The organism is Eikenella sp. Marseille-P7795, assembly GCF_916618725.1.
GTDB classification, from domain to species: domain Bacteria; phylum Pseudomonadota; class Gammaproteobacteria; order Burkholderiales; family Neisseriaceae; genus Eikenella; species Eikenella longinqua.
Genome location: NZ_CAKAJZ010000004.1, coordinates 113,226 through 161,809 on the forward strand (window position 1 = coordinate 113,226; position 48,584 = coordinate 161,809).

The 48,584-nt window shown below is 57.6% G+C and carries 49 protein-coding genes, 5 tRNA genes and 1 pseudogene (1 of these 55 only partly in view); 16 read left to right on the forward strand and 39 right to left on the reverse strand.

Going from position 1 to position 48,584, the window contains the following annotated elements:
* The 5 genes from LG371_RS07945 to rpsU form a co-directional block, all read left to right on the forward strand.
* Window positions 1–106: the 3' portion of a M14-type cytosolic carboxypeptidase gene (locus LG371_RS07945; protein ID WP_067594008.1), read on the forward strand. 1,043 nt of this gene lie to the left of the window's left edge; the window shows 106 of its 1,149 coding nt (coding positions 1,044–1,149); its start codon lies beyond the left edge, outside the window; its stop codon occupies window positions 104–106.
* A complete protein-coding gene (gene pgeF, locus LG371_RS07950; protein ID WP_082890779.1) occupies window positions 103–894 on the forward strand; it encodes a peptidoglycan editing factor PgeF in 792 nt (263 codons plus the stop codon). The genes LG371_RS07945 and pgeF overlap by 4 nt, the downstream gene beginning before the upstream one ends.
* Before the next feature lie 72 nt (window positions 895–966).
* Window positions 967–1,401, forward strand: a complete 435-nt coding sequence (locus LG371_RS07955) for a hypothetical protein (protein ID WP_067594011.1) — start codon at window positions 967–969, stop codon at window positions 1,399–1,401.
* Window positions 1,402–1,551: 150 nt separating this feature from the next.
* Window positions 1,552–1,980, forward strand: coding sequence for a hypothetical protein (locus LG371_RS07960; RefSeq protein WP_067594014.1), 429 nt, complete (start codon window positions 1,552–1,554; stop codon window positions 1,978–1,980).
* A gap of 254 nt (window positions 1,981–2,234) precedes the next feature.
* The gene (gene rpsU / locus LG371_RS07965) at window positions 2,235–2,447 is read left to right on the forward strand and encodes a 30S ribosomal protein S21 (protein WP_067594017.1); all 213 of its coding nucleotides are present in this window, start codon (window positions 2,235–2,237) and stop codon (window positions 2,445–2,447) included.
* 133 nt (window positions 2,448–2,580) lie between these two features.
* Here the strand turns inward: rpsU and gap are convergent, their stop codons facing one another.
* Window positions 2,581–3,609: a type I glyceraldehyde-3-phosphate dehydrogenase gene (gene gap, locus LG371_RS07970; protein ID WP_067594020.1), complete on the reverse strand. Its 1,029-nt coding sequence runs from the start codon at window positions 3,607–3,609 to the stop codon at window positions 2,581–2,583.
* Window positions 3,610–3,845: 236 nt separating this feature from the next.
* On the opposite strand from gap, the gene asd reads away from it, so the two are divergent.
* The 3 genes from asd to pepN all read left to right on the forward strand — a co-directional run bounded on the left by asd (window position 3,846) and on the right by pepN (window position 8,527).
* Entirely contained in the window at window positions 3,846–4,964 is a 1,119-nt protein-coding gene (gene asd, locus LG371_RS07975; protein WP_067594023.1) for an aspartate-semialdehyde dehydrogenase, read from the forward strand.
* A gap of 226 nt (window positions 4,965–5,190) precedes the next feature.
* Window positions 5,191–5,556 carry a CZB domain-containing protein gene (locus LG371_RS07980; RefSeq protein WP_067594026.1) on the forward strand — a complete coding sequence of 122 codons (366 nt, stop codon included), beginning with the start codon at window positions 5,191–5,193 and terminating at the stop codon, window positions 5,554–5,556.
* A gap of 289 nt (window positions 5,557–5,845) precedes the next feature.
* Entirely contained in the window at window positions 5,846–8,527 is a 2,682-nt protein-coding gene (pepN, locus tag LG371_RS07985; RefSeq protein ID WP_225748214.1) for an aminopeptidase N, read from the forward strand.
* 319 nt (window positions 8,528–8,846) lie between these two features.
* Here the strand turns inward: pepN and LG371_RS07990 are convergent.
* A tRNA-Thr gene (locus LG371_RS07990) sits at window positions 8,847–8,922 on the reverse strand.
* A gap of 166 nt (window positions 8,923–9,088) precedes the next feature.
* Here LG371_RS07990 and LG371_RS07995 point away from each other — a divergent pair.
* The gene (locus LG371_RS07995) at window positions 9,089–10,999 is read left to right on the forward strand and encodes a bifunctional chorismate-binding protein/class IV aminotransferase (protein ID WP_225748215.1); all 1,911 of its coding nucleotides are present in this window, start codon (window positions 9,089–9,091) and stop codon (window positions 10,997–10,999) included.
* Between the two features lie 244 nt (window positions 11,000–11,243).
* Here the strand turns inward: LG371_RS07995 and polA are convergent, their stop codons facing one another.
* The 23 genes from polA to LG371_RS08110 form a co-directional block, all read right to left on the reverse strand.
* Window positions 11,244–14,030 (reverse strand): DNA polymerase I, encoded by a 2,787-nt coding sequence (gene polA / locus LG371_RS08000; RefSeq protein ID WP_225748216.1) that lies wholly within the window; start codon window positions 14,028–14,030, stop codon window positions 11,244–11,246.
* Window positions 14,031–14,186: 156 nt separating this feature from the next.
* Window positions 14,187–15,524, reverse strand: coding sequence for an NCS2 family permease (locus tag LG371_RS08005; RefSeq protein ID WP_067594037.1), 1,338 nt, complete (start codon window positions 15,522–15,524; stop codon window positions 14,187–14,189).
* Window positions 15,525–15,648: 124 nt separating this feature from the next.
* Entirely contained in the window at window positions 15,649–16,158 is a 510-nt protein-coding gene (locus tag LG371_RS08010) for a hypothetical protein (RefSeq protein ID WP_225748217.1), read from the reverse strand.
* Window positions 16,159–16,191: 33 nt separating this feature from the next.
* On the reverse strand, window positions 16,192–17,517 hold the full coding sequence (gene miaB, locus LG371_RS08015; protein WP_067594043.1) for a tRNA (N6-isopentenyl adenosine(37)-C2)-methylthiotransferase MiaB: 1,326 nt from the start codon (window positions 17,515–17,517) through the stop codon (window positions 16,192–16,194).
* 178 nt (window positions 17,518–17,695) lie between these two features.
* Window positions 17,696–17,995 carry a DUF2818 family protein gene (locus LG371_RS08020; RefSeq protein ID WP_067594046.1) on the reverse strand — a complete coding sequence of 100 codons (300 nt, stop codon included), beginning with the start codon at window positions 17,993–17,995 and terminating at the stop codon, window positions 17,696–17,698.
* A gap of 26 nt (window positions 17,996–18,021) precedes the next feature.
* Entirely contained in the window at window positions 18,022–19,464 is a 1,443-nt protein-coding gene (nuoN, locus tag LG371_RS08025) for an NADH-quinone oxidoreductase subunit NuoN (protein WP_225748218.1), read from the reverse strand.
* A 9-nt stretch (window positions 19,465–19,473) separates the two neighbouring features.
* Window positions 19,474–20,976 carry an NADH-quinone oxidoreductase subunit M gene (locus LG371_RS08030; protein WP_067594051.1) on the reverse strand — a complete coding sequence of 501 codons (1,503 nt, stop codon included), beginning with the start codon at window positions 20,974–20,976 and terminating at the stop codon, window positions 19,474–19,476.
* A gap of 66 nt (window positions 20,977–21,042) precedes the next feature.
* A complete protein-coding gene (locus LG371_RS08035) occupies window positions 21,043–21,363 on the reverse strand; it encodes a cupin (protein ID WP_067594054.1) in 321 nt (106 codons plus the stop codon).
* A 51-nt stretch (window positions 21,364–21,414) separates the two neighbouring features.
* Window positions 21,415–21,726, reverse strand: a complete 312-nt coding sequence (locus LG371_RS08040) for a chorismate mutase (protein WP_067594057.1) — start codon at window positions 21,724–21,726, stop codon at window positions 21,415–21,417.
* Between the two features lie 14 nt (window positions 21,727–21,740).
* Window positions 21,741–23,750 (reverse strand): NADH-quinone oxidoreductase subunit L, encoded by a 2,010-nt coding sequence (nuoL, locus tag LG371_RS08045; RefSeq protein WP_225748219.1) that lies wholly within the window; start codon window positions 23,748–23,750, stop codon window positions 21,741–21,743.
* A 120-nt stretch (window positions 23,751–23,870) separates the two neighbouring features.
* Complete coding sequence (gene nuoK / locus LG371_RS08050) at window positions 23,871–24,176, reverse strand: NADH-quinone oxidoreductase subunit NuoK (protein WP_067594063.1); 306 nt, start codon at window positions 24,174–24,176, stop codon at window positions 23,871–23,873.
* Window positions 24,173–24,844: an NADH-quinone oxidoreductase subunit J gene (locus LG371_RS08055; protein ID WP_225748220.1), complete on the reverse strand. Its 672-nt coding sequence runs from the start codon at window positions 24,842–24,844 to the stop codon at window positions 24,173–24,175. Before LG371_RS08055 ends, nuoK begins: the two co-directional genes overlap by 4 nt.
* A 12-nt stretch (window positions 24,845–24,856) precedes the next feature.
* On the reverse strand, window positions 24,857–25,336 hold the full coding sequence (gene nuoI / locus LG371_RS08060) for an NADH-quinone oxidoreductase subunit NuoI (RefSeq protein ID WP_225748221.1): 480 nt from the start codon (window positions 25,334–25,336) through the stop codon (window positions 24,857–24,859).
* Between the two features lie 85 nt (window positions 25,337–25,421).
* On the reverse strand, window positions 25,422–26,492 hold the full coding sequence (gene nuoH / locus LG371_RS08065) for an NADH-quinone oxidoreductase subunit NuoH (protein WP_067594072.1): 1,071 nt from the start codon (window positions 26,490–26,492) through the stop codon (window positions 25,422–25,424).
* A 2-nt stretch (window positions 26,493–26,494) separates the two neighbouring features.
* Window positions 26,495–28,753: an NADH-quinone oxidoreductase subunit NuoG gene (nuoG, locus tag LG371_RS08070; protein ID WP_225748222.1), complete on the reverse strand. Its 2,259-nt coding sequence runs from the start codon at window positions 28,751–28,753 to the stop codon at window positions 26,495–26,497.
* Window positions 28,754–28,858: 105 nt separating this feature from the next.
* Window positions 28,859–29,329, reverse strand: a complete 471-nt coding sequence (locus tag LG371_RS08075) for a hypothetical protein (protein ID WP_067594078.1) — start codon at window positions 29,327–29,329, stop codon at window positions 28,859–28,861.
* Between the two features lie 62 nt (window positions 29,330–29,391).
* The gene (gene nuoF / locus LG371_RS08080; protein ID WP_225748223.1) at window positions 29,392–30,687 is read right to left on the reverse strand and encodes an NADH-quinone oxidoreductase subunit NuoF; all 1,296 of its coding nucleotides are present in this window, start codon (window positions 30,685–30,687) and stop codon (window positions 29,392–29,394) included.
* Window positions 30,688–30,770: 83 nt separating this feature from the next.
* Complete coding sequence (locus LG371_RS08085) at window positions 30,771–31,199, reverse strand: hypothetical protein (RefSeq protein ID WP_225748224.1); 429 nt, start codon at window positions 31,197–31,199, stop codon at window positions 30,771–30,773.
* Window positions 31,200–31,281: 82 nt separating this feature from the next.
* Window positions 31,282–31,755 carry an NADH-quinone oxidoreductase subunit NuoE gene (gene nuoE / locus LG371_RS08090; protein ID WP_225748225.1) on the reverse strand — a complete coding sequence of 158 codons (474 nt, stop codon included), beginning with the start codon at window positions 31,753–31,755 and terminating at the stop codon, window positions 31,282–31,284.
* Entirely contained in the window at window positions 31,755–33,011 is a 1,257-nt protein-coding gene (gene nuoD / locus LG371_RS08095; protein ID WP_067594090.1) for an NADH dehydrogenase (quinone) subunit D, read from the reverse strand. The genes nuoE and nuoD overlap by 1 nt, the downstream gene beginning before the upstream one ends.
* Complete coding sequence (locus LG371_RS08100) at window positions 33,001–33,591, reverse strand: NADH-quinone oxidoreductase subunit C (protein ID WP_225748226.1); 591 nt, start codon at window positions 33,589–33,591, stop codon at window positions 33,001–33,003. The genes nuoD and LG371_RS08100 overlap by 11 nt, the downstream gene beginning before the upstream one ends.
* Window positions 33,592–33,600: 9 nt before the next feature.
* Window positions 33,601–34,080 (reverse strand): NADH-quinone oxidoreductase subunit B family protein, encoded by a 480-nt coding sequence (locus LG371_RS08105; RefSeq protein WP_067594097.1) that lies wholly within the window; start codon window positions 34,078–34,080, stop codon window positions 33,601–33,603.
* On the reverse strand, window positions 34,071–34,427 hold the full coding sequence (locus LG371_RS08110) for an NADH-quinone oxidoreductase subunit A (RefSeq protein ID WP_067594100.1): 357 nt from the start codon (window positions 34,425–34,427) through the stop codon (window positions 34,071–34,073). The genes LG371_RS08105 and LG371_RS08110 overlap by 10 nt, the downstream gene beginning before the upstream one ends.
* Window positions 34,428–34,843: 416 nt before the next feature.
* Here LG371_RS08110 and mgtE point away from each other — a divergent pair, with 416 nt between their 5' ends.
* The gene (gene mgtE, locus LG371_RS08115) at window positions 34,844–36,286 is read left to right on the forward strand and encodes a magnesium transporter (protein WP_370632674.1); all 1,443 of its coding nucleotides are present in this window, start codon (window positions 34,844–34,846) and stop codon (window positions 36,284–36,286) included.
* Window positions 36,287–36,662: 376 nt separating this feature from the next.
* Window positions 36,663–37,154, forward strand: a complete 492-nt coding sequence (locus tag LG371_RS08120) for a disulfide bond formation protein B (RefSeq protein WP_067594106.1) — start codon at window positions 36,663–36,665, stop codon at window positions 37,152–37,154.
* 194 nt (window positions 37,155–37,348) lie between these two features.
* On the opposite strand, the gene LG371_RS08125 is transcribed toward LG371_RS08120, so the two are convergent.
* The 9 genes from LG371_RS08125 to LG371_RS08165 all read right to left on the reverse strand — a co-directional run bounded on the left by LG371_RS08125 (window position 37,349) and on the right by LG371_RS08165 (window position 42,247).
* Window positions 37,349–37,424: transfer RNA gene (locus tag LG371_RS08125), tRNA-Ala, on the reverse strand.
* A gap of 5 nt (window positions 37,425–37,429) precedes the next feature.
* Window positions 37,430–37,506 (reverse strand) — tRNA-Met (locus tag LG371_RS08130).
* Between the two features lie 182 nt (window positions 37,507–37,688).
* Window positions 37,689–38,105: an RNA polymerase-binding protein DksA gene (gene dksA / locus LG371_RS08135; RefSeq protein WP_067594108.1), complete on the reverse strand. Its 417-nt coding sequence runs from the start codon at window positions 38,103–38,105 to the stop codon at window positions 37,689–37,691.
* 91 nt (window positions 38,106–38,196) lie between these two features.
* Window positions 38,197–38,757 carry a YggT family protein gene (locus tag LG371_RS08140; RefSeq protein ID WP_067594111.1) on the reverse strand — a complete coding sequence of 187 codons (561 nt, stop codon included), beginning with the start codon at window positions 38,755–38,757 and terminating at the stop codon, window positions 38,197–38,199.
* A gap of 5 nt (window positions 38,758–38,762) precedes the next feature.
* A complete protein-coding gene (proC, locus tag LG371_RS08145) occupies window positions 38,763–39,557 on the reverse strand; it encodes a pyrroline-5-carboxylate reductase (protein WP_225748228.1) in 795 nt (264 codons plus the stop codon).
* Window positions 39,558–39,729: 172 nt separating this feature from the next.
* The gene (locus tag LG371_RS08150; RefSeq protein ID WP_156503565.1) at window positions 39,730–40,218 is read right to left on the reverse strand and encodes an SMI1/KNR4 family protein; all 489 of its coding nucleotides are present in this window, start codon (window positions 40,216–40,218) and stop codon (window positions 39,730–39,732) included.
* Between the two features lie 164 nt (window positions 40,219–40,382).
* On the reverse strand, window positions 40,383–41,081 hold the full coding sequence (locus LG371_RS08155) for a YggS family pyridoxal phosphate-dependent enzyme (RefSeq protein WP_225748229.1): 699 nt from the start codon (window positions 41,079–41,081) through the stop codon (window positions 40,383–40,385).
* 11 nt (window positions 41,082–41,092) lie between these two features.
* On the reverse strand, window positions 41,093–41,881 hold the full coding sequence (gene nadE, locus LG371_RS08160; RefSeq protein WP_225748230.1) for an NAD(+) synthase: 789 nt from the start codon (window positions 41,879–41,881) through the stop codon (window positions 41,093–41,095).
* 9 nt (window positions 41,882–41,890) lie between these two features.
* Window positions 41,891–42,247: a hypothetical protein gene (locus LG371_RS08165; protein ID WP_067594125.1), complete on the reverse strand. Its 357-nt coding sequence runs from the start codon at window positions 42,245–42,247 to the stop codon at window positions 41,891–41,893.
* Between the two features lie 114 nt (window positions 42,248–42,361).
* Between LG371_RS08165 and LG371_RS08170 the strand changes: the two genes are divergently transcribed.
* Genes LG371_RS08170 through ubiE form a run of 3 tightly spaced genes read left to right on the forward strand, consistent with a single transcriptional unit; the run spans window position 42,362 to window position 43,925 of the window.
* A complete protein-coding gene (locus LG371_RS08170; protein ID WP_225748231.1) occupies window positions 42,362–42,811 on the forward strand; it encodes a gamma-butyrobetaine hydroxylase-like domain-containing protein in 450 nt (149 codons plus the stop codon).
* Window positions 42,799–43,149, forward strand: a complete 351-nt coding sequence (locus LG371_RS08175) for a hypothetical protein (RefSeq protein WP_225748232.1) — start codon at window positions 42,799–42,801, stop codon at window positions 43,147–43,149. The genes LG371_RS08170 and LG371_RS08175 overlap by 13 nt, the downstream gene beginning before the upstream one ends.
* A 38-nt stretch (window positions 43,150–43,187) precedes the next feature.
* A complete protein-coding gene (gene ubiE / locus LG371_RS08180; protein WP_067594134.1) occupies window positions 43,188–43,925 on the forward strand; it encodes a bifunctional demethylmenaquinone methyltransferase/2-methoxy-6-polyprenyl-1,4-benzoquinol methylase UbiE in 738 nt (245 codons plus the stop codon).
* A gap of 213 nt (window positions 43,926–44,138) precedes the next feature.
* Here the strand turns inward: ubiE and LG371_RS08185 are convergent.
* Together LG371_RS08185 and LG371_RS08190 are read right to left on the reverse strand one after the other, a co-directional pair.
* Window positions 44,139–44,225 (reverse strand) — tRNA-Leu (locus LG371_RS08185).
* Window positions 44,226–44,262: 37 nt separating this feature from the next.
* Window positions 44,263–44,349 (reverse strand) — tRNA-Leu (locus tag LG371_RS08190).
* Window positions 44,350–44,681: 332 nt separating this feature from the next.
* Between LG371_RS08190 and LG371_RS12415 the strand changes: the two are divergent.
* Both LG371_RS12415 and LG371_RS12420 read left to right on the forward strand, forming a co-directional pair.
* Window positions 44,682–46,147: pseudogene (locus tag LG371_RS12415) on the forward strand (ribonuclease R family protein); the annotation flags it as partial.
* A 222-nt stretch (window positions 46,148–46,369) separates the two neighbouring features.
* Entirely contained in the window at window positions 46,370–46,801 is a 432-nt protein-coding gene (locus tag LG371_RS12420; RefSeq protein ID WP_370632675.1) for a S1 RNA-binding domain-containing protein, read from the forward strand.
* Window positions 46,802–46,868: 67 nt separating this feature from the next.
* Here the strand turns inward: LG371_RS12420 and LG371_RS08200 are convergent, their stop codons facing one another.
* The 3 genes from LG371_RS08200 to LG371_RS08210 all read right to left on the reverse strand — a co-directional run bounded on the left by LG371_RS08200 (window position 46,869) and on the right by LG371_RS08210 (window position 48,430).
* The gene (locus tag LG371_RS08200; protein ID WP_225748233.1) at window positions 46,869–47,249 is read right to left on the reverse strand and encodes an HNH endonuclease; all 381 of its coding nucleotides are present in this window, start codon (window positions 47,247–47,249) and stop codon (window positions 46,869–46,871) included.
* A gap of 32 nt (window positions 47,250–47,281) precedes the next feature.
* Window positions 47,282–47,605 carry a hypothetical protein gene (locus tag LG371_RS08205; protein ID WP_225748234.1) on the reverse strand — a complete coding sequence of 108 codons (324 nt, stop codon included), beginning with the start codon at window positions 47,603–47,605 and terminating at the stop codon, window positions 47,282–47,284.
* A gap of 84 nt (window positions 47,606–47,689) precedes the next feature.
* Window positions 47,690–48,430: a pseudouridine synthase gene (locus LG371_RS08210; protein ID WP_067594140.1), complete on the reverse strand. Its 741-nt coding sequence runs from the start codon at window positions 48,428–48,430 to the stop codon at window positions 47,690–47,692.
* Between the last annotated feature and the right edge of the window lie 154 nt (window positions 48,431–48,584).

A 48,584-nucleotide genomic window follows, 5' to 3' on the forward strand; every position in this document is an offset into this window, starting at 1 on the left:
CGACTTCGGCTGGAACGGCCAACGCTCCCTGCGCCTGGGCGAAGCCATCCTCAGCGCCATCCTCGCCGTCTGCCCCCAACTGCGCGACACAGGCAAAACCGCATGAACCCTTCCCTCTCCCCCAACAGCCTCGCCGCCGGATTAGGGCTACCTGAAATTTCAGGTAGCCTCCTGCACGCCGATTGGCCCGCCCCCGCCAACGTCCGCACCCTCATCACCACCCGCCAAGGCGGCGTCAGCCAAGGCCGCTTTGCCAGCCTCAACGTGGGCGACCACGTGGGCGATGACCCCGCCGCCGTAGCCGAAAACCGCCGCCGCGTGCAGGCGCACATCCCCCTGCCGCCTGCCTACCTGCGCCAAGTACACGGCAACCGCGCCGTGGCCGCCGCCGAAAGCCTGGCCGCCCCGCCCGAAGCCGACGCCTCCTTCGACCGCAGCGGCCGCGCCGCCTGCGCCGTGATGACCGCCGACTGCCTGCCCGTCTTATTCTGCAACCGCGCCGGCAGCGCCGTGGCCGCCGCCCATGCCGGCTGGCGCGGGCTCGCCGGCGGCGTGTTGGAAAACACCATCGCCGCCATGCAAACCCCGCCCGCAGAAATCCTCGCCTGGCTCGGCCCCGCCATCGGCCCCGACGCCTTCGAAGTGGGCGCCGACGTGCTCACCGCCTTCACCCAAGTCGATCCCGCCGCCGAAGCCGCCTTCCAGCCCATCGGCAGCGGCAAATACCTCGCCGACATCTACCTGCTCGCCACCCAAACCCTGCGCCGCGCCGGCGTCAGCCAAATCTATGGCGGCGAACACTGCACCGTGCTCGAACGCGACCGCTTCTTCTCCTACCGCCGCGACGGCCAAACCGGCCGCATGGTCAGCGCCGTATGGCTCAGCCCCGAGTGAGCAGGCAAAGGCTACCTGAAAAATTAAATCCCTATAAAATCAAAATTATCAAATAAGGCGCAAAGCAACGTTATGAAAGCATTCCTCCCCTTCCTTCTGCTCGCCACCGCCCTTCCCGCCATAGCACGGCCGCCCGCCGATTTTTCCGGCCACTGGGTAGGGAGGGAGGTTGATGGCTCTATCGACAACCAATTCAAGATGAGCCTCGAGCAGCAAGGTGATACGGTAAGCGGCAAATGGTCGCACAGCATCAGCCGTGCCTCCCAAGAAAACGTTCCCGACAGCAGCGGCAAAGTGCGTGGCATAATCCGCAACGGCAGGCTCACTTTGGAATACTGCACCGAAAAAAGCCCTGCCCCCCAATCCAGCCTCTATCCTCCCTGCCCGCAATACCACCGATCATTCGGCTATTACGTACTACAGTCCGACGACACACTGATGGAACGCAAAGACAACGGTTTCCGTCCCGAAACCTACATCATATGGCATAGGGATAGAAAAAATTAAATACAATCATATGGATAAGCTCATATCATTAGCCTGTCTTACTGTACGAACATACTGAACACAGGCTACCTGAAAGCAATGTTTTAACGAAACCAAAGTATGAGTTTTCTTGATGGCAAAACTAAACGCTAACTTATCAATGAGATTAGTATGAAAAAATACTTTATTCTTCTTCTGCTTTCCGTTTCCCTATCTACGGCCGCTATGCCCGATATTAATTTTTCCGGCAATTGGTCGTGGGCATCCAAACCCCTCTGGCGATCACCTGAAAATCTATACAGCTTTACCCTGAATCTGATTCAGCAAGGCAACACGGTAAGCGGCGAGTGGGCACATATCCAATCTGACAACATCATCAAAGCACACGGTAAAGTGCGCGGCTACATTCAACACGGCAGGCTTACCTTAGAGTACTGCACCGAAAACAGCGGCAACCTATACAAATACAAACCCTGCCCACAATATGAGCAATTCAACGGGTATTATGTGTTGCAATCAGATGGACATTTGCAAGAATACATTCAAAATAGTACCAAACCCTCTGTCTATCACCCATCTCTCAATTACAACAAACAATAAGCGCATTCAGTTACCCTCCTACCCCGCTTGACAAATCCCGCCCTCCCCGCCATAATCCGCGCCTTTCGTGCAGCCCTTTTCGCTGCCGCAGATTTCGGCACACCGCACCGCCGGTGCAGCCACCCCGATTAGGAGGTGATTATTTCCACCCCGGCCCTTATCCGGCCCGCACCGCCCGCCTGGTGCAAAAGCGATAAGCCAACCCCATTTTTCCCGGGCGCAATCGCCCGACACAAACATTTTAAGGATTTCAAATGCCTACTATTCGCGTAAAAGAAAACGAACCGTTTGAAGTAGCGATGCGCCGTTTCAAACGCTCCATCGAAAAAACCGGCCTGCTCACCGAGCTGCGTGCCCGTGAAGCCTACGAAAAACCGACCACCGAGCGCAAACGCAAAAAAGCCGCTGCGGTAAAACGTTTGCAAAAACGCCTGCGCAGCCAGCAGCTGCCGCCGAAATACTATTAATTCGGCCAAATAAAAACACAGCCTGCAATAGCGGCTGTGTTTTTGTTTGGAATCATTGATAAAGGCTACCTGAAAATTTTTTCAGGTAGCCTTCTCATCATCTAAGCAGGCTTCTCAGCCCGCTTAATCTTGCTTATTCAAACGGGCGCACCGGCATGCCGAACATGGCACGGGCAGTGTTCAACATCTGGCAGGAGAAGCCCCATTCGTTGTCATACCAGGAAAGCACTTTCACCATATTGCCGTTGGACACCTTGGTCAGCGTGCTGTCGAACACGGAGGCCTGCGTGGTGTGGTTGAAATCGGAAGACACCAGCGGCAAGACGTTGTAGCCCAACACGTTTTTCAGCTCGCCTTCGCTGGCGGCCTTCAGGAGCGCATTGATTTCTTCCACGCTGGTATCGCGGCCGGCTTCGAAGGTCAAATCCACCAGCGAAACGTTGATGGTGGGCACGCGCACGGCGAAGCCGTCGAGCTTGCCTTTGAGCTGGGGCAGCACCAAGCCCACGGCTTTGGCGGCACCAGTTTTGGTGGGAATCATGTTTTCCACGGCGCTGCGGGCGCGGCGCAGGTCTTTGTGGCTCACGTCGGTGAGCACTTGGTCGTTGGTGAAGGCGTGGATGGTGGTCATCAGGCCTTTGGCAATGCTCACGCTGTCGGCCAGCACTTTGGCCACGGGGGCGAGGCAGTTGGTGGTGCAGGAGGCGTTAGACACCACGGTCATCTCTGGCGTGAGCACTTGGTGGTTCACGCCATATACGATGGTGGCGTCTACATCGTCGCCGCCGGGGGCGGAAATCAGCACTTTTTTGGCGCCGGCGCGGATATGCGCCAGGCTCTTCTCTTTGCTGGTGAAGGCGCCGGTGCATTCCAGCACCAAATCCACGCCCAGCTCTTTCCACGGCAAATCGGCCGGGTTGCGCTGCGACAGGAAGCGGATTTTGTCGCCGTTTACAATCAGATGGGTGTCGTCGTGCGACACTTCGGCAGCAAAACGGCCGTGCGCGGTGTCGAACTTGGTGAGGTGGGCGTTGGTTTGCAAATCGCCGCCGGTGTTGATGGCTACGACTTCAAACTGGTCGCGCAGACCGTATTCGTAAATGGCACGCAGCACCTGGCGGCCGATGCGGCCGTAACCGTTGATGGCAATCTTCAAACTCATGTTTTCACCTTTCGTAAGTTCCGAGAAACCCGCACCGACAGGCCGGGCAGACAAAAAATAACAAAGTGGATTATAGCGGCTTTATGCCGGAAACTACAGCCGTCCGCGTCTAAGAGGCTACCTGAAAGTATAATTTTGCCGCTCCGCCCTTTACTTTTCCCCGCCGCAAGGTTAAAAAGGCAGCCTGATTCCTTTCACACTTCTTTACCATCACATTCACCCATTAAGGAGCAGTTATGCAAAAAGTAGGATTTGTCGGCTGGCGCGGCATGGTCGGCTCAGTTTTGATGCAGCGTATGCGCGAAGAAAACGACTTCGCCCACATCCCCGAAGCGTATTTCTTCACCACTTCCAACGTGGGTGGCAACGCGCCCGATTTCGGCCAGGCAGCCAAAACCCTGCTCGATGCCAACAACCCCGCCGAGCTGGCCAAAATGGACATCATCGTTACCTGCCAGGGCGGCGACTACACCAAATCCGTGTATCCCCAATTGCGCCAGTCCGGCTGGAACGGCTACTGGATCGATGCCGCCTCCGCCCTGCGCATGGAAGAAGACGCCGTAATCGTGCTTGATCCGGTAAACCGCGACGTGATCGACGCCGCCCTGCAAAACGGCGTGAAAAACTACATCGGCGGCAACTGCACCGTTTCCCTCATGCTCATGGCCTTGGGCGGCCTCTTCCAAAACGACCTGGTGGAATGGGCTTCCAGCATGACCTACCAAGCCGCATCCGGTGCCGGCGCCAAAAACATGCGCGAACTCATCAGCGGCATGGGCGCGATTCACGCCCAAGTGGCCGCCGAGCTCTCCGACCCCGCCAGCGCCATCCTCGACATCGACCGCAAAGTGTCCGACTTCCTGCGCTCGCCCGACTACCCCAAAGCCAATTTCGGCGTACCGCTGGCCGGCAGCCTGATTCCGTGGATCGACGTGGATTTGGGCAACGGCCAATCCAAAGAAGAATGGAAAGGCGACGTGGAAACCAACAAAATCCTCGGCGGCAGCCGCCCCACCATCGTAGAAGGCCTGTGCGTGCGCGTGGGCGCCATGCGCTGCCACAGCCAAGCCATCACCCTGAAATTAAAACAGGATTTGAGCGTGGCCGAGATTGAAAAACTGCTCGCCGGCGCCAACAGCTGGGTGAAAGTGGTGCCCAACACCAAAGAAGCCAGCATGGCCTCGCTCACCCCCGCCGCCGTTACTGGCACGCTCACCGTGCCCGTGGGCCGCATCCGCAAGCTCGCCATGGGCGGCGAATACATCAGCGCCTTCACCGTGGGCGACCAGCTCCTCTGGGGCGCCGCCGAGCCCATTCGCCGCATCTTGCGCATCGTATTGGGCAATCTGGATTAATCAAACCTTGACCTCGCTCAAGCAAGCAAAAGGCTACCTGAAGATTTTCAGGTAGCCTGTTTGTTGCCGCCAAACGTTTCAATCATAAAGAATAAGTTTGCCGCCCCAAGCCGCCGCCTTAACCTTTCCCACCCAAGTTTCACAAAGCCTGCCGTTTTCCCCCGCCGCGCCGCTGCTAGAATTTCCGCTCGATTTCAATTACAAATATCGGAAAGGAAAAGAAAACATGGCCGACATCGTAGACCTGCACGGCGCCATCGAAGCACACAAAGCCTGGATCGACAAACTCGAGCTCACCCTGCGCAACCGCAACCCCGAAGAATACGACCCCGCCATCATCGGCGTGGACAACCTCTGCATCCTCGGCAAATGGCTGCACGGCGAAGGCAAAAAATACGCCCACCTCACCGAATACTCCCGCGTGCTGCTCGCCCACCAAAAATTCCACGAATGCGCCGGCCGCATCCTCGACGCCCACCAACACGGCTATTTCGCCGAAGCCATCAGCCTGCTGCGCCGCGAGCTGCCCGCTCTCTCCAACACCGTCAAAGACGGCCTGCTCGAGCTGAACGACAAAATCAACCACCAATAAACCACAACCCGGCCAAAGGCTACCTGAAAAATGCCGCTACTTTTCAGGTAGCCTTTCATCATCCCAAGCAAACCCTGTTCTGCCAAACCAAACGCAACATATCAGCCGCAAGCAAAGCAGGCTGTCTGAAATTTAGCAAACCGCCAGCCCCAATTCATATTTTAGCTTCGCAGAAACTCGCTGCACTCGTTTTCAGGTAGCCTTTCCCCGCCCTTAAGGCTAGCTGAAATTCCCTCCGCCCCGTTTTGCGCTAGAATACCCGCTTTCCATTTTCCCCAAGGCCGCCGCCATGCCCCAGCAAACCGCCCACTACCTCAAAGACTACCGCGCCCCCGAATACCTCGTGCCCGCCATCCGCCTCGATTTCGACATCCGCGAAGAGCACACCGCCGTGGCCGCCGAGCTCTCCATCCAGCCCCAGCCCAATGCCGGCGGCACACTCGTGTTGCAAGGCTCCGCCGAGCTCGTCTCCCTCGCCATCAACGGCCAAAGGCTACCTGAAAACAGCTACACCTTAGAAAACAACACACTAAGCATCCCAAACGTTCCCGCCCAGCCCTTCTCCCTCAGCGTGTCCACCCGCCTGTATCCCCACGCCAACAAATCCCTGATGGGCCTCTACGCGAGCGGCGGCAACCTCTACACCCAATGCGAGCCCGAAGGCTTCCGCAAAATCACCTACCACCCCGACCGCCCCGACGTGATGGGCATCTACACCACCCGCATCAGCGCCGACCGCGCCCGCTACCCCGTGCTGCTCTCCAACGGCAACCGCACCGGCAGCGGCAGCCTGCCAGACAACCGCCACTGGGCCGAATGGCACGACCCTTTCGCCAAACCCAGCTACCTCTTCGCCCTCGTGGCCGGCGATTTGGTGTGCACCCGCGACAGCTTCACCACAAAAAGCGGCCGCCAAGTGGCCCTCGAATTCTTCACCCGCGCCGAAGATGCCGGCAAAGTGCGCTTCGGCATCGAATCGCTCAAACACGCCATGCGCTGGGACGAAACCCGCTTCGGCCTCGAATACGATTTGGACATTTTCATGGTGGTGGCCGTGGGCGACTTCAACATGGGCGCCATGGAAAACAAAGGCTTGAATATTTTCAACACCGCCTGCGTGCTGGCCGATAGCCGCAGCGCCACCGATGCCGACTTCGAGCGCGTGGAAGGCGTGATCGCCCACGAATATTTCCACAACTGGACGGGCAACCGCGTAACCTGCCGCGACTGGTTCCAGCTCTCGCTCAAAGAAGGCCTCACCGTGTTCCGCGACCAAGAATTCTCCGCCGACCGCGCCAGCCGCGAAGTGCGCCGCATCGAGAATGTGGCCTTCCTGCGCGCCCACCAGTTCCCCGAAGACGCCGGCCCCACTGCCCATCCCGTGCGCCCCGCCAGCTATGTGGAAATGAACAATTTCTACACCCTCACCGTGTATGAAAAAGGCGCCGAGGTGGTGCGCATGTATCACACCTTCCTCGGCGAAGCCGGCTTCCAGAAAGGCATGCAGCTCTATTTCCAGCGCCACGACGGCCAAGCCGTTACCTGCGACGACTTCCGCGCCGCCATGGCCGACGCCAACGGCTTCGATTACGAGCAGTTCGCCCTGTGGTACAGCCAGGCCGGCACGCCCGTGTTGGAAGTTTCAGGTAGCCTCCAGGCCGGCAACCGCTTTATGCTCAACGTCCGCCAAAGCATTCCGCCCACGCCCGACATGGCCGCCAAACAGCCGATGATGATTCCGCTCAAAGTCGCCCTGTTCAGCGCCGACGAAGATAGCTTCGGCGAGCCAATCCCCTTCAGGCTACCTGAAAATTTGTCTGCCGATGCCAACACGCACACCGAAGCCGTGCTCACCCTGCAACAAGCCGAAGAAAACATCGAGCTGCAATTCGAAGGCGCATACCGCCAAGTCGTGCCCTCCCTGCTGCGCGGCTTCTCCGCCCCCGTGAACCTGCACTACGCCTACAGCGACCACGAGCTCTCCGTGCTGCTCGCCTGCGACAGCGACCCCTTCGCCCGCTGGGAAGCCGCGCAAACCCTCTACCGCCGCGCCATCGCCGCCAACGAAGCCGCCCTGGTTTCAGGTAGCCCCCTGCCCGAACACCGCGCCCTGTTGCAAGCCATCGATTATGTATTGCGTGCCGACATCGGCGCCGCCTTCCAAGCCGTGCTGCTCGGCGTGCCCGGCGAAGCCGAACTGTGGGCCGGCCGCAAAAATATCGACCCGCTCATCATCCACCGCGCCCGCGAAGCCCTGCTCGATTTGATTGCCTCACACTTCGCCGAGCAATTCGCCGCTCTCAACGCCGAAGCCCGCCGCATGGAAGAAGAACAATCCGGCCTGGCCGAGCCCTACGAATACCACCCGCAGCAAGCTGGCTGGCGCGCCCTGCGCAACGTGTGCCGCGCCTTCATCCTGCGCGCCAGCCCCGCGCACATTGCCGAAGTGGCCGAACGCTATCCGCAAATGGCGCACAACATGACCCACGAATGGGGCATCCTCTGCGCCATCAACCACAACGAACGCCCCGAGCGCAACCGCCTGCTCGAGCAGTTTGCCGCCAAGTTCCGCAGCGACGACCTCGTGATGTGCAAATACTTCACCCTGATTGCCGCCAGCCACCGCGCCGACACCCCCGCGCAAATCCAAGCCGCCCTGGCGCACCCCGCCTTCAGCCTGGAAAACCCCAATAAAGCCCGCGCCCTGCTCGGCAGCTTCGGCCGCAACGTGCCGCACTTCCACGCCGCAGACGGCAGCGGCTACGCCTTCCTTGCCGGCCAAATCGGGCGTATCGACCGCTTCAACCCGCAAATCGCCGCCCGCCTGGCCCAGGCCTTCAACATCTGCGCCCAGCTCGAACCGCAGCGCCGCAGCCTGATGCGCGCCGAGCTGGAAAAACTCGCCGCCGATCCCGCCCTCTCCAAAGACAGCGGCGAAATCATCGGCAAAATCCTCCAGGCCTCCGCCTGACAGGCAAGCGGCGGCCGGGAAGATATAGCGGATTCCATTTAATCGGCACAAAGCGGCGAACCGCAACCAGTACGGCAAAGCAAGCCAACGCCGTACCGGTTTAAATTCAATTCGCTATCATTCCCGCCGCCGGTTTGATGTGCCGAAATATTTTTCAGGTAGCCTCTCATCCGTGAAGGTAAAGGCTACCTGAAAAACTTGGCTGCGCAGAAGCTCACTTCGTTCGTTTTAACTCCGTTGAAGCTAACGCTTTCAGGTAGCCTGTTCATTGCCCAATCAGTGCGCAAGCAAAAGCCCCGCATCAGCGGGGCTTGCCATTTGGTGCCGGTAAAGGGAGTCGAACCCCCGACCTTCGCATTACGAATGCGCTGCTCTACCAACTGAGCTATACCGGCAAACGCGCGCATTATAGCCGAAGCAGCCGCGTTTTCCTACACGGCAGCCAGCCTCTTCTCCTTGTTATCGGCTACCTGAAAAACGGAAAACGCTTTTTCAGGTAGCCTCAAATGCCGCCTGCAAAGCGCGTATAATCCGCCCGTTTGCATTTTCCCACCCGAAGCCATGCCCTATTTCGCCCTGTTTGACGATGCCGTGAGCGGCCGCGCAAAACTCTATCAAAATCATGTGGAAAGCCGTTTTTTCCATCATAACGAACTCGATTCGCTGGACGATGCGCTGCAAAAGGGCTGGCAAAAAGGGCTGCATTCGGTGTTGTTTGCAGACTACGGATTCGGGCTGCCGCTGATGGGCGTCGAGTCCGAACGCGGCGGCAATCTTGCCCTGCATTGGTTTGCCGACTGCGCCGACACCACTGCCGAAAGCTGGCTTGACCAAAATTCAGACGACCTCCCCGCCGGCATTTCCACGCCGCAATCCTCCGTATCCGAAGCCGATTACCTCGACCACATCCGCCAAATCCACGAAGCCATCCGGCGCGGCGACACCTATCAAATCAACTACACCACCCGCCTGCACCTGCAAGCCTACGGCAATCCCGTCAGCCTCTACCGCCGCCTGCGCCAGCCCGTCCCCTATGCCGTCTTGTCCCACCTGCCCGATGCGGCAGGAAAATCCGCGTGGACGCTGTGTTTCTCGCCCGAACTCTTCCTCAAAATCGGTTCGGACGGCACCATCAGCACCGAGCCGATGAAAGGCACTGCGCCGATTCTAGGCGACGGGCAAGACGAGAGCCGCGCCGCCGAGTTGCAAGCCGACCCGAAAAACCGCGCCGAAAACGTGATGATTGTCGATTTGCTGCGCAACGACCTCGGCAAAATCGCCCAAACCGGCAAAGTATGCGTGCCCGAGCCGTTTAAAGTGTCGCGTTTCGGCAGCGTCTGGCAGATGACCAGCACCATCCAAGCCCAAGCCCTGCCCGACACCTCCTTCGCCGACATCCTCCGCGCTGCTTTCCCCTGCGGCAGCATCACCGGCGCGCCCAAGCGCATGAGCATGCAGATTATCGAATCGCTCGAAGCCGAACCGCGCGGACTGTACACCGGCAGTATCGGCTACCTGAAACCCTGCGCGGGCGGGCTGGGGTTTGAAGGCATATTCAACGTCGTCATCCGCACCTTGTTGCTCAAACCCGTTTCAGACCTGATTTCAGACGACCTTCCATTTTCAGACGACCTAGATAGCGGATTAAATTTAAATCAGGACAAGGCGACGAAGCCGCAGACAGTACGGCAAGGCGAGGCAACGCCGTACCGGTTTAAAGTTAATCCACTATATCAAGGCATATACGGCGTCGGTTCCGGCATCGTCATCGACAGCGACCCCGCCGCCGAATATCGCGAATGCGGCTGGAAAGCCCGTTTTCTCAACGAATTGCGCCCCGCCTTCGGCATCTTTGAAACCATGCGCGTGGAAAACAGGCAATGCCGCCTGCTCGACCTGCATCTGGGTCGTCTGAAAACATCCGCCCAAGCCCTCAACCTGCCTCTGCCCGACGATGGCGAAACCCGAATCCGAGAATACATCGCCAAACTGCCCGACGGCACGTTCCGCCTGAAAGCCGAACTCTTTTCAGACGACCTCGCCATCAGCCACGCCCCCGTTGCCGAACTGCCCGTCCCGCAGCGCGTCATCCCCGCCCCGCAACCCCTCCCGCGCCGCGACTACCTGCGCCGCTTCAAAACCACCCGCCGCGCCCTGTACGACCAGGCGTGGCAAACCGCCGAAATACAAGGCGCGTTCGACAGCCTGTTTTTCAATTCGGACGGCATCCTGCTCGAAGGTGGCAGAAGCAACGTGTTCGTCAAATACCAAGGGCAATGGCTTACCCCGTCTCTGGATCTGGACATCCTCAACGGCGTCATGCGCCAAGCCGTGTTGCAGCAGCCGCAAACCTACTTGGGCGCGGACGCCGTCATCGAAACGCACATCACACGGCAAATGCTGGAACACGCCGAAGCAATCCGCCTCTCCAATGCCTTGAGGGGCGTGTTTGCAGTGAGCTTGGCAAGATAACGGAACAGCCTGAAACCGGATTGGGGTTTCAGGCTATTTGTTTGGGCAGCGTATTTTTAGCTTCGCAGAAACTGACTTCGTTCATTTTAACTTCGTTGAAGCTAACGCTTTCAGGTAACCTCGATGGCATGGCAGGCTACCTGAAAAATGGTTACGGCAAGAAAATCCCTGGCTTGCAAATCCGAGAAACATAAGAACAGCTAAGATTTGGTTAGATTTAGATCCAAGCTTAGTTTTCTCAAATTCAATGCGCCTCTTCCCAATTCTCCCCCGCGCCCACTTCCGCCACCAGCGGTACATCCAATAATCCGCCATCGACTTTCGCCATAATCTGCGGCAGTTTTTCTTTCACCAAATCCAGTTCGGCTTCGGGTACTTCCAGAACCAGTTCGTCATGCACCTGCATAATCAGTTTGCTCTTCAGGTCGTCTGAAACCAGCCAGCGGGACACGTCTATCATGGCTCGTTTGATGAGGTCGGAGGCGGTGCCTTGCATGGGGGCGTTGATGGCGGCGCGTTCGGCTCCGGCGCGGGCAACGGCGTTTTTGTTGCGGATGTCGGGCAGGTAGAGCCTTCTGCCGAACAGGGTTTCGACATAGCCTTGGGCGGCGGCTTGTTCTTTGGTGCGCTGCATGTATTCGGCGACGCCTGGGTAGCGGGCGAAGTATCGGTCGATAAAGGTTTTGGCGGACAGGTTGTCTATGCCCAGCGATTTGGCGAGGCCGTATTGTCCCATGCCGTAAATCAGCCCGAAGTTGATGGTTTTGGCGTAGCGGCGTTGTTCGGTCGAGACGTTTTCGGGGGCGATGCCGAATACTTCGGCGGCGGTGCGGCGGTGTACGTCTTCGCCGTTTTGGAAGGCTGCGATGAGGGTTTTGTCGCCGCTTAAATGCGCCATGATGCGCAGCTCGATTTGGGAATAGTCGGCGGATACGATGACGCTGCCTTGCGGTGCGGTGAAGGCGCGGCGGACTTTTCTGCCTTCGGCGGTGCGGATGGGGATGTTTTGCAGGTTGGGGTTGTTGCTTGCCAAGCGTCCTGTAATGGCGACGGCTTGGGCGTAGGTGGTATGCACGCGGTGGTCGCGCGGGGAAATCATTTCGGGCAGTTTGTCGGTGTAGGTGGATTTGAGTTTTGCCAGGCTGCGGTTTTGCAGGATGATTTTGGGCAGGGGGTAGTCGGGCGCGAGCTGTTCGAGCACGGCTTCGTTGGTGGAAATGCCGCCTTTGGCGGTTTTTTTCAGGCCTTTGGTGGGGATGCCCATTTTGTCGAACAGGATTTCTTGAAGCTGTTTGGGCGAGTTGAGGTTGAACGGCTGGCCTGCGGCGGCGTAGGCTTCTTGTTCGAGCTTCATCAGCTCGGTGCCGAGTTCCGCGCTTTGGCGGGCGAGTTCGGCGCGGTCGATTTGCACGCCGTTGCGTTCCATTTCAAACAATACCTGCGCGACGGGCAGCTCCATTTTTTCATACATTTCAAGCTGTTTGGTGTCCATTTGCGCGCGCAGGTGCGCTTCGAGGCGAAGGGCGAAATCGGCGTCTTGGGCGGCGTATTCGGTGGCTTGTTCTAAGGAAACGTCGGAAAAGGAAATGGCTTTCGCGCCTTTGCCGCACAATGATTTGTAGGTAATGGTTTCCAAGCCCAGCCAGCGTTCGGACAATTCGTCCAAGCCGTGTCCGAGATGGCTCTCGATGATGTAGGAAGCGAGCATGGCGTCGCCGGCAATGCCGTTCAGGGCGATGCCGTAGTTGGCGAAAACGTGTTGGTCGTATTTGAGGTTTTGCCCGATTTTTTTCAGGGCGGGGTTTCCCAAATGCGGTTTCAGACGACCTAATACGTCTTGTAAATCAAGCTGTTCGGGTGCGGCGGTCAGGCTGTGGCCTACGGGGATGTAAACCGCTTCGCCTGCTTGGAATGCGATGCTGATGCCGACCAGCGAGGCGTTCATCGCGTCTAGGGATGTGGTTTCCGTATCAATGCCGATTTTTTCCGCCTGCGCCAGTTTGTCCAACAAAGCAGCAAATTGGATTTCGGTGGTAACGGCTTGATAATCCAGTTTTTCGGGGGCGGGGGCATGTTCTATGATTTTTTCAGACGACGTTTCCATGTCCAACGCTGCCTGTTCGCCTATCGTATCGCTGCCGAACAAATCGCCGTCCGCCGCTTCGTGCATACGGCTTTCCGCTTCTTTCAGCCAAGTGCGGAAGCCCCAGCGTTTGAAATCGACTGCAAGCTGCGCCCATTTCGGCGACGTGCGGCGCAGGTTTTCGATGCCGTCTAAAAGCTCGGCGTGCAAATCCACATCGGTTTTAATCGTAACCAAATCATACGACAGCGGCAGTTGGGGCAGAGCGGCTTGCAGGTTTTCGCCCACTTTGCCCTTGATTTCCGCAGCGTGTTCCATTACTCCAGCCAGCGAGCCGTAGGCTTCCAGCCATTTGACAGCGGTTTTCGGGCCGCATTTTTCCACGCCCGGCACGTTATCGACCTTGTCGCCCATCAGCGCGAGATAATCGCGGATTTGGTCGGGGTGCACGCCGAATTTCGCCTTCACGCCTTCAATATCCAGCGTTTCTCCGCTCATCGTGTTCACCAGCGTAACACGTTCGTTTACCAATTGCGCCATATCCTTATCGCCCGTCGAAACAATGACTTGAAAACCATGTTCCGCCCCCTGTTTCGCCAGCGTGCCGATTACGTCGTCCGCTTCGACTTGAGGAATCACCAGAACCGGCCAACCCATCAACCGCACCAAATCCGGCAAGGCTTCCGCCTGCGGGCGCAAATCGTCCGGCATCGGCGGGCGCGTCGCCTTGTAGTCGGGGAACATCTCGTGGCGGAAATTTTTGCCCTTCGCATCAAACACCACCGCGCAATAATCGTGCACATAATCCGCCCGCAGCCGCCGCAGCATGTTCAACACGCCGTAAAGCGCACCCGTCGGCGCACCGTCGGGCGCGGTCAGTTGCGCCATCGCGTGATAGGCGCGGTAGAGATAGGAAGAGCCGTCAACGAGGAGGAGGGTTTTGCTCATGGGGATAACCGTTTGAGTGAAAGGGAAACAGCGGGATTATAAAGAAGAGGCTACCTGAAAACAAAGCAAACGGTTTTCAGGTAGCCTTTAGGGGAGTGGGCGGGAAGGGCCGGCATAGTTTTCAGGTAGCCTTTTCCACGCCCACAGGCAGCAGCACTACGCGCCCAAGAACCAGAATTTCAACGCCCACAGCACGGCCACGCCCCATACCATCGGCGGCACGTCGCGCTGGCGGCCACAGCACAGTTTCACCACGGCATAGCTGATGAAGCCCATGGCGATACCGTCGGCGATGGAATAGGAGAAGGGCATAAACACGATGGTGAGGAAGGCGGGTGCGGCCTCGGTCATGTCGTGCCAATCGATTTCGGTGGCCGAGCGCATCATCTGCACGCCGATATACAAGAGCGCGGGCGCGGTGGCGAAGGCGGGCACGGCCTGCGCCAGCGGAGAAAACCACAGGCAGGCCAGCATCAGCACGCCCACGGTTACGGCGGTGAGCCCGGTGCGGCCGCCCGCCGCCACGCCGGAAGCGCTTTCCACATAAGGCGTGGTGGAAGAAGTGCCCAGCGCCGCGCCGGCCACGATGGCCACAGAATCGGCAAACAGCGCTTTTTTCAGGCGCGGCAGGCGGCCGTTTTCCAGCAGGCCGGCACGGTGCGCCACGCCCACCAGCGTGCCGGTGCTGTCGAACAAATCCACCAGGAAAAACACGAAAATCACTGCAATCAGGCTACCTGAAAACAGGTCTTTGAAATCCATCTGCATAAAGGTGGGCGCAATGCTCGGAATGGCAGACACCACTTTGTCGAAACGGGTGAGCCCCAGCGGGATAGACAGCAGGGTGATGCCCATGATACCGAGGATGATGGCGCCGCGCACGCGGTAGTAATCCAGCGTGACGATCACGAAAAAGCCCAGCATCGCCAGCAGCATAGGCCAGTTTGGCGCATACGCGCCCGGCTGCCCTTCCACCGGCAGGCGGAACTCGCCCATGTGCACCAGCGTAGCCTCGTTGCCCACAATCACACCCGAGCCTTTGAGCGCAATCAGCGCCAAAAACAGGCCGATGCCCGCCGCAATCGCCATCTTCAGGCTCATCGGCAGCGCGTTTACCAGCATTTCGCGCACCTTCATAAAGCTGAACAAAATGAAGATGATGCCAGAAACAAACACCGCCGCCAGCGCCACCTGCCACGGCACGCCCATGCCCTTGACCACGCTGAAGGTGAAATAGGCGTTCAGGCCCATGCCCGGCGCCAGCGCAATCGGGTAGTTGGCCAGCATGCCCATGATGAAGCAGCCGATGGCCGCCGAAATGCAGGTGGCCACAAACACGGCTCCGAAATCCATGCCGGAGAGCGAGAGCGTGTGCGGGTTTACCACGATGATGTAGCACATGGTGAGGAAGGTGGTGAGCCCCGCCATCAGCTCGGTGCGAATGGTGGTGTTGTTTTCGGAAAGTTTGAAATAGCGGTTGAAGAAGGATTGCATGATGTTTTTCGGGGGTTGGGTTGGGATAAGGGTTTTTCGGGTAATGCTTGGTTGGGTTGGGAAACGGGGTTTTCAGTAGCCTTTCAGAGTTTGCCTGTGGAAGGCTACCTGAAAATTATCTGCGTCATTGGCCTTTACTACCGGAAAGCGCGGCCAATCGTGCGATCCACTCAGTTATCTGCCAGGCTTCGGCAGCCTGGCTGGGATTACGCGCGATCCAAGATTGCGTTTGCTGGTGCAACGGTATCAACTGTTGGCGGTCGTTTGCCTGTCCCAACACTTTTCGCATGATGCCCTGCCCAGCAATATCACGATAAGTGCATAAATCTGCTTTATTTTCCACATAGCACTGCGCGATATAGCCTGTAAACTGCCGCATCACTTGCCCGCGTAATTCGCTTTCCCAGCGTGCGGTTTGCTGCTTGTCTGCAAGCCGGCGATCGAACTCACGCTGCTGTTCCGGCGTCATGGCAAGAAACTGATCTGCTACTAGGTTAGATGTTTGATTAGCCAAATATTGGGCAACAATCTGCGCTTGCCGGGTAAACTCCATCCGGTTCAGCCGTTCGCTATTCTCCGCATAGGCCGGCATAAACAAGCATCCCAAGAATGGCGCCGCCATTATCGCTTTCATTATTGCTCCATTATTTTTCAGGTAGCCTCTGCCCTATTCCACCAGCTCGCCGCGCAGGCTGAAGGTGAAGGCTTCGGTGATTTCAATGTCCACCATCTGGTTGATGAGCGACACGTCGCCGGTGAAGTTCACCACGCGGTTGTTGGCGGTGCGGGCTTGGAGCTGGTCGGGGTCTTTTTTGGAGATGCCTTCCACCAGACAGCGTTGCACCGTGCCGAGCATGGTTTGGTTGATGCGGGCGGTTTCGGCTTCGATGACTTCGTTCAGGGCTTCGAGGCGGCGCACTTTTTCGGCGTGCGGGGTGTCGTCGGGCAGGTTGGCGGCGGGCGTGCCGGGGCGCGGGCTGTAAATAAAGACAAAGCTCAAATCGAAGGCGATGTCTTTCACCAGTTTCAGCGTCTGTTCGAACTCGCGCTCGGTTTCGCCGGGGAAGCCGACGATGAAGTCGCTGCTCAGGCACAAGTCGGGGCGGATGGCGCGCAGTTTGCGGATGATGGATTTGTATTCCAAGGCGGTGTAGCCGCGTTTCATCGCGCTCAATACGCGGTCTGAACCGCTCTGAATCGGCAGGTGCAGGTGCGACACCAGCTTGGGCAGGTCGCGGTAGCATTCGATGATGGCGTCGGTAAACTCGCGCGGGTGGCTGGTGGTGAAGCGCATACGCTCGATGCCGGGGATTTCGTGGACGATGCGCAGCAGGGTGGCAAAGTCGCAGATTTCGCCGTTGTCCATTTCGCCGCGATAGGCATTCACGTTCTGCCCCAACAGGTTGATTTCTTTCACGCCCTGTTGCGCCAAGCCGGCGATTTCGGTCAGCACGTCGTTCAGCGGTCGGGAGAATTCTTCGCCGCGCGTATAAGGCACAACGCAGAAGCTGCAATATTTGGAGCAGCCTTCCATAATGGAAACAAACGCGCTGCCGCCGTCCACGCGGGCGGGGGGCAGGTGGTCGAACTTTTCGATTTCGGGGAAGGAGATGTCCACTTGGGAGTGGCCGCTGGTTTCTTTGTCCACAATCATCTGCGGCAGGCGGTGCAGGGTTTGCGGGCCGAAGACGACATCGACATAAGGCGCACGCTCGATGATGGCTTCACCTTCCTGTGAGGCGACGCAGCCGGCCACGCCGATGATGAGGTTGGGGTTTTTCTGTTTGAGGGGTTTGATGCGGCCGAGGTCGGAGAATACTTTTTCCTGCGCTTTTTCTCGCACGGAGCAGGTGTTGAACAGGATGATGTCGGCGTTATCGGGTTCGGAAACCTGCTCGATGCCGCCGTGTTCTTCGGCAAGGACGGCGAGCATTTTGTCGCTGTCGTATTCGTTCATTTGGCAGCCGAAGGTGCGGATATAGACTTTTTTCATGGTTTGGTGCTTTCAGGTAGCCCGTAATCGCGGGGCTGATTATTATGCGAAGGCGGCATTATACGCAGTGCGCCGCAGCGTGAAAAGATAAAATCAAATCAATAACAAAATGCTACCACTCAAAATCTGAGGCTACCTGAAAAGGGTTTTTCAGGTAGCCTCAACGCAAGCAGGCGGGCTATTCTCGGTTGCGGCCGCGCCAGAAATAGCGTAGCACAAAGCCGGGGAAGGCAAACACCAGATACAGGCACGCCACCGCCACATAAAACTGCCAATGCTGGCGATGTACGCTGCCGCCCTGTGCTTCCAGCAGATAGGCCAACAGCGCCACAAAGGCAAACCCGGCCAGCAGCTCCGGCAAATGGTGGGCAAACCGTTTTTCAGGTAGCCTTTTGATGCCGAACCAGCGCACGCTCACAAACGGCAGGTTGGCACACACCAACGCCACCAACAGCAGCAGATACATCGCGGCAGTCATCGCCCTACTCCGATTGTTTGGTTAAATCACAACACCTTGCCCAGCGCATACACGCACCAGTCCATCAGCGTGCTCGGCATCAGGCCAAACAGCAGCAGCCCCAGCGCGCACACCGACAAGGCCACCCGGCTGGCTGCCGCCATCGACAGCGGCGCCGTTTCCACGGCCTCATCCATATACATCACCTTCACCACGCGCAGATAGTAGAACGCGCCAATCAGCGACATCACCACCGCAAACACCGCCTGCCACACAAAGCCCTGCCCCAGCAGCGCCCGAATCACGGAAAGCTTGGCATAAAAGCCCGCCAGCGGCGGAATGCCCGCCATACTGAACATCACCAGCAGCATCAGGAAGGCATACCAGGAATGGCGTTGGTTCAGGCCGGCCAAATCGGCGATTTCCTCGCAATCGTGCCCCTCACGCGACAGCAGCATCAACACGCCGAAGCCCGCCATCGCCATCAGCGCATACACCAGCGCGTAGTACAACGCCGCACTGAAGCCGTGCAGGCCGCCCATAAACGCCAGCAGCACGAAACCCATGTGCGACACAGTAGAATACGCCAGCATGCGCTTGATATTGGCCTGCATCACCGCCGCCAGATTGCCCACCAGCAGCGAAGCCACCGCCAGAATATTCAGCATCGGCACCCAGTCGGCGTGCAGCCCGCCCAGGCCGGTAACCAAAATGCGGAAGGCAAACACCGTGGCCGCGATTTTCGGCGCCGTGCCCACCAACGCGGTCACCGCCGTGCTCGAGCCGTGATACACATCCGGCACCCACATATGGAACGGCACCGCGCCCAGCTTGAACGCAATGGCCACCACCACAAACACCAAGCCCAGCTTCAGCAGCCACGGATTGGCCATCTGCGTGAGCCCCGCCGCCAGCACATCGGGCAGCAGCAGCGAGCCGGTGGCGCCGTAGATCATGGAAATGCCGTAGAGCAGCAAGCCGGAAGCCAGCGCGCCGAGCACGAAATATTTCAAGGCCGCCTCGCTGGCGCGCACGTCGTCACGGCGCAGCGCAATCAGCGCATACAGCGACAGCGACAGGATTTCCAAGCCGATATACAGCGTGAGGAAATGGTTGGCGCTCATCATCACGCACATGCCCAGCAGTGCAAACAGCGTGAGCGTGTAAAACTCGCCTTTATAAATCTGGCGCGTTTTCAGGTAGCCCGGCGACAGCGCAAACAGCACCAACACCAGCGCATACACCGCCAGCTTGCCCACATAAGACAAACCGTCAAGCACAAACATGCGGCTGAAGGTTTCCACCGGCTCGCCCGGCCATAAGGCTACCTGAAAAACCGCCGCCGCCAACACAGCCAAAGAAGCCAGACAGGCCGTGATGCCGCGCTTTTCGTCCGGCAGCCACAAATCCACCAGCAGCACCGCGCACAATGCCGCGAGCAGCACGATTTCGGGCATGGCGGGGATTAAGTTCAAATCAGTCCAGTTCATTCACACACCTCAAATCTTGCTTTGCGCCACATGCGCGATCAAATCGTTGGCCGCCTGGTGCACCACGGCGATAAACGGCTCCGGCCACAGGCCCATGCCCAGCACGGCGGCGGCCAGGATGGCCAGCACAGCAAATTCGCGGCGGCCGATGTCTTTCATTTCGGCCACATGCGGGTTGGTCACCGCGCCGAAAATCACGCGCTTATACATCCACAGCGTGTAGGCTGCGCCCAAAATCAGCGTCAGCGCCGCCAGCGCGCCCACAATCAGGTTGTAGTTCACCGCGCCCATAATCACCATAAATTCGCCCACGAAGCCCGATGTGGCGGGCAGGCCGGCGTTGGCCATGGCAAACAGCATCATGAAGGCGGCAAATTTCGGCATCACCGTTACCACGCCGCCGTAGTCGGCAATATTGCGGCTGTGCAGGCGGTCGTACATCACGCCGATGCAGAAGAACATGGCGGCAGACACGAAACCGTGCGAAATCATCTGCATAATCGCGCCTTTCAACGCCCACGGCTGCAATTCCGTCTGATTGGTAAACAGGAACATGCCCAAGGTAACGAAACCCATGTGGCTGATGGAAGAATACGCCACCAGTTTTTTCATATCGGTTTGCACCAGTGCCACCATGCCGATATAAATCACCGCAATCAGGCTGAGCACGATGATGGCGGGCGCGAAATAGCGCGATGCGTCGGGCAGAATCGGCAGGATGAAGCGCAGGAAGCCGTATGCACCGAGCTTCAGTGTAATCGCCGCCAGCACCATCGAACCGCCGGTGGGTGCTTCCACGTGCGCATCGGGCAGCCAAGTGTGCACCGGAAACATCGGCACTTTCACCGCAAACGACAGGAAGAAGGCGGCAAACAGAATCTGCTGGGTAAGCAGCGGAATTTGTTTGATGTTTTGGAAATCGTCAATCGCAAAGCTGCCGCCGGTCTGGAACGACAAATACACCAAGGCCACCAGCATCAGCAGCGAGCCCATCAGCGTGTAGAGGAAGAGCTTCACCGAAGCATACACGCGGCGCGGCCCGCCCCACACGCCGATAATCAGATACAGCGGAATCAGCATGCCTTCAAAGAAAATGTAGAACAGCATGGCATCGCGGGCGGCAAACGCGCCGTTAATCAGACCGGACATAATCAGGAAGGCCGCCATATACTGCGCCACCTTTTTCTGAATCACTTCCCAGCCCGCAATCACCACCATCAGCGTGATAAAGGCGTTCAAAATCACAAACAACACGGAAATGCCGTCCACGCCCAGCGCGTAGTTGATGTTGAGCGCGGGAATCCACGAATAGAACTCGTTGAACTGGTAGCCGCCGCTCAAGCGGTCGAACTGCGTAAACAGCGGCAGCGTTACGGCGAAACCCGCCGCCGCGCCGACCAAGGCCAATATCCGCGCCAAGGGGGCACGGCGGTCGCAGCCGGTGGCCAGCACCAATAGTCCGGCGGCTATCGGCAGCCAGCTTGCCAAGCTGAGAAGGTGGTTGGAAAACATAGTTATAACCTGCGGTATGAATAAATAAGTCGTTGTTGTTCTGCGTTTGCCGTTTTCAGACGGCCTCTAAACGCTGCCCTCTTTTTCGATGACCAAAATGCGCGCTTCGCCGCGCGGGTGGGCGACGTGTTCCGCGCCGACTCCGGCATAGAAGATGTCGCCGCCGCGCAGCCGAGCCACGCGCTCTTCGCCGTTTTCGCGGTAGTGCATATCGACTTCGCCGCTCATCACGGCAAACACTTCCTCGCCGTCGTTCACATGCCATTGGTATGGCTGGTCGGTCCAGTGCAGGCGCACGGTGGTGCCGTTCAGATTGGCGATGCTGCGCGCGCCCCATGCCCTGTCGGCGGTGAATTCGGCGGCGCGGATGATGTCGGTTGCGCTCATTTTTTCCTCTGTGTGGTGTTTTCAGACGGCCTTTTCAGTTTTCAGGTAGCCTTAATGACTTGTTCCATCTGAACGGTTCACTTCCTGATCGAAACGGATAAAGGCGGCAATCATGGCCTGCCACACGGCTTCTGCCACATCGGGCGACAAGCCCGCTGCCGCAGCCTGTTCGCGCCTCGCTGCCAACACCTGCGCCACCCGATCGGGCGCGGCCACGGCCTGCGCGTCGTGCTTGGGTTTCAGACGGCCTGCCTGCGCGACCAACCGTTGTCGTTGTGCCAGCAAATCAATCAGCCGACTGTCCAACGCGTCAATCGCCTGCCGCACTTCGGCCAAGGTATCGGGCAAGCTATCGGCATTCATTTTTCAGGTAGCCTTTATCTGAACCAAAGCTGCCAGAAAAACACCACAATCAGCACCAGCACGCCGGACACCATGGCGGCGGCGTAGGTGTAGATAAAGCCGGTTTGCACGCGGCGCACCTGCCCGGCCACTGCGCCGACCAGTTTGGCCGCGCCGTTTACCAAGCCGTTGTCGATGATGGCGGTATCGACGGCTTTCCAGAAGAAGCTGCCCAGCGCACGCGTGCCTTTGGCAAACACGGCGAAGTAGATGTTGTCGAGGTAGTATTTGTTTTCAAACAGCACATACACCGGGCGGAAGGTCTGCGCGATTTTGGCAGGCAGCTGCGGCGCTTTCACATACAGGAACCACGCGGCCAATACACCGCCGACGGCCAGATACAGCACGGGCGTGTGCAGGCTGTGCGACACCATGCCCATTGCGCCGTGGAACTCTTCCTTCATGATATGCATCACGGGGTGCAGCTCGTGATTGACATAAATCACGTCTTTGAAGAAATCGCCGTACAGCATCGGCTCGATGGCGATGTAGCCAATCATCACGGACGGAATCGCCAGCAAAACCAGCGGCAGGGTAACCACCCACGGGCTTTCGTGCGGGTTGTCGGACGGCTTCAGGCCGTGGTGGTAGCCGTGGTCGTCGTGATGGTCATGCTTGGCCTCGCGCCAGCGTTCTTTGCCGTGGAAAACGATAAAGTATTGGCGGAAGGCGTAAAACGCGGTAACGAACACGCTGGCCAGCACGGCGAAATAGGCAAAACCGCTGCCGGGCAGGTTGCTGGCGTGCACCGCTTCGATAATCGAATCTTTGGAATAGAAACCGGAGAACAGCGGCGTGCCGATGAGGGCGAGGTTGCCCAGCAGCATGGTGAACCAGGTAATCGGCATGTATTTGCGCAGGCCGCCCATATTGCGCATGTCCTGGTCGTGGTGCATGCCGATGATCACGCTGCCCGCCGCCAAGAACAGCAGGGCTTTGAAGAAGGCGTGGGTCATCACATGGAACATGGCCACGGAATAGGCGGACACGCCCAAGGCCACAGTCATATAGCCGAGCTGCGACAGGGTGGAATAAGCCACTACGCGCTTGATGTCATTCTGAATCGTGCCGAGGAAGCCCATAAACAGCGCGGTAATCGCGCCAATCACCATAATCACGCTCAACGCGGTGGTGGACAATTCATACATCGGCGACATACGCGACACCATAAACAGGCCGGCGGTAACCATGGTGGCGGCGTGAATCAGCGCAGAAATCGGGGTCGGGCCTTCCATGGAATCGGGCAGCCACACATGCAGCGGGAACTGCGCGGATTTGCCCATCGCGCCGACAAACAGCAACAGGCAGGTGATGGTGATCAAATCCCAGCCGAACAGGGTGCTGCCGACCACGTTGGGCAGATAGGCGAACACGTCGGCATAGCGCAGGCTGCCGCCGAAATAGGCCAGCACGAGGCCGATGCCGAGCACGAAGCCGAAGTCGCCCACGCGGTTCACCAAAAAGGCTTTCAAGTTGGCGAAAATCGCGCTGTCGCGTTTGAAATAGAAGCCGATGAGCAGATATGACACCAAGCCGACCGCTTCCCAGCCGAAAAAGAGCTGGATGAAGTTGTTGGACATAATCAGCATCAACATGCTGAAGGTAAACAATGAGATATAGCTGAAGAAGCGTTGGTAGCCGACTTCTTCGTCCGCCATATAGCCGATGGTGTAGATGTGCACCATCAGCGAGACGGAAGTGACCACCACCATCATCAGCGCGGTGAGGCTGTCCACCAGGAAGCCGACTGAGAAATCCAACCCGTTCATGGTCAGCCAGGTATAGACGTTTTCATCGAACTTGGCGCGGCTGCCGTCGATAAATCCGCACAGCACATAGGCCGACAGCACGGCGGACACGGCCACGCCGAGTATGGTAACCGTGTGCGCGCCCCGGCGGCCGATGGTGTTGCCGAACAGCCCGGCCAGCAGGCAGCCGGCCAATGGCGTGAGGGCGATGATGAGGTATAAAGTCATGTCTGTCATAGTGTTGCCATCCTTGCGGATCAATCTTGTTATGTGTGCGGCATATTTTTCAGGTAGCCTTTACGGCTGCCGCATGAGGCTACCTGAAAAACAGCGGTGCGTTTTCAGGTAGCCTGTACCCTAGCCTTTCAGGTTGTCCAAATCACTGATGTTGATGCTGTTCCGGTTGCGGAACACCAGCACCATAATCGCCAGACCTATGGCCGATTCCGCCGCCGCCACGGTGAGCACGAAAAACACGAAAACCTGCCCGGCGGTGTTGCCCAAATATTGCGAAAACGCGATGAAATTGAAGTTTACCGCCAAAAGCATCAGCTCAATCGACATCAGCAGCACCAGCACGTTTTTGCGGTTCATGAAAATGCCCATCGCGCTGATGCCGAACAGCAAGGCGGCCAGCACCAGATAATGCGTAATCGTAATCATGCCTTGCCCTCCTCTTTCGTCTCTGCGTGGCTACCTGAAACTTCTTCCGCAGCCGCTTGCGGCACCTGCACCACGGCTTCCATCTTCACCATGCGCAGGCGGCCCCGATTGGCATCCACCTTCACTTGTTCGGCCGGATCCATACGCTTCGGATTCACCGTTTTACGGTGCACCAGCGCAATCGCCGCCACCATGCCCAACACCAGCAGCACCGCCGCCAGCTCGAAGGGCAGCAGGTAAGTGGTGTAGATTTGGCTGCCCAAATCGCGCACATTGCTGTAATCAGCCGGCATATCCTTCATCGGGCCGAAGGCTGCCAGATTGGTATCCGGCGCAATCAAAATCATGATCAGCGCCACCGCCATCAGCACGCCCACCACGCCGGCCACCGGCGCATGCCGCCAGAAACCGGCGCGCATCTCTTCGATGTCCACGTTCAGCATCATCACCACAAACAGGAACAGCACCATCACCGCCCCCACATACACCACCACCAGCGTGATGCCGAGGAATTCGGCCTGCATCAGCAGCCACATCATCGCGCTGGTGCAGAAAGTGAGCACCAGATAGAGCGCGGCGTGCACCGGATTTTTCGCGGTAACGGTTTGCAGCGCGCCAAACAAGATGATGGCCGCCAGCACATAAAACAGAATCAGGGAAAAAGTCATGTTGGCACTCCCTTAGCGATAAGGCGCATCGGCCGCTTTGCGCTTGGCGATGTCGGCTTCATATTGGTCGCCGATGGCCAGCAAAATCGGCTTGGTCATGTGCAGATCGCCCTTTTTCTCGCCGCAGTATTCGAAAATATGCGTTTCCACAATCGCATCGGTGGGGCAGGCTTCCTCGCAGAAACCGCAGAAAATACATTTGGTTAAATCAATATCATAACGCTTGGTGCAGCGCGTGCCGTCTTCGCGCTCCTCGCTCTCGATGTTGATGGCCATCGCCGGGCACACCGCCTCGCACAGTTTGCAGGCAATACAGCGCTCTTCGCCGTTCGGATAGCGGCGTTGCGCGTGCAGCCCGCGGAAACGCACGGATTGCGGCGTTTTCTCCTCGGGAAACATGATGGTTTCCTTGCAGGCGAAAAAATTCTTCAGCGTCAGGCCCATGCCCTTCACCAGCTCGCCGAGCAAAAAGGTTTTTACTAAATTAGCCATTGTTATTTATACCCTGTAGTGGGTTGATTCAAATCATTCAATTATTTTTCAGGTAGCCTCATGCAGCCTGCCGGCTACCTGAAAACTATTTCCACAGGCTCAGCGGCGACACCATCCACAAGCCCAAGAACACGATATAGACAAAGCCGATGGGAATCAGCACCTTCCAGCCCAAGCGCATGATTTGGTCATAGCGGTAGCGCGGGAAGGTGGCGCGGATCCACAAGTAGCCGTAGAGCACCATCGCCATCTTGGCAAACATCCAAAACGCGCCCGGCGTGCCGATGATGCCCCAGCTTTGCGGGAAGGGCGACAGCCAGCCGCCGAGGAACATCAGTGCGGTGAGCGCCGCAATCAGAATCATGAAAATGTATTCGGCCAAGAAAAACAGCGCAAAGGCAAAGCCAGAATATTCCACATGGAAACCGGCCACGATTTCCGATTCGCCTTCGGCCACATCGAACGGCGCGCGGTTGGTTTCCGCCACCGCAGAAATCAGATACACGATGAAGATGGGAAACAGCGGCAGCCAGTTCCAGGAAAACACCGAACCGCCGGCGATGCCCGTGGCCTGCGCCGCCACGATGTCGGAAAAATTCATGCTGCCCGACACCATCACCACGCACACCAAAGCCGCACTCATGGCAATTTCGTAGGAAATGCTCTGCGCGGAGGAGCGCATCGCGCCCAAAAACGCATATTTGGAGTTGGAAGCCCAGCCGGCAATAATCACGCCATACACCGACAGCGAAGTAATCATCAGGATATACAGCAAGCCCACATTCACATTAGTGAGCAGCCATTCGCTGGAAAACGGAATCACCGCCCACGCCGCAAACGCCGGCGCCAGCGACATCATCGGCCCGATGTAAAACAAAGCCTTATTCGACAATTTCGGCCGGGTTACCTCTTTAAACAGCAGCTTGAACACATCGGCAAAAGGCTGAATCAAGCCCCACGGGCCGGTTACGTTCGGGCCCACGCGCAGCTGCATAAAGCCGATCACCTTGCGCTCGAAATAAGTCAGATACGCCACCGTTAAAATCAGTGGAATCAAGATGATGACAATCTTCACCAAAATCGACACCACCAATCCGATGTCGCTGCCCGCCGCGCCAAACCAGCCGGCAAACAAGGCTTGGAACCATTCTTGCATGTTTAGCCCCTCCCCAATTCAATTGCGTTCATCAGCCCGCCCAGCACGGCATTGGCCGGATGCAGCGGCAGGTGCACCACATTTTCAGGTAGCCCTTCATCGGCGCGCACCGTTACCGGCACGCTGCTGCCGTTCTGCTTGGCCACGGCAGCAGCGCCGTCGGCCAAACCCAACGCGGCCAGCGTGTTCGGATGCACCCGGGCCGGCGGCACTTGCGCCTGCACGGTTTGCTGCAAAGACTCGGAGCGGCGCACAATAGCGTCGGTGTGGTAGATGCCCACCCCGCCCACGCGGGTCAGGCCGGCCGCAGCCGGCGCGGCTTCGCCCTGCCAGCTCACGGCGCTATTCAATTTTTCAGGTAGCCTTTCGGCATCCACGGCTTCGCGCAGCACGGCTTCGCTGCTGTCGTAATCAAAGCTGGCCAAACCGCACACATTGCCCAACACGCGCAACACTTTCCACAGCGGGCGCGAATCGGCATAGCCTTTCAGCACGCCGCGGAACGATTGCAGGCGCCCTTCCATATTGATGAGGCTGCCCGAAGTTTCGGTGAACGGCGCAATCGGCAGCAGCAGGTCGCACACTTCCAGCAGCGTGTCGCTCACGAAGGGCGTGAACGCCATCACGGTTTGCGCTTGTTTTAAGGCGGCCACGGCTGCCGCACCGCCGGCCACGTCGATTTCCGGCTCCACGTTCAGCAGCAGCACGGCTTTCTTCGGCTGCGCCATCATTTGGCCGATGCTGTTGCCCTGATCCACGCCCAACACCTCGGCGCCCACGCTGTTGGCAGCCTGCGGCAGGATGCCCAAAGTGGCGCCGGTGGCGGCGGCCAAGGCTTGGGCGGCAGCATAAATTGCGGCGTAGTCGGGATGGTTTTGCGCTTCGGCACCCAGCACGATGGCGGCCTGTTCGGCGCCGTGCAGGCTGGCGGCCACAGTGGATTGCGGGTCGGCCAGCAGGTTTTTCAGGTAGCCTGCCCAATCGTTCGGGTGGCGCACTTCCTGTGCCAACAAAGGCATATACAACTCTTCGCGCTGCGAGGCGAGCAGGTTCAGCGCCATGCCGTTTTTGGCGGCGCGGCGCAGGCGGGCGGTGAGCAGCGGTTGCTCTTGGCGCAAGGTGGCACCCACCACCAATACCGCGCCGCAGGTGGCCAGGCTTTCGATGCTGCGGCCAAGCCACGGCGCGCCTTGCAGGCTACCCGAAAGCCGGTCGTCTTGCTGGCGCAGGCGGCTGCTGAGATGGCGGATGCCGAGGCCGGCGGCCAGTTTCTTGGCCAAATAGAGCTCTTCCACGGTGTTCATCGGGTTGAGCCACATGGCGGTTTGGCCGTCGCCGTCTTCTTTTTGGATGCATTCCAAGGTTTTGCGCACATATTCCAGCGCGGTAGGCCAATCCACATCGTGCCATTCGCCGCCGTGTTTGATTTTCGGCTGGCGCAGGCGGCTGGCGTGGTTCAGCCCTTCGTAGGCGAAACGGTCGCGGTCGGAAATCCAGCATTCGTTGACGGCTTCGTTTTCCAACGGCAGCACGCGGCGCACGGTGTGGTCTTTGGTTTGCACGATGAGGTTGCTGCCCAGCGCGTCGTGGGCGGAGATGGATTTACGCCGGTTTAGTTCCCACGAGCGGGCGTTGAAACGGAAGGGTTTGCTGGTGAGCGCGCCCACGGGGCATAAGTCGATGACGTTGCCCGACAATTCGGTTTCCACCACGCGGCCGATAAAGGGCATGATTTCGGAATGTTCGCCGCGGTAGGCCATGGCGATTTCCTGATTGCCGGCGATTTCTTCGGTGAAGCGCACGCAGCGGGTGCAGTGGATGCATCGGCTCATTTCGGCGGCAGACACCAAGGGGCCCATGTCTTTGCCGGCCACGGCGCGTTTGGGCTCGGTGTAGCGGGTGGTGGATTTGCCGTAGCCCATGGCCAAATCTTGCAGCTGGCATTCGCCGCCTTTATCGCAAATCGGGCAGTCGAGCGGATGGTTGATGAGCAGGAATTCCATCACGCCGGATTGCGCTTGGCGGGCTTTGTCGGAATGGGTGCGCACCACCATGCCGTCGGTTACCGGGGTGGCGCAGGCGGGCAGCGGTTTGGGGGCTTTTTCCACGTCCACCAGGCACATGCGGCAGTTGGCGGCGATGGAGAGTTTTTTGTGATAGCAGAAGTGCGGGATATAGGTGCCGAGCTTTTGCGCGGCTTCAATCACCGTGGCGCCCTTCTCTACCGATACTTCCTTACCGTCAATGCTGATTTGTAACATAGCTCTTCCTAGCTATTTAATTCATTGGTTTGCATTTTTCCCCTGCTGGGCAGGGGATACGTTTTCAGCTATCTGATTAATCTTACCCATCTAGCCTGCGTTTTGTTACCGCCACCATTTCGCCTGGAAATCAGGGGAAACGTGGATGGAATTATCTATTTTGTACTGTCCATTTTCCCTAACCAGTTTAAAACGGGCTACCCCGTCCGTCTTGCCGAAATCGGCAGATACCGTATTGCCATGTACGGAGAACTTGGGCGCATTCCATGCAAAGCCGCCGTTACCGGGCTCTGACCAAAGACCGCTGTAGCATCGGGGAATCACTGCGGAGCAGTCTTCATCTGCCTGAAAACGTCTTTTCTCTTGAGCCAACACTGCAATAGCAGAGCGGCTCAGAAAGCGTTTGGTTGCATTTTCGGCTGTTCGTTCCTGAACACACACACCTTTGGCATTGCAGTCCAAAAATCCTTTGACCACTGAAATTTTTTGGGCATCGTCTTGATTTCCGGCCAATGCCTGTTGTGCATTCAATGTGGCAACTACGCTAAACAAAATCCATGCAGCTGTTTTTTTCATTGGTTATTTCCTTGATAAACAGTGATTCAATCAATCTCAAATTTTTCAGGTAGCCTCTTCCACTAGCACCATTGATGCACTTTCATCGGTTTGCCGTGTTCGATGTAGTAGACGAACTCGTGGCGGTAGTGCTTCATGAAGCCGCGCACGGGGAAGACGGCGGCGTCGGCCAGGGCGCAGATGGTGCGGCCGGCCATGTTGTTGCCGATGCTTTCCAGCAATTCGAGATCTTCCATGCGCCCTTGGCCGCTGACGATGCGGTGTACGATGCGGTACAGCCAGCCGGTGCCTTCGCGGCACGGCGTGCATTGGCCGCAGGATTCTTCGTAGTAGAAATAGCTGAGCCGCTCCAAGGCTTTCACCATGCACACGTCTTCGTCCATCACAATCACCGCGCCGGAGCCGAGCATGGAGCTGGCCTTGGCGATGGCGTCGTAATCCATGGTGAGAGTCATCATCATCTCGCCAGGGATAACGGGCGAAGAAGAGCCGCCGGGAATCACGGCTTTCAGCTTTTTGCCGCCGCGCATGCCGCCGGCCATTTCCAGCAGTTCGGCAAAAGGGGTGCCGAGCGGCACTTCATAATTGCCGGGGCGCGCCACATGGCCGGACACGGAAAACAGCTTGGTGCCGCCGGCGTTTTCGATGCCTTTTGCGGCAAAGGTTGCACCGCTATCGCGGATGATGAAAGGCACGGAGGCGAAGGTTTCGGTGTTGTTGATGGTGGTGGGGCGGCCGTATAGGCCGAAGGAGGCGGGGAATGGCGGTTTGAATCGCGGCTGGCCTTTTTTGCCTTCCAATGATTCGAGCAGCGCGGTTTCCTCGCCGCACACATAGGCGCCGTAGCCGTGGGAGGCGAAGAGCTCGAAATCAAAGCCCAAGCCCATGATGTTTTTACCGAGCAGACCGGCTTGGCGCGCTTCGGCCAGGGCGGCTTCAAAGCGCTGATAGCCTTCGAAAATTTCGCCGTGGATGTAGTTGTAGCCGGCGGTGGCGCCCATCACATAGCCGGCAATAATCATGCCTTCGATCACGGCGTGCGGGTTGAAGAAAATGATGTCGCGATCTTTGAAGGTGCCCGGCTCGCCTTCGTCGGTGTTGCACACCACATACTTGGCGCCTTCGATGTTGCGCGGCATGAAGCTCCATTTCAGGCCGGTGGGAAAGCCTGCGCCGCCGCGGCCGCGCAGGTTGGAGGTTTTGAGTTCGGCGATCAGGTCGTCTTGCGGAATCTTTTCGCTGAGGATTTTGCGCAATGCCTGATAACCGCCGCGCGCCTGGTAGGCGGCCAGCGTCCAGCAATCGGGAGCGGCGGTGTCCACCTGCTCGAAAATCACGCCTGGTTGGTAAATAGCCATGTGTTTGCCTAGCTTGTAAACTTTTGATTCTTATTTATTTCAAGTTTTCAGGTAGCCTGAAAATAGTTTTCCAATGATATGGTTTAATTAGTTATCTCACGAATACGTTTGTAATCGTCTAACTTAACAACCCCATCAGACTCAACCACCTTAATATCAGTTACTCCTCTATAGGGCGCGTCTCGATAAGTTACGCGATACCAACCATTAGCCCTGGGTGTGATGCTGACAATCCCGCTTGCTCCACCGCCATCTTGTGCACTTGTCCGCAAAGCATATGCGGCATAGCAATGCGCAACAGTGCAGTCATATTCATCTCGATATACTGCCTCCAACTTTGCTAACAATCGCTGTGTCGCAACCCTGTTGCCTTGATCGGCTAAATCACCGCCCCCGAATACATAAACACGGTAAAAGTGCGTGATAGCCTGCCTAGCCTGCTGTTCACTCACCTCCGCCAATACGGGGGAAGACATCAAAACCATCAATGCAAGCAGTCCCAATTTTTTCATTTGACTCATCCTTTAATGCACTATGCACAATGCAACTTAATCAATGCTCACTAAGGCTACCTGAAAAATTTTCAGGTAGCCTTCAGCACAGCTCGGCCAGTTTCTGGTCGATGGCTTCGGCGGTCATGAAGCTGCACATTTTGTGGTTGTTCACCAGCATCACCGGCGCGTCGCCGCAGGCGCCCATGCACTCGCCTTCCATCAGAGTAAATTTGCCGTCGGGCGTGGTTTCGCCGAAGCCGATGCCGAGTTTTTCCTGCAAATACTGTGCGGTATCCACGCTGCCGCGCAGGGCGCACGGCAGGTTGGTGCAGACAGTGAGCTTGTATTTACCCACCGGTTGCAGGTTGTACATATTATAGAAGGTGGCCACTTCGTAGGCTTGGGCGGCGGTAATGCCGATGTAGTCGGCCACGAAGGCGATGGTTTCGGGGGCAAGCCAGCCTTTTTCCGTTTGCGCGATACGCAGGGCGCCCATGATGGCAGAGCGGCGCTGGTCGGCCGGGAATTTGGCCAGCTCAATATCGATTTGTTTCAGTGATTCTGCGGATAACATTAGCGGTCTACCTCTCCGAATACGATGTCCTGCGTGCCGATGATGGCAACAACGTCGGACAGCATGTGGCCGCGTGCCATTTCGTCCATGCCTTGCAGGTGGGCGAAGCCGGGGGCGCGGATTTTCAGGCGGTAGGGTTTGTTGGCGCCGTCTGAAATAATATAGATGCCGAACTCGCCTTTGGGGTGCTCGACAGCAGTGTAGGTTTCGCCTTCGGGCACGTGCATGCCTTCGGTGAACAGTTTGAAATGGTGGATCAAATCTTCCATGCCGGTTTTCATTTCGGTGCGCTTGGGCGGGGCGACTTTGTGGTCGTCCACAATCACCGGGCCGGGATTGACGCGCAGCCATTCGGCGCATTGCTTGATGATGCGCACAGACTGGCGCATTTCATTGATGCGGCAGAGATAGCGGTCATAGCAATCGCCGTTTACCCCGACGGGAATATCGAAATCCATTCGGTCGTAAACTTCGTAGGGCTGTTTTTTGCGCACATCCCATTCGATGCCGGAACCGCGCAGCATCACGCCGGTAAAGCCTTTTTGCATGGCGCGCTCGGGCGAAACCACGCCGATGCCGACAGTACGCTGTTTCCAGATGCGGTTGTCGGTGAGCAGGGTTTCCAAATCGTCAATGCGTGAAGGGAAACGATCGCAGAAAGCATCGATGAAGTCGAGCATGCTGCCTTCACGCCAGGCATTCAGCTCTTTCAACACCTTGGCGCTGCGGTATTTGCTCGGCTCGTACTTAGGCATGAAATCAGGCAGATCGCGGTACACGCCGCCGGGGCGGAAATAGGCTGCGTGCATGCGCGCGCCGGAAACGGCTTCATACAAATCCATCAGGTCTTCGCGGTCGCGGAAGGCATACAGGATGGCGGTCATGGCGCCGATATCGAGCGCATGCGAACCCACGCCCATCAAATGGTTCAGGATGCGGGTAACCTCCGCAAACATGGTGCGGATATATTTGGCACGAATGGGAATTTCAATGCCCAGCAGCTTTTCTACAGCCAGGCAATAGGCCTGCTCGTTGACCATCATGGAAACGTAGTCCAAACGATCCATATACGGCAGGGCCTGCAGATAGGTTTTGGTTTCGGCCAGTTTTTCGGTGCCACGGTGCAGCAGGCCGATATGCGGGTCGGCGCGCACGATGGTTTCGCCGTCCAGCTCCAAAATCATGCGCAATACGCCGTGCGCGGCCGGATGCTGCGGACCGAAGTTGATGGTGTAGTTTCTCAGTTTAGTGGCCACCGTAATTCTCCTCACGGACGACACGCGGCGTGATTTCGCGCGGCTCGATGGTTACCGGCTGGTACACCACCCGTTTTTCTTGCTCGTCGTAGCGCATTTCCACATAACCAGAAACGGGGAAATCTTTGCGGAAGGGATAGCCGACAAAGCCGTAGTCGGTCAGGATACGGCGCAAATCAGGATGACCTTCAAACATAATCCCATATAAATCAAAGGCCTCACGCTCATACCAATCGGCGCTGTTATAAATATCAACCACCGAGCTCAACACCGGGAAATCATCATCTGCCACCCACACACGCACTCGAATACGCTGGTTGTTTTGCAGCGACGACAGCTGACTGACCACAGCAAAGCGCTGGCCTTCCCATGGCTCGTTTTTATATTCGCTGTAGTCCACGCCGCACAAATCAAGCAACAATTCAAAGTGCATGGATTCGTGATCGCGCAGCAGCTGCATAATTTCGCGGTAGTTCCCGGCTTGGGCTTCCACCGTGACTTCACCAAACGCCAAAATCACTTTCTCTGCTTTGTCGCCCAGCAGGTTTTGTACGGCAAGATACAAATCGTTTACATGCATGGCGTACTCCTAATGGCGGGCGATGGTATAGGTGCGCTTGATTTTGCCTTGCAGCTGGATCAAGCCGTAAATCAGCGCTTCGGCCGTGGGTGGGCAGCCGGGCACATACACATCCACCGGCACAATACGGTCACAACCGCGCACCACGGAATAAGAATAATGATAGTAACCGCCTCCGTTGGCGCACGAACCCATCGACAACACCCAGCGCGGCTCGGCCATTTGGTCGTACACGCGGCGCAGGGCGGGCGCCATTTTATTGGTGAGCGTGCCCGCCACAATCATCAAGTCGGACTGACGCGGCGACGGGCGGAAGATAATACCGAAGCGGTCGAGGTCGTAGCGCGCCATACCGGCATGCATCATTTCCACTGCGCAACAGGCCAAACCGAAGGTAACCGGCCACATCGAGCCGGTACGCATATAATTCAGCACGGTATCGGCACTGGTGGTGATAAACCCCTTACTCAAAACGCCTTCTATTCCCATTCCAGCGCACCTTTTTTCCATTCGTAAACAAAGCCGATGCCCAAAATCACGATAAACACGAGCATCACGCCGAAACCGAACATTCCCAAATCTTTAAACACCACCGCCCAAGGAAACATAAAGGCGATTTCCAAATCAAACAAAATAAACAGGATGGCCACCAAATAGTAGCGCACATCAAAACGCATACGGGCGTTTTCAAACGCCTCAAAGCCGCACTCGAAAGGCGCATCTTTTTCGGCATAGTGCCGCTTCGGGCCAAGCAGCGTGCCCAATGTTAAGAAAAGGACGCCCGCCGCCAAACCGACCAGCACGAAAACAAATACAGGGAAATAGTTAGCCAACATGGTTTGTACTCAGGGTAAACACATAAAATGCAGGTAAAACCAACCGGCATTGTAACCAAATTCATTGTTTGATTCAAAGCAAACCAGCATGCGAAAAGACAATATTTTCATTGCATTAAATAGAAATAATTCGCAATATCTTCAGCCCTTGCATTGCAACGGATTTCCCCCTTAAAGAGTTTTGATTTAAATCAACACTATAAAACCAACGCACACAAACTTCCCCGCATAACACTTATTTACACAGCAAGAGGCTACCTGAAAGCCGTTTGTCGCCTTACTGCAAAAACGTGTAGAATGCGCCGGTTTGTTACAGATCCCAAGATTGGGCCGCTAACCTTATGGATCCTTCCGGTTCCCACCCTGCCGTTTCTCTGATTGATTTCCCCTGATTTCCACCGTGCGCCATTACCGTGATGCACGGTAATGGAGTGCGCATGCCTACCCTATTGTCCTCTTCCGAACAACAGCCGATCGACATCGCCCGCATCCACGAGCTGGCCGACGCCCTGCTGCCCGTATACGACAGCATCCAGCCCGACAGCGCGCTCGACGACCCCTATCTCAACAGCTGCCTTTCCGAGCTCATCCAAATCCTGCACGAGCTGCACCCGGCCGACATCGCCGCCGCGCTGGAATCGCTGCCGCTGCAAGCCCGCCTTTTGGTGTGGAAACTGGTGGGGCCGGAGAGCGACGGCACCATCCTGTTGGAAGTGTCCGACGCCGTTCGCGAAACGCTGATTGAAAACATGGAACGGCAGGAACTCCTGGCCGCGGTCGAAGACATGGACGTGGACGACCTGGCCGAGCTGGCCGACGACCTGCCGCGCCAAATCGTGGCCGAAGCCCTGCAATCGCTCGACGAAGAAGAACGCGCCCAAGTGCAGGCCTCCATGTCGTTTGCCGACGACCAAGTGGGCGCCATCATGGACTTCGAGCTGGTGAGCATCCGCGCCGACGTTACCTGCGAAGTAGTGCTGCGCTATCTGCGCCGCTTCGAGAGCCTGCCCGACCACACCGACAAAATTTTCGTGATCGACGACAACGACATCCTGCAAGGCGTGCTGCCCATCCGCAAGCTGTTGGTGGCCGACCCGGATGAAATCGTCGAGCACATCATGGCGCGCGACATCGTGCGCTTCCACCCCGAAGACAACACCGAAGAAGCCGCGCAGGCGTTTGAGCGTTATGACTTGGTAACCGCCCCCGTTACCGATGCCGAAGGCAAGCTCATCGGCCGCCTCACCGTGGACGAAATGGTGGACGTGATCCGCGAAGAAACCGAGGCCGACATGTTGAACATGGCCGGTTTGCAGGAGGAAGAAGATCTGTTCGCCCCCGTGCTCGATTCGGTGAAAAACCGTTGGATGTGGCTCGCCATCAACTTGTGCACCGCCTTTGTGGCCAGCCGCGTGATTGGCGCATTTGAAGGCAGTATTGTGCAGATTGTGGCGCTGGCTGCGCTGATGCCGATTGTGGCCGGCATCGGCGGCAACTCGGGCAACCAAACCATCACCATGATTGTGCGCGCCATGGCCATGGGGCAGCTTTCCGGCAGCCAGGCGCTGCACCTGTTGAAAAAAGAAGTGGGCGTGGCGCTGATTAACGGCGTGATTTGGGGCGGCGTGATGGGCGTGGTGGCCTGGCTGCTGTATAAAAACATCGGCATCGGGCTGGTGATGGTGGCGGCGATGACGCTCAACCTGCTCTTGGCCGCCACCGTGGGCGTGCTGATTCCGGTGATTATGGACAAGCTCGGCCGCGATCCGGCGCTGGGCAGCTCGGTACTGATTACCGCCGTTACCGACTCCGGCGGCTTCCTCATCTTCCTCGGGCTGGCCACGCTGTTTTTGCTTTAATTTTAGTTACTTATGATTTTCAGGTAGCCTCTTCCACCATCGGATAGGCTACCTGAAATTTTTGCCAGCTTGATTGATCGGATTAATCCGGAGCCTTCAGCCTTCGGCTTTGGAAAAATGCGAATCCGGTTTGCAAACGCTAAGGTTTCAGCACAAACAGCGAATCACTCCATCACTGCAATAAAACCAGCTTATCCAACATCATCGTTTTTCAAGTAGCCTCTCGCGGCATTCAAAAGGCTACCTGAAAATTTCCTCACTGCCATCCTCCAAACTGCCTAATCCTTCCAGCTTCGGCGGTTGGTAAATCCACACGGCGGGTTTATAATGCCTGCCCCTTTGTCTGCCAGCCAAGCGGCTGAATCGAAAGAACCCTATGCTTACTTACCGCAAACTTCTTTGGGGCGTGTTCGCCGTATGCGTGGCGTGCACAGCGATGTCGCTCTATATGCAATACGGGCGCGGCATGGATCCGTGCGTGATGTGTATCGTGCAGCGCGTGGCCATTATGCTGGTTGGCGTGCTGGCCTTGCTTGCCGTATTGCTGCCGCAAGGCCGCTGCTGGGCGCGCACGCTTTCCGCCATATTGGTGAGCATCCCCACTGTGTGGGGCGGCTGGACGGCAGCCAGCCAGCTGCACCTGCAAAGCCTGCCTTTAGACCAACAACCTTCCTGCGGCGCGCCGTGGTCGTTCCGACTGCAAGGTGCGCCGCTGTTCGACCTGTATGAGCCGATTATCCGCGGCTACGGCGAATGCGGCAAAGTGGAATATTTCCTGGGCGTGCCGTTTGCCTGGTGGTCTCTGCTGGCCTGCCTGTTTATTCTGGCAGTGCTGTGGGGCGGCTGGTGGAAGCTGCGCGGGAAATAAGGGCAGCAAAGAATGGGGCAGGCGCTTGGCCTGCCCTTTTTGTTTGCCGGTTTGAAGCGATGTGCGGGCAACCCTATTTTCAGGTAGCCTCATCTGACAAAGGCTACCTGAAAATAAAACCGCCTTCTTTCCCAAGCAATCATTTGCGCATGAAAAAACGGCCTAGCTATCACGCTAGGCCGTTTTCTGTTATTTGGTGGAGGTAAGCGGGATCGAACCGCTGACCTCTTGCATGCCATGCAAGCGCTCTACCAACTGAGCTATACCCCCAATTATGGTGGCGAATCAGGGACTCGAACCCCGGACACAAGGATTATGATTCCTCTGCTCTAACCAGCTGAGCTAATTCGCCGCTACTGAAGAAACGCGTATTATACGGCTTTATAATTTCCTGTCAAACAAAAATGCCAACTTTTTTGCTACGGATTGATTTTTATAAATAAGTAATCAAGCAACGCCCATTCAAGCGGCCGGGCGGCAAATCCCTCGCAATAAAAACGGGCCGCATCCGCCATCAGCCGGCCTGTTTTGCCATCAATCGGCAAACTGCTTTTTCATGCGTTCGCGCCGCTCCTGCGCTTCCACCGATAAAGTGGCGGTGGGGCGCGCCAGCAGGCGTTTCAGGCCGATGGGCTCGCCGGTGTCCACGCAGAAGCCGTAGTCGCCCTCGTCGATTTGGCGCAGCGAAGCTTGGATTTTGCTGAGCAGCTTGCGCTCGCGGTCGCGGGTGCGCAGCTCCAGCGCGTATTCTTCTTCCTGCGTGGCGCGGTCGGCCGGATCGGGAGCGGCTTCGTGGTTTTGCAAGTGGCCAGTGGTGTCGGCGGCTTTCTGGATCAGTTCGTCTTGCAGCTTCACCAGCAACTCACGGAAAAAGGCCAGCTGGTCGGCATTCATATACTCCTCTTCCGGGCCTTTCCAGTTGATGATGTCCTGTTCGGTTAGTTTTGCCATGAGTTATCCTTTTTGTAAAAAATTGCAAACCGCCCCTTCCCGCAAACGGCTGCTTTTTTTGTGAAAAGCGGACTATAAAGCAGCCGCCGTTTTATGGCAAGAGCCACAAATTCAAACTGGCGAAAATCGCCGGCAACCACCAAGCCGCCCACCACCACAAAAGCAGCGCCAACAGGCTACCTGAAAAATCCCAGCGCCCGATGCGCAGGAAGGCAAACGGCCGACACAGCGGCTCGAAAATACGATTCAACACCGCCATCAGCGGCGAATAGCCCTGCGACAGCGAGAGCACCATGCGCCACAGCAGCCCGCCCAGCAGCACATAAGCCGCCGCGCGCGTGAGCGAAAGCACCGCAAACAGCATATTGGCCGCCGCCACCTGCCAGCTGAGCATCGACGAAGGTAAATACAGCAGCGAAAGCAGCAGATACGCCGCCACATACAGCAGCAAGGCCGCCAGCACGCAGGCCGTATCCCACTGACCCAGCGGCGGCACCACGCGGCGCAGCGGCTTCACCAGCCAATCCGTGCTGCGGCAGCAAAACTGCGCCAGCGGGTGCGAAAAATGCAGGCGACCGTATTGCAGCAGGCAGCGCGTGAGGCAGAGCATGGCCAGCGCGTCGGCCAGCAGGGAAATCAACTGGTTCAGCATCGCGTTCACTTCGCCAGCTCGTCCGCCAATTTCTGCGAACGCGCCACGCAGGCCTTCACGCCCGCGCCGATGGCTTCGGCCACGCCGTGCGCCTCGAAGGTTTGCAGCGCCTCATAAGTGGTGCCGCCTTTCGACGTTACCTTTTGCTGCAACAGGGAAAATGCTTCGCCGCTCTGCTCGGCCAGCAGCACCGCGCCTTTAAACGTGGCCAAGCTCAGCAGGCGCGCCTGTTCGGCATCGAAGCCCTGCTGCTGCGCGGCGCTTTGCAGCGCGTTGAGCAGGTAGAACACATAGGCCGGGCCGCTGCCGCTGATGCCGGTGATGCGGTGCAGGCCGTCTTCGTCGGGCAGCCACAGGGTTTGGCCGCTGGCCTGCATGATGCGCTCGGCCAAGGCGCGGTCGGCATCGGAAGCGCCGCTGTCGGCAAACAGCCCGGCCACACCCTGCCCTACCTGCGCCGGCGTGTTCGGCATCACGCGCACGATGCGCCGCGTGCCGCCCAGCCAGCCGCTCAAAGCCGCGCACGGCAGCCCGGCCGCCACCGACAGCACCAGTGCGCCGCCCAGCTGCACGTTTTGCAGCGCGGCCTGCATATCTTGCGGCTTCACCGCCAACACCAGCACGTCTTGTTCGCCCAATGGCGGCAGCCCGGCGGCGGTGGCGATACCGTATTGCCGCGACAACTCGGCCAGCTTGGCGGCGCTGTGGTCGATGGCGCAGATGTCGAAACCGCCGGCGCGGCTCATGCCGGCGATGATGGCGGCGGCCATATTGCCCGCGCCCAAGAAATAAATCGTCATGGTTTTTCCTTTCGGTGAGGTGAATGCGGATGGGGCGGCGTTTTCATTTTTCAGGTAGCCTCTTCCGGCTATCGTTGGGCTAGCTGAAAATTGTGTATCTTTCTCAGCTAGCCTGTGAGCTGAGTAAGAGGCTACCTGAAAATTTTCCACCCTTTTTCAGGTAGCCCGATGCCTACCAATAGGCAAACGGATAACGCTCATACAAGCCCAGCGCTATCTCATCCATGCGGGCTTGGAACGCATCCTGCGCCTGCTGATTCGGCGCTGACTGGGTTTCGAGCAGCGTTTCGAGCTCTTGCAAAAGAAAGGCCGTTTGCAGGAAGGGGATGAAGCCGACGGCCATATCGGCAAACTGCGCCTCCGCTTCATCGTATTCGCCTTGGTTGTGGTCGTAAAACAAAATGTTGCCGCCCTCTTTGCCTATTAACCAAGTATCGCCCTGCCCGCTGTTGCCGATAAGCCAATACCGCGCGGCCGTATCGGGATAATCGCAGCTCAGGCGGCAGTTTTCATTGAGTGCGGTTTGGTAGCCCCAAAGCCGGATGTCGGGCGTGATTTCCACGCTTTCGCATTGCTGCAAAAAAGACAAATACGCCGCAGGCAAAGGCGGCAGTTTGTCTAAACGCTTAACCGCAACCGCGCGCTTGGGCAGCTTAGCCATAATTTGTTCTATAGAAAGTGGGGCAAACATATTTCCAAGCTGGCTTTGGAAGCCATAGAGGCTACCTGAAAACTTCAGCTTCAATAAAGTTAAAACAGAACCTTCACACAGTGCGGCATAGTTTTCAGGTAGCCTTCCCAATCGGCAAAGGCTACCTGAAAATTTTATTCGCTATAACTGCGCTGGCCGAAAATGGCACTGCCGATGCGCACCTGGGTGGCGCCGCAGGCCACGGCGGTTTCCAAATCTTCCGACATGCCCATGGAGAGCGTGTCCACGTCCAGCCCTTGCTGTTGCAGGTATTGCAGCAGTTCGTTCATGCGGCCGAACTGTTGGCGCAGCTCTTCTTCGCTGCTGCCCAGCCGCGCTACGCACATCAGGCCGCGCAGTTTCAAATTGGGTAGCGAGGCTACCTGAAAAGCCAGCTCGCGGATGCTTTCTTCCTGCGGCGGCACGCCGTGCTTCACATCTTCGCCGCCGATGTTCACTTCAATCAGCACTTGCAGCGGCGGCATTTCGGGCGGGCGCTGCTCGCTTAAGCGGCGGGCGATTTTTTCGCGGTCGATGGTGTGCACCCAGTGGGCGCGCTCGGCGGCGATGCGGCTTTTGTTGGATTGGATGTGGCCGATGATATGCCAGCAAATATCGGGGATGTCGGCCAGCTCGCTGCTTTTCTCTTCAAATTCTTGCAGATAGTTTTCGCCGAAATCGCGCTGGGTGCTTTTTTGGCACAAGAGGCGCACGTCGGCGGCGGGGAAGGTTTTGCTCACAGCAATCAGGTCGGGCTCGGGGCGGCCGGCGGCTTCGGCGGCGGCCCAGATGCGGGCGCGCACGGCGTGCAGGTTCATGGTTAGCACTCTCATGGTTTTTCCTTTTAATCAAACAGTCCACTGGGGATTTTACACACGGGGATGGGCTGGATTTTGTGCAGGGTGGCACGGTGCAGGCGCTGGAAGATGTCGAACACTTCGCGCTCGCGGCCGGCAAATTCTTCGGCGCGGCGGCCGGCTTCGCTCTGCGCCATCGCCCATTCGAGCTCGGGGTAGCTGGCGCCCATCTGCTGCTCGTCGGTGCGCTCTTCGTCCCACAGGCCGTCGGTGGGCGCGGCCTGGCGGATGGCGGGCGACACTTCCAGCGCTTCGGCCAGGGCGTACACTTGGGTTTTGAGCAGGTCGCCGATGGGGCTGAGGTCCACGCCGCCGTCGCCGTATTTAGTGAAGAAGCCCGCGCCGAAGTCTTCCACTTTGTTGCCGGTGCCGGCCACGAGCAGGCCGTTGATTTGGCCGTAGTAATAGAGGGCGGCCATGCGCAGGCGGGAGCGGGTGTTGGCCAGGGCGAGGTTTTTGTTGGCGGCGGCAGTGCCGGCCACGCTGTGCTCGAATTGCTCGAAAGTGGGCGTGAGATTGAGCGTTTGGCTGTGCACGTTCACGAAACGGTGCTGCAAGTCGGCGATATACTCCTGGGCGCGCGCCAGCTGGTCGGCCTTCTGGCGGATGGGCAGCACCAGGCACAACACGTCCAGCCCGCTGTGCGCGCACAGGGCAGACACCACGGCGGAATCCACCCCGCCGGAAATGCCCACCACGAAGCCTTTGGCGCCGGCGCGCACGGCATAATCGGCCAGCCAGCGGCTGATGTGTCGGATAACGGCTTGGGTTTGCATGAGGTTTTCCTATCTTGATGGGCAGGCCGCACATAAATCATCCACGGCCTGTTGAATATAATCTTTTAGCGAAGCTAAGCAGGCTTCATCCGCAATTTTTTCATTTTCTTGCAAATAATAATAACGCCCCAGTGAATCGCTCACATCAACCCTGCCTTGCAGGGCGAGCCGGTGCAGCTCCATTTCCAGCACCACTTCGTCGTTATCGTCATTTTTCAGGTAGCCTGGGCGCAGCAGCAGGCTGAGCAGAATCCGAACCGCACTCGGGCGCACAAAAATATCCGCATCTATCTTCAGCACCCGAAAGTCGGCCGAAAGCTCATCGCGCCATTTTATGATTTGCCCCAATAATGCCAGCTCATTCATCTGCACACCTCCGCTCCGCAGCAGCGGCTAATATATCGCCAATCCGTGCAAAAGCCAAATGCCAAACCCGTCCGCACAGTCTGCTAGAATCCCGCCGCAGGCTACCTGAAAATCATGTGGCACACTTTTCAGGTAGCCTCAAACACACCCCAAAGGAATCCCCATGCCCCACCCCGTCCCCAGCAAATCCGCCTGCAACCCGGCCGCCAAGGCCTCGTATTGGTTTACCCCGATACCGAACACACCCTGCCCGCCGAATACCTGCGCGTGTATTCCCCCAGCGCCGAAGTACGCGGCCACGGGCGCGGTCAGGCCAAACTGCAAACCGGCAAAGCCCGCGTCACCATCACCAATCTCGCCCCCGCCGGCAACTACGCCCTCAAAATCACCTTCTCCGACGGCCACGACAGCGGGCTCTACAGCTGGGCCTACCTGTATGAATTGGCACAAGGATACGCTACAATGTGGCCCGCTTACCTGCGCCGCCTTGAAGCAACCGGCGCCTCCCGAGAACCCGCCGCACAAGCGCACACCCCGCCGAAAGGAAAGAAATGTTCGCACTAAACCGCACCCTGCCCGCCTTCCTCGCCGCCACCGCCCTGCTGCTCGCCGGCTGCGACAAAATCGCCGACAAAATCGACGAAACCCAAGCCCGCCAAGAATTCGTGACCAGCTGCGCCAAATCCGCCAACGAATCCTCCAAAGGCGCCATCAACCTCGACGCCGCCACCAAACTGTGCGGCTGCTCCTACGACGAAGCCGCCTCCACCTACAGCGACCGCAACCAATGGAAGCGCGACCTCGTCCGCTACGGCCTGAAGCAAGACGACAAAGCCCTCGAAGCCAAACTCGAAGCCGCCATGAATACCTGCGTCGAGCGCTTCACCAAAGGCCAACTCTAACCCGCCACCGCCGCCCAAAGGCTACCTGAAAGCACCCCATGACCGACAAACAAACCCATTTCGGCTACCAAACCGTAAACGAAAGCGAAAAAGCCGCCAAAGTAGCCGAAGTCTTCCACTCCGTCGCCAAGAAATACGACATCATGAACGACGTCATGTCCGGCGGCCTGCACCGCGTGTGGAAACACTTCACCATCAGCACCGCCCGCGTGCCCAAAGGCGGCAAAGTGCTCGACATCGCCGGCGGCACCGGCGACCTCTCCCGCGGCTGGGCCAAGCGCGTGGGCGAGCGCGGCGAAGTATGGCTCACCGACATCAACTCCTCCATGCTCGGCGTCGGCCGCGACCGACTGCTCAACGAAGGCCTGATTCTGCCCGTGGCCGTATGCGACGCCGAAAAGCTGCCCTTCCCAAGCAACTATTTCGACCTCGTATCCGTGTCTTTCGGCCTGCGCAACATGACGCATAAAGACGCCGCCCTGCGCGAAATGTACCGCGTGCTCAAACCCGGCGGCAGCCTGCTCGTGCTCGAATTTTCCAAGCCCGCCAAAATGCTCGCCCCCGCCTACGACCTCTACTCCTTCAAACTCCTGCCGTTGATGGGCAAGCTCATCGCCAAAGACGCCGACAGCTACCAATACCTCGCCGAATCCATCCGCATGCATCCCGACCAGGAAACCCTCAAGCAAATCATGCTCGAAGCCGGCTTCGACAGCGTCGATTACTACAACATGAGCGGCGGCATCGTTGCCCTGCACAAAGGCGTGAAATTCTGATTGCCCGCCAAGCAAAGCAAAGGCTACCTGAAAAATCCAAACCGTTTTCAGGTAGCCTTATTCAAATAACAAGCAGGCCACCTGAAAACGCAGCGCAGCGAAGTTTCTGCGAAGCTAAAACTCAGCTCAAAAGCAGCTAAACCGCCGCAGCCCATTCCGCATTCCACAAAGCAAAACCCACACGGCGCAAACCGTGCGGGTTTCAAAATTCTTTGGTGCCCAGGAGAAGACTCGAACTTCCACACCCGTGAGGATACCAGCACCTGAAGCTGGCGCGTCTACCAATTCCGCCACCTGGGCGAGCCGACTTTTGGCAAATTCTAATTCAAGCAAACTGTGGTGCCCAGGAGAAGACTCGAACTTCCACACCCGTGAGGATACCAGCACCTGAAGCTGGCGCGTCTACCAATTCCGCCACCTGGGCTTTGCTTTAATCGGAGCTTTGCGTTAAAGTGCGTTGCTCTTTATGCAAGAAACGCGCATTATAGCGCCAATTTTCCACTTGTCAATTTATATATGAAGAAGAAAACCTCACTCCGCCTGCAAGACCCCTATCTGCAACGGGAAACGCAACGCTACGAACACCCCCTGCCCAGCCGCGAATGGATTACCGAAATGCTGGAAGACCGCGGCATCCCGCTGAAAACCGAATCCCTGGCCATCCTGCTCGACATCGCCGAGCACGAAATGCCCTTTTTCGAACGCCGCCTCGGCGCCATGGCGCGCGACGGCCAAATCCTCATCAACCGGCGCGGCATGGTGTGCGCCGCCGAAAAACTCGCGCTGGTGAAATGCCGCATTGAAGCACACAAAGACGGTTTCGGCTTTGCCGTGCCGCTCACGCCCGACGGCCAAGGCGACTTCGCCCTCTCCGCCCGCCAAATGCGCGGCCTGATGCACGGTGACACCGTTACCGTGCGCCCCGCCGGCACCGACCGCCGCGGCCGCCGCGAAGGCCAAGTGCTCGATGTGATTGAGCATGCGCAGAAAACCGTGGTCGGCCGCCTCCTGATGGAGCGCGGCATCGCCATGCTGGTGCCGGAAGACCGCCGCCTGCCCGACAACATCCTGCTCGAGCCCGATTCGCTGGGCAAAGCCAAGCCCGGCCAAGTCATCGTGGCCGAAATCGACGCCTACCCCGACGCACACCGCCCGGCCGTGGCCAGCGTGGTGGAAATTCTGGGCGATTATGCCGACAGCGGCATGGAAATCGAAATTGCCGTGCGCCAGCACCACCTGCCGCACCAATTCTCCGCCGCCTGCGAAAAAGCCGCTGCCAAAATCCCTTCTGCCGTGCGCAAATCCGACCTCAAAGGCCGCGAAGACCTGCGCGATCTGCCCTTGGTAACGATAGACGGCGAAAGCTCGCGCGATTTCGACGACGCCGTGTACGCCGAAAAACAGGGGCGCAACTTCCGCCTGGTGGTGGCCATTGCCGACGTGAGCCACTATGTGAAGCCGCAAGACGCAATTGACGCCGACGCGCAGGAACGCGCCACCAGCGTGTATTTCCCGCGCCGCGTGATTCCCATGTTGCCCGAAAGCCTCTCCAACGGCATCTGCTCGCTCAACCCCGACGTAGAGCGGCTGTGCATGGTGTGCGACATGGTGTTCACCTACGCCGGCAACCTCAAATCCTACCGCTTCTCCCCCGCCGTGATGCGCTCGCACGCCCGCCTCACCTACACCGAAGTGTGGGATTGGATTGAAAACGGTAGCGGCAACCCGCTCAAACCGCATATCGACACGCTCTACAAGCTCTATCAAATCCTGCTCAAAAAACGCCGCCAGCGCGGCGCGATGGAGTTTGAAAGCACCGAAACCGAGATGATTTTCGACAAACAGGGCAAAATCAAACGCATCGTGCCCGTGGTGCGCAACGAAGCCCACCGCCTGATTGAAGAATGCATGCTCGCCGCCAACGTGTGCGCCGCCGAATTCCTGCTGAAAAACCAGCACCCCGCCCTCTTCCGCAACCACGCCGGCCCCCCCCCGAAAAACTCGCCACCCTGCGCGAGCAGCTCGGCCTGCTCGGGCTCTCCCTCGGCGGCGGCGACCAGCCCACCCCGCTCGACTACGCCGCCCTCTTCGCCCAAACCGCCGAGCGCCCCGACCGCGAGCTGATCCAAGTGATGCTGCTGCGCTCCATGCAGCAGGCCGTGTACGAGCCCGGCAACAGCGGCCACTTCGGCCTCGCCTACGCCGCCTACACCCACTTCACCTCCCCCATCCGCCGCTATCCCGACCTGCTCGTGCACCGTGCCATCAAAGCCGTGCTTGCAGACCGCCGCTACACCCCCGCCGACAACTGGGGCGCGCTCGGCATCCACAGCTCCCAATGCGAGCGCCGCGCCGACGAAGCCAGCCGCGACGTGGAAAACTGGCTCAAAACCTACTACATGCAAGACAAAGTGGGCGAAGTGTTCAGCGGCACCGTGAGCGGCATGGCCGGCTTCGGCCTGTTCGTCACCCTCGACGATATCCACACCGAAGGCCTCGTCCACATCAGCGATTTAGGCGAAGACTATTTCAACTACCGCCCCGAAACCATGAGCATCGAAGGCGAACGCAGCGGCCTGCGCTTCGGCATAGGCGACAAAGTCGTCGTACAAGTGGCCCGCGCCGACCTCGACACCCGCAAAATCGACCTCTCCCTCATCAGCGGCGGCAGCCAGCCCGAGCGCAGCGGCAAGACCGCCAAAAGCAAAGCCAAAACCAAGGCCGGCAAAACCAAAGCCGCAGGCAAAGCCCCAAGCAAGCCCGCCGCCCCGGCCAAGAAAACCCGCAGCCGCAAAAACAGCAGCCAAAGTGCCGCCAAACCCGCCGCTGCGGCCAAGCCCAAGCGCAAACCCCGCTCCCGCAAAAGCGGCGGCTAGGCTACCTAAATAAAGGCTACCTGAAAAGTTTCAGGTAGCCTCTTATCTTATAAACAAATCAACTTACTTATTTAAAACCATAAATTTCTCTGTGCCGCTGCAAGAATGGTAGATGCTTATTCTTATTCAATTTTCGTAATTTAGCATCCAAGGGAATCGACATTTGCTGTAATAAATATTGATACTCAGGTTTATATATAATTACTCCCTCATCATCAAAACTAATATACCCAGAATCAAACAGCCTATCCAAATGAGGAGAAAGTAATAAGCCATTAAATGGATTCACTTTATCAATTTTATTTGCCTCAGACCAAGGCACAATATGGGAAGCTATTAAAAATCCGCCACTTTTAGGATTTTCTGCCCCCAACACAGCACATTTATTGTCCCAATATTTCATCAGCTCTTCTCTAAACTTCGCATGGCCAATGCGAGCTTTTGCCATCGCAACGGTATCAATTCCTATTGCAACAGTATCTATAACACTTTCTTTTTTTCATCTTCATCCGAATTTGACAAATCCAAGGCAGTAAATACTACTTTTAACCTATCTGGATTTTCTTCCCATATTGCTTCAATTAATTTACTAATATATTTTGGCAGTTGAATTTCTTTACCACTAGAAATAGTTAATCTTTCTTTAAAAATTAACCCAGAAAATTCAACAAAAAATAATCTTTTTGACCCATCCTGATAATCTGATTTAATTGGTTCAGGAATTGTCCAGGCATTAAAAGTTGTTTTTCTACATATATCTAGCCAAGACGATTTTGACAGCAAAATTTGATGCCCTCTTGCCATGGTAAGCTCCTTCTTAAAAATCAACTGTACAAATAATGATGAGAAAGCTGCCTGATTTTTTCAGGTAGCCTCTTCCCGTTTGCGCTAAAACCGCTCGTGCGGCGCCAGATAGCGCCACTGCCCCGGCGGCAACGCGCCGAGTTTCACCCTGCCGATGCGGATGCGTTTGAGCCCCACCACGCGCAGCCCCACCAGCTCGCACATGCGGCGGATTTGCCGCTTCTTGCCCTGTTTCAACACAAAGCGCAGCTGGTCTTGGTTTTGCCACGACACCTTGGCCGGGCGCAGCGCCTCGCCGTCGAGCTTCAGGCCGTGGTTAAGCAGGCGCAGGCCTTCTTCCGACAGCGTGCCCTTCACGCGCACCAGATATTCTTTTTCCACCCCGCTGTTTTCGCCAATCAGGCTTTTGGCCACGCGCCCGTCTTGCGTGAGCACGAGCAGCCCGACCGAATCGATATCCAGCCGGCCGGCCGGGGCGAGGCCTTGGCGATGCGCCGCTTTGAATTTTTGCGGGCTGCGGTCTTCCGGCCAATGGTTGGCTTCGGTGATCAGCTCGGCGGCGCTGCGGTAGCCCTTTTCGGCCTGCCCGCTCACAAAGCCCACGGGCTTGTGCAGCAGGATGGTTACGCGGCCGGCCTGCGCTTCATGCGCGGCGCGGTGCAGCTCGATGCGGTCGCCCGCGCCCACCTTTTGGCCGAGCACGGCTTTTTCGCCGTTCACGCTCACCCAGCCGCGCTCGATATAGGCATCGGCTTCGCGGCGGGAACAGAGACCGAGCTCGGCCATGCGTTTGGAAAGGCGGACGGTGTTGTCTTGGGTGGTCATATTCGTTTCTTTTTTAGGCAGATGTTAATTTCAGGCAGCCTGCTTGGCGTGAGAAAGCTACCTGAAAAATAGGAATGGCAGGCCAAGCGGTTTTCAACTTCGCAGAAACTCAGCCTTATAGTGAATCAAATTGGCTTTCGATACCAGGCAGCGA

What these genes read in the sequence shown, in the direction of transcription:
- pgeF (WP_082890779.1), top strand. Translation starts at nt 103, where the DNA reads ATGAACCCTTCCCTCTCCCCCAACAGCCTCGCCGCCGGATTAGGGCTA.
- LG371_RS07955 (WP_067594011.1), top strand. Translation starts at nt 967, where the DNA reads ATGAAAGCATTCCTCCCCTTCCTTCTGCTCGCCACCGCCCTTCCCGCC.
- LG371_RS07960 (WP_067594014.1), top strand. Translation starts at nt 1,552, where the DNA reads ATGAAAAAATACTTTATTCTTCTTCTGCTTTCCGTTTCCCTATCTACG.
- rpsU (WP_067594017.1), top strand. Translation starts at nt 2,235, where the DNA reads ATGCCTACTATTCGCGTAAAAGAAAACGAACCGTTTGAAGTAGCGATG.
- gap (WP_067594020.1), bottom strand. Translation starts at nt 3,609, where the DNA reads ATGAGTTTGAAGATTGCCATCAACGGTTACGGCCGCATCGGCCGCCAG.
- asd (WP_067594023.1), top strand. Translation starts at nt 3,846, where the DNA reads ATGCAAAAAGTAGGATTTGTCGGCTGGCGCGGCATGGTCGGCTCAGTT.
- LG371_RS07980 (WP_067594026.1), top strand. Translation starts at nt 5,191, where the DNA reads ATGGCCGACATCGTAGACCTGCACGGCGCCATCGAAGCACACAAAGCC.
- pepN (WP_225748214.1), top strand. Translation starts at nt 5,846, where the DNA reads ATGCCCCAGCAAACCGCCCACTACCTCAAAGACTACCGCGCCCCCGAA.
- LG371_RS07995 (WP_225748215.1), top strand. Translation starts at nt 9,089, where the DNA reads ATGCCCTATTTCGCCCTGTTTGACGATGCCGTGAGCGGCCGCGCAAAA.
- polA (WP_225748216.1), bottom strand. Translation starts at nt 14,030, where the DNA reads ATGAGCAAAACCCTCCTCCTCGTTGACGGCTCTTCCTATCTCTACCGC.
- LG371_RS08005 (WP_067594037.1), bottom strand. Translation starts at nt 15,524, where the DNA reads ATGCAATCCTTCTTCAACCGCTATTTCAAACTTTCCGAAAACAACACC.
- LG371_RS08010 (WP_225748217.1), bottom strand. Translation starts at nt 16,158, where the DNA reads ATGAAAGCGATAATGGCGGCGCCATTCTTGGGATGCTTGTTTATGCCG.
- miaB (WP_067594043.1), bottom strand. Translation starts at nt 17,517, where the DNA reads ATGAAAAAAGTCTATATCCGCACCTTCGGCTGCCAAATGAACGAATAC.
- LG371_RS08020 (WP_067594046.1), bottom strand. Translation starts at nt 17,995, where the DNA reads ATGACTGCCGCGATGTATCTGCTGCTGTTGGTGGCGTTGGTGTGTGCC.
- nuoN (WP_225748218.1), bottom strand. Translation starts at nt 19,464, where the DNA reads ATGAACTGGACTGATTTGAACTTAATCCCCGCCATGCCCGAAATCGTG.
- LG371_RS08030 (WP_067594051.1), bottom strand. Translation starts at nt 20,976, where the DNA reads ATGTTTTCCAACCACCTTCTCAGCTTGGCAAGCTGGCTGCCGATAGCC.
- LG371_RS08035 (WP_067594054.1), bottom strand. Translation starts at nt 21,363, where the DNA reads ATGAGCGCAACCGACATCATCCGCGCCGCCGAATTCACCGCCGACAGG.
- LG371_RS08040 (WP_067594057.1), bottom strand. Translation starts at nt 21,726, where the DNA reads ATGAATGCCGATAGCTTGCCCGATACCTTGGCCGAAGTGCGGCAGGCG.
- nuoL (WP_225748219.1), bottom strand. Translation starts at nt 23,750, where the DNA reads ATGACAGACATGACTTTATACCTCATCATCGCCCTCACGCCATTGGCC.
- nuoK (WP_067594063.1), bottom strand. Translation starts at nt 24,176, where the DNA reads ATGATTACGATTACGCATTATCTGGTGCTGGCCGCCTTGCTGTTCGGC.
- LG371_RS08055 (WP_225748220.1), bottom strand. Translation starts at nt 24,844, where the DNA reads ATGACTTTTTCCCTGATTCTGTTTTATGTGCTGGCGGCCATCATCTTG.
- nuoI (WP_225748221.1), bottom strand. Translation starts at nt 25,336, where the DNA reads ATGGCTAATTTAGTAAAAACCTTTTTGCTCGGCGAGCTGGTGAAGGGC.
- nuoH (WP_067594072.1), bottom strand. Translation starts at nt 26,492, where the DNA reads ATGCAAGAATGGTTCCAAGCCTTGTTTGCCGGCTGGTTTGGCGCGGCG.
- nuoG (WP_225748222.1), bottom strand. Translation starts at nt 28,753, where the DNA reads ATGTTACAAATCAGCATTGACGGTAAGGAAGTATCGGTAGAGAAGGGC.
- LG371_RS08075 (WP_067594078.1), bottom strand. Translation starts at nt 29,329, where the DNA reads ATGAAAAAAACAGCTGCATGGATTTTGTTTAGCGTAGTTGCCACATTG.
- nuoF (WP_225748223.1), bottom strand. Translation starts at nt 30,687, where the DNA reads ATGGCTATTTACCAACCAGGCGTGATTTTCGAGCAGGTGGACACCGCC.
- LG371_RS08085 (WP_225748224.1), bottom strand. Translation starts at nt 31,199, where the DNA reads ATGAAAAAATTGGGACTGCTTGCATTGATGGTTTTGATGTCTTCCCCC.
- nuoE (WP_225748225.1), bottom strand. Translation starts at nt 31,755, where the DNA reads ATGTTATCCGCAGAATCACTGAAACAAATCGATATTGAGCTGGCCAAA.
- LG371_RS08100 (WP_225748226.1), bottom strand. Translation starts at nt 33,591, where the DNA reads ATGCATGTAAACGATTTGTATCTTGCCGTACAAAACCTGCTGGGCGAC.
- LG371_RS08105 (WP_067594097.1), bottom strand. Translation starts at nt 34,080, where the DNA reads ATGGGAATAGAAGGCGTTTTGAGTAAGGGGTTTATCACCACCAGTGCC.
- LG371_RS08110 (WP_067594100.1), bottom strand. Translation starts at nt 34,427, where the DNA reads ATGTTGGCTAACTATTTCCCTGTATTTGTTTTCGTGCTGGTCGGTTTG.
- mgtE (WP_370632674.1), top strand. Translation starts at nt 34,844, where the DNA reads ATGCACGGTAATGGAGTGCGCATGCCTACCCTATTGTCCTCTTCCGAA.
- LG371_RS08120 (WP_067594106.1), top strand. Translation starts at nt 36,663, where the DNA reads ATGCTTACTTACCGCAAACTTCTTTGGGGCGTGTTCGCCGTATGCGTG.
- dksA (WP_067594108.1), bottom strand. Translation starts at nt 38,105, where the DNA reads ATGGCAAAACTAACCGAACAGGACATCATCAACTGGAAAGGCCCGGAA.
- LG371_RS08140 (WP_067594111.1), bottom strand. Translation starts at nt 38,757, where the DNA reads ATGCTGAACCAGTTGATTTCCCTGCTGGCCGACGCGCTGGCCATGCTC.
- proC (WP_225748228.1), bottom strand. Translation starts at nt 39,557, where the DNA reads ATGACGATTTATTTCTTGGGCGCGGGCAATATGGCCGCCGCCATCATC.
- LG371_RS08150 (WP_156503565.1), bottom strand. Translation starts at nt 40,218, where the DNA reads ATGGCTAAGCTGCCCAAGCGCGCGGTTGCGGTTAAGCGTTTAGACAAA.
- LG371_RS08155 (WP_225748229.1), bottom strand. Translation starts at nt 41,081, where the DNA reads ATGAGAGTGCTAACCATGAACCTGCACGCCGTGCGCGCCCGCATCTGG.
- nadE (WP_225748230.1), bottom strand. Translation starts at nt 41,881, where the DNA reads ATGCAAACCCAAGCCGTTATCCGACACATCAGCCGCTGGCTGGCCGAT.
- LG371_RS08165 (WP_067594125.1), bottom strand. Translation starts at nt 42,247, where the DNA reads ATGAATGAGCTGGCATTATTGGGGCAAATCATAAAATGGCGCGATGAG.
- LG371_RS08170 (WP_225748231.1), top strand. Translation starts at nt 42,362, where the DNA reads ATGTGGCACACTTTTCAGGTAGCCTCAAACACACCCCAAAGGAATCCC.
- LG371_RS08175 (WP_225748232.1), top strand. Translation starts at nt 42,799, where the DNA reads ATGTTCGCACTAAACCGCACCCTGCCCGCCTTCCTCGCCGCCACCGCC.
- ubiE (WP_067594134.1), top strand. Translation starts at nt 43,188, where the DNA reads ATGACCGACAAACAAACCCATTTCGGCTACCAAACCGTAAACGAAAGC.
- LG371_RS12420 (WP_370632675.1), top strand. Translation starts at nt 46,370, where the DNA reads ATGGCCGGCTTCGGCCTGTTCGTCACCCTCGACGATATCCACACCGAA.
- LG371_RS08200 (WP_225748233.1), bottom strand. Translation starts at nt 47,249, where the DNA reads ATGGCAAAAGCTCGCATTGGCCATGCGAAGTTTAGAGAAGAGCTGATG.
- LG371_RS08205 (WP_225748234.1), bottom strand. Translation starts at nt 47,605, where the DNA reads ATGGCAAGAGGGCATCAAATTTTGCTGTCAAAATCGTCTTGGCTAGAT.
- LG371_RS08210 (WP_067594140.1), bottom strand. Translation starts at nt 48,430, where the DNA reads ATGACCACCCAAGACAACACCGTCCGCCTTTCCAAACGCATGGCCGAG.